Here is a 57671-nt window from a genome sequence, read left to right as displayed (position 1 = left end):
GGCCTGGGCATGGCCCAGGCCGGGCGCATCATGGGATGGGTGGGTGCCGCATTGTGGATCATCGGCATCGCGTTGTTCGTGATCCTGCTGATCGTGGCCGCAGGATCGTCCACCACCACCTGACTCACGTCAGCAGCAGCACGCCACACGCGATCAGCGCGACGAGTTTGACCACCTCGAAGCCGATGTAAACCAGATGGACCCGCGAACCGGCCCCGCTCTCGTCACCGGCGAGTACGCGGTCCGAGCGGCGGGTCAGCGCGGGCCTGAGCCCCACGATCTGGACGGCCAGCGCGGCGACCGCAATGGCGGCGGTGGCCAGGATCGCCGATGTCGGTGAGCCGATGATCAGGCCCGCCACCAGCGCGACGGCAAGCACCACTTCGGCAATGTTCAACGCCCGGAACACGAGTCGGCCGATGCCCAGACCGATGCGAAGTGTGACGTCCGGTGCCCGGAACTTCAGCGGCGCCTCGATGAACGAGATCGCCAGCACCATACCGATCCACACGAATACCGCTGCTGTTGCCAATTCCATGTCGTAGACCTCGTCCTGATGGCGGCGACTAATCGTTTGGCAGACCGGAGAATTCGATGACCGCGATGAGGTCGTCGATGGCCTGGCAGAGCTCGATGATCCGCTCGACGGTGCCCGGCGCCGACAAGATCTTCAATCGGTCCGCCGGCCCCAGCCCCAGCCGGACCGCGGTGTCGTAGACCTTCGCATCGACGGGGCCCTCGCTCCGCAGCGGTTCGACCAGACGGTCTTCGACCACGATCCCGCGTACGCGCGACAGCACCGACGACAGACCGGTGAGCCGTTCCCGGATGGGTTCGAGATCTGCGGGGTACGCGATGGGATCAGTGCTCGGCCACATCGTGATGTCTGCCATCGGATATGGGTTGTCGGGCAGCCACGACCGCACCTGGAATCGATCCGTTCCGACGCATGAGAGGTGGTAGCGGCCATCGGGGCGCTCGGTGCATGTCTCGATGGCCGCCAGCGTCCCGACACCGACGCGTTCGTCTCCTCCGCCGACCTCACTGCCACGCGAGATCAGCACCACGCCAAAGCTGTTCGTTCCGTCGATGGCGGTGCAGTCGGCGACCATCTGCCGGTATCTGGCTTCGAACACCTGCAGGCTCAGGGTCTCGCCGGGCAGCAGCGTCATGCCCAACGGGAACATCGGGTGTGCGGTCATCCGTCAAGCATGCCTGCCGAAGTCCGCTTCGGACAGTCGGACCGGCCGATCGGTTCGGAAGAGCGTCATGTCAGTCCCCGGCCGAGCACGCGGTCTGTGCCCGCCGCGCGAATCGCCGACACCCGCTGCAGCACGCGCGCATACCGCGGCATGACCTCCGAGGGTTGATGACGTACGGCGTGGGTGATCCACGATGCCGCGTCGTCCGCCGTCAGCGCGGGCAGCCCGTTGTATTCGGCGGTCGGCGCGATCATCGGTGTGCGGATGAGCGGGAAGTAGATGGTGCTGACCGTGATCCCGTCACCGGCGAGTTCTGTTCCGATACTGCGGCCGACGATGCTCAGCGCCGCCTTCGATCCCGCGTACGCCGAGAACTTCGGCATCGATCCGGCCGGTACACCCCACGTCGAGATGTTGATGATGTGCCCGCTCCCACGTGATTTCATGCCGGGGAGGAATCCAAGCATCAGCCCCACCGGGCCGAAGTAGTTCACCGCCATGGTGCGGCGATAGTCGTGGAGCCGGTCCACCGAGTCGAGGGCGGTGCGCCGGATGGACCGGCCGGCGTTGTTGACCAACACATCTGGCGTTCCGTGTTCGGCGAGGATCTCGTCGACGAGCCGTCGCACATCGTCTTCGTCGGCAAGGTCGGCGGGATGGCTGTGCGCCGCACCGCCCGCGGCGACGATCTGATCGCGGACAGCGTTCAACCCCTCGCTGCCACGCGCAACCAGGATGAGTTCGGCGCCTTCGCGGCCGAGTGCCAACGCCGCCGCCTCACCGACTCCCGAGGACGCACCGGTGATGACGATGGTGCGACCACGGACCTGAGCCGGGGTACCCGCGGCGAGCGTGTCGTGGAGCGAGTACGGCCGAGCCAGACCGAATCGCGCAAGGTGTGCGCCGAGGCGCCGGGCAGTCTTCATGACTGCCCACCCTTACACACCCGACGCCACGTCGGGCAGACCTTCGGACCGGGACCGGCAGATCCGGCACCGGGGTCAGGACTTGTCTGCTGCGAACTCGCGGACGATCGCGTTGTTGAAGGCGGGCAGATCGCCGGGGTTGCGACTGGTGATCAGCGCATTGGGTCCGTCGGTGCAGACCACCACCTCGCGGTCCACCCACTGGCCGCCCGCATTCGTGACGTCCGTACGCACGCTCGGGTAGGACGTCACTGTGCGCCCGCCGAGGACTCCGGCTTCCACCAGCGTCCACGGCGCGTGACAGATCGCCGCCACCGGTTTGCCCTCGGTGAAGAACGACGAGATGAACCTCACCGCGTCGGCGTCGGTCCGCAGATTGTCGGGGTTGGCAACACCACCCGGCAGCACGAGTGCATCGAAGTCGGCTGACGGCACCTCCGAGACGATGGCGTCCACCGCGAATGTGTCGGCCTTGTCAAGGTGGTTGTAGGCCTGAATCTTTCCGGATTCGGTCGACACCAGATGTGGTGAGCCCCCGGCCTTGCGCACGGCCTCCCAGGGTTCGGTGAGCTCCACCTGTTCCGCTCCTTCCGGCGCCACGAGAAACGCGATCTGCTGTCCGTCGAGTTCATGTCCCATGTACTCCCGGTACCCGCCCGAGGGCGGGCGCAAACGACCTCAGTCCACGGCAACCGACGCCGAAGCAGGCCGTACCAACCCGCGCGGACGAACGATGCCGAGGTCAAGATGTGTGACCACACCCGCGGGCGCATCGCAGACATCGGGGATGGCGTTGGCGCCGATATACCCCGTCCACGGCAGGGCGCCGTTGCCGTCTTGGTCGTCGCGGCGGAGGCCGCGGGACAGGCTCAGGTCCAGCCCGGGGTCGCCTTCGATGACCACGCGGTAGCTGGTGTCGTCCGCGCAATCAAATCGAGGCGCAATGTCGTCGCCCATGGTCCAGAAGCCGTGGAACGTGATCAGCGGTGCAGCGTCGACCCATGCGGTCCACTCGTAGTGCTGCCCGGCGACGGTTCCGGCCTCGACGACGCCACCGGGGTAGGCGATGTCCGTGGTGGCGGTGGCCAATTCCAGCGTCGTGGTGATGTCGGTGATCGTCACGCCGAGGGTCTCGGCGATCATTTCCATCGACTGGGCGTAGATGTGATGGGTGTCCGGCGAACGGCTCGGGTTGGCTCGAACGTCGTCGGGTGCGCGCCCGAACCCCAGTGCCGGAATGTAATCGGAGGGATGGGCGAAGAAGTTGACGGTCTCGTACACGTGGATCCGGTCGATGCGCCCCATCAGGCGAATCAAGGTGAGCGGCATGAGATCGCTGATGAATCCCGGATGTAGGCCGGACCCGTGGAATGAGGTGCCGCCGTCCTGACACGCCGCCTCGATCGCGTCGAGGTACTCCCGTGTGCGTTCCGTCCGGAAGAAGGGGCCCATCGGACTGACCACGTTCTTGCCGGAGCGCAACAGCCGACAGACCGTGTCGAGGTCCGGAAGGGTTCCGCGGGGCGCGAAATGCACGCAATCGGCGTCCAGCGCGATGATGGCGTCGACGTCGTTCGTGGCGATCACACCGGTGTCCGGTAGATCCGCGAGGTCACCAGCATCCTTCCCGGCCTTGTCAGGGTTGGTGACCAGGACGCCAACCAGCTCGAAAGCCGAATTCTCCACGAAATACCGAATCGCCTGACGACCGACTTTTCCGGTGGCCCACTGGATCACGCGGTAGGTGGGTTCTGCATGCGACGTCGCCATCTGGCTCCTCGATGTGTGTTGGATCACTCAACCTAGCACGAAAAGAGTCCCCTTCTCGAAATTGAGAACAACGTTCCGAGGTCGAGCCGGCACCTACGCGCACCGATGCGCGAAAGACGTCTCGAATCGCAACGCAATCGCGCCACTCCAGCACTGGACGTGACCGACGTCACAGTTCTACCGTGGGGGTATGGCTACCAAGACATATCTGAAGCAGGTTGTTCACCACTGCCCCGTCTGCGGCCAGCACATGGAGGTGGAGGTCCACGAATTCCGCACATTTGGAGGCGATATCCACAAGACCAAGTCCGAGCCGACGTGCACGAACCCCAAGTGCTCGTCACACAACAACTGACCCACCAAGCAACCCCGAACGACCGGACCGCCGCGTCCGGTCGTTCGATGTCGTCAGCGAGGAGCCATGCGAATCGAACCGTCGACCCGAATGGTCTCGCCGTTGACATATCCGTTCTGTAGCAACGTGAGCGCCATGTCAGCGTAATCGTCGGGACGGCCGAGCCGCTTCGGGAACGGGACGTCAGCGGCAAGACCCTCCCGAATATCGTCGCGCAGACGGGCCAGCATTGGTGTGTCGAACACGCCCGGCGCGATGGTGTTCACCCGGATACCCACGCTGGCAAGGTCCCGCGCGGCCACGAGGGTCATGCCATGAACGGCCGCCTTGGAGGCGGTGTACGACGTCTGCCCTATCTGACCGTCGAAGGCCGCAACCGAGGCGGTCAGCACGATTGCGCCGCGCTCGGTGTCGATCGGCTCATTGCGCGCGATGCGAGATGCCGCCAGTCGCAGAACGTTGTACGTGCCGATGAGGTTCACCTCGAGGACATCTCGAAAGCTCTGCAGCGGGGCAGGATTCTTGTCGCGGTCGAGGATCCGCATCCGGTCGCCGCCCCGGCCCGCGCAGTGCACGACACCACGCAGGGGTCCGTGGGACTCGGCAGCGTCGAGCGCCTCGATGAGCGACGCCTCGTCGGTGATGTCGCCGGGAACGAACAGCGCCGCATCACCGAGGTTCTTCGCGGTCGTCTCACCATCCGATGCCGGAAGGTCGGTGATCACCACCCGGCCGCCACCGGCGACGATGGCTGCGGCAGTCGCGGCACCGAGTCCCGATGCTCCGCCGGTGACGAGGAACGTGTTGTCTTTCAGTTGCATTGTTGGACAGACTTTCTGTTGTCGGATTCAGCGCCATCGCGAGGTGCCGGTCACATCGCAAAAATGGTCGCATCGGACGCCGACCCCAGGCCAGCATTAGGCATTTGCCTGGTGTGATACACGCCACTGCGTGTGACGGTGTTGAGAGCAACTCACATCTGGAGGTACTGATGAGCGCACCGACAACCGGTGATCCGGGCCATGTGGCAGACGTCCTTGCCGACGCGGTTATCGACGATCGTGAGGCCGGCATCTACCGGACCAATCGGCGGATCTTCACCGATGAGGACATCTTCGAACTCGAGATGAAACACATCTTCGAGGGCAACTGGATCTATCTGGCCCACGAGAGCCAAGTCGCGAACCCCGGTGACTACTTCACGACGAACATCGGCCGCCAGCCCGTGGTCATAACCCGGGACAAGGACGGCGAGATGCACCTCCTCGTGAATGCCTGCGCACACCGCGGCGCCATGATCTGCCGGCGCAAGACCGACAACCGGACCACACTGACCTGCCCGTTCCACGGCTGGACGTTCCGCAACGACGGAACACTGCTCAAGGTCAAGGATCCCGACGGTGCCGGCTACCCGGAGTCGTTCAACGTCAACGGCTCTCACAACATGACCAAGGTCGCCCGCTTCGACAGCTACCGTGGCTTCCTGTTCGGCAGCCTCAACGACGACGTGCTGCCACTGCGGGAACACCTCGGCGACACCACCGCCGTCATCGACATGCTCGTCGATCAGTCACCCGACGGCCTGGAAGTCCTTCGGGGCTCCTCGACGTACACCTACGACGGGAACTGGAAGGTCCAGGCGGAGAACGGCGCCGACGGCTACCACGTGACCGCAACCCACTGGAACTACGCGGCGACGACGTCACGCCGCGACACCGGTGAATCGAAGAACGACACCAAGGCACTGGATGCCGGCGGCTGGGGCAAGTCCGGTGGCGGCTACTGGTCGTATCCGAACGGACATCTCTGCCTGTGGACATGGGCGGCAAATCCGCAAGACCGGCCGCTGTGGGACCAGCTCGACCACCTCAAGGCCCAGTTCGGCGATGCCAAGGGCGACTTCATGGTCAAGGGATCGCGCAACCTGTGCCTCTACCCGAACGTGTATCTGATGGACCAGTTCTCCACGCAGATCCGCCACTTCCGCCCCATCGCGCCCGACAAGACCGAGGTCACCATCTACTGCATCGCGCCCAAGGGTGAAAGCGATTCGGCTCGCGCACACCGGATCCGGCAGTACGAGGACTTCTTCAACGCCTCCGGTATGGCAACCCCCGATGATCTCGAGGAGTTCCGGTCGTGCCAGCTGACCTTCCGCGCGCAGGCTGCCCCGTGGAACGACATGAGTCGCGGCGCGGAGCACTGGCACGACGGCCCCGACGCCGTCGCCGGCTCGCTCGGTATGGACAACGTCATCTCGTCCGGCGTGAAAAACGAAGACGAGGGCCTCTATCCGGTTCAGCACGGGTACTGGCTGGACACGATGCGGGCAGCCGTGTCGTCCGAAGCAGACATCGAGGCAGGAGCACCCTGATGACAACCACCGAGACCGGCACCATGCTGATCACGCAGAACATGATCGAGCAGTTCCTGTACCGGGAAGCCCGGTACCTCGACGATCGTGAGTTCGAGAAGTGGCTGGAGTGCTACGCCGATGACGTCGTCTACTGGATGCCGTCGTGGGACGACAACGACCAGCTGGTCGAGAATCCCCAGCGGGACATCTCGCTCATCTACTACGGGAACAAAGGCGGTCTCGAAGACCGTGTCTTCCGGATACGCACCGAACGATCTTCTGCCACATCACTTCCCGAACCCCGCACCAGCCACAACGTCAGCAACGTCGAGGTGATCGAACGCCGCGGGGATCTCGTCGACGTTCGTTTCAACTGGCACACGATGTACTTCCGGTACAAGACCGTGGATCCCTATTACGGAACATCTTTCTACACAATCGACTTCACCGGCGAACAGCCGCTGATCCGCCGTAAGACCGTGGTGCTCAAGAACGACTACATCCACCACGTCGTCGACATCTACCACTTCTGAGAGAACGCACATGACAACCACACAGGAACAGCCCACCGGTGTGGCCGGCCATCAGATCGCGCTGGCATTCGAAGACGGTGTCACCCGCTTCATCACCTGCCGGGAAGATCAGACGGTGGCCGACGCCTCGTACCGCCAACGCATCAACATTCCGCTGGACTGCCGCGACGGCGCCTGCGGCACGTGCAAGGCCTTGTGCGAATCCGGTGAATACGACGGCGGAACCTACATCGAGGACGCCCTGTCGCAGGACGAGGCCGCTTCCGGGTACGCATTGCCGTGCAGCATGAAGCCCCGGTCCGACCTGGTGCTGCAGATCGCCGCCACCTCTGCGATCGCCAAGACCCAGGCGGCCACCTTCGAGTCGCACATTGTTGAACTGGAACGTCTTTCACCGACCACTGTGCGATTCGGCGTGGAAGTGCCCAACCGATCCGAGCTGGCGTTCCTACCCGGGCAATACGTCAACATCTCGGTGCCCGACACCGATGCGACACGGAGCTACTCGTTCAGCAACAACCCGGACGACGAGCGGTTGAGCTTCCTGGTCAAACTCACCCCCGGTGGTGCGATGTCGGACTACTTGACCGACCGCGCCCAAGTGGGCGATACGGTCACGTTCACCGGACCACACGGATCGTTCTTCCTCCGTGAGAGCGAACGGCCGATCCTGTTGCTGGCCGGAGGAACCGGATTGGCGCCGATCCTGTCGATGCTGCGCACACTCGCCTCCACCGGAACCACCAGAAGCGTCCACCTGATCTACGGGGTCAGCTCCGACGACGACATCGTGGAGACCTCTGCACTCGACGAACTCTCCGGTGCGCTGGATCAATTCACCTGGGATCACTGCGTCTCCGATCCGGCAAGCGAGGCGGCCAACAAGGGTTACGTGACCGGCCTCATCGGTCCGCAGCACTTGCACGACGGTGATGTGGCGCTGTACCTCTGCGGTCCACCCCCGATGGTCGAGTCGGTACGCAAGCACGTCAAGGACGCCGGCATCGACCCGACCGGCTTCTACTACGAGAAGTTCGCACTCGCCTCGACGTCCACGGTGGCGCCGACCGAAACAGAGTCTCCCGCAGAAGAATCAATCGTCGACGACGAGGTGGTCTTCGCCCCGGACGCCCGGACGATCGCCGCGCAGACGATGTTGCCATCGGCCCGGATCACACCGTGGACGGGTCCGGTGACCGTCACCGACGAGGGCGATATACCCCGCCGGATCGCCGGGCAGAACCTGTTCCCCGCCGACGTGACCATCGCGCCGACCCTCGAACATCCCGGGAGCGTCGCCGAGAAATCCGAGACATCGACGCCCACCGCCCCGACACCGCAACCGGTTTCGGAGTCACCGAGCACCGTCACGGTCGGCACCGGCGGCTACCAGATCGGCGAAGATCATCCCGACGTCCACGAATCGGACGCGATCTTCGCGGCCCGCTGCGCCCTCGAACTCGGTGCCCTCGAAGTGACATTGGGGCGCTTGAACACTCGGCAACTGGCCGGCTACCGACTGCTCGCCGAGTCCACCGTTCCCTACGTGTCCGGCGACCACTTCGTCGATGCGGTCGAAACCGGTGACCGCGAGACCGCCCGGTCACTGATCGTCGCCCACGCCGACCGATCCAAGCAGACGATGCGGCGGGCGATGGCCGACCGCCGGGCGGCGCGGGCCCCTCGGTTCGTGACCCCCGGCCGGTTCGCCGGACAGGTTGTCGTGGTCACCGGAGCCGCCCAGGGCATCGGCGAACAAGCGGCGCGTCGCATCAGTGCCGAGGACGGTCTGGTTGTGCTCGTCGACCGGTCCGAACTCGTGAAGGAGGTCGCCGACGACCTCACCGCCGGTGGCGCCAACGCCCTTGCCGTCACCGCTGATCTGGAGACCTGGGAGGGCGCCGAGTCCGTTGTCCACCAGGCACTGTCAGCGTTCGGACAGGTGGATGTCCTGATCAACAATGTCGGTGGCGCAATCAATTTCAAGCCGTTTGTCGAGTTCACCGACACTGAGATCCGCGCCGAGCTCGACCGATCGCTGCTGACCACCCTCTACTCCTGCCGGGCGGCGTTGCCGTCGATGGTGGACCGAGGTCGCGGCGTGATCGTCAACGTGTCCTCCGCTGCCACCCGTGGTATCAACCGCATCCCCTACTCCGCGGCGAAGGGCGGGATCAACGCGATCACGGCGTCGCTCGCGATGGAGTACGCCGACGCCGGAATCCGCGTGGTCGCGACCGCGCCCGGTGGCACCGAGGCACCACCGCGCCGCATCTCACGCGGTACACCGGAACCGGCGGACGACACCCAACGCGCCTGGCTACAAGCTCATGTCGACCAGACGATCGAGTCGTCGCTGATGAAGCGGTACGGCACGCTCGACGAACAGGCCGCAGCCATCTGCTTCCTGGCATCGGACGAGGCGTCGTACATCACCGGGACCGTATTGCCCGTCGCCGGCGGCGACGGCGGGTGAGGACGGATGGGAACTCGCGCCCACATCCGGCCAATCCCACCGGTCACCGCCGGAGCCGGTCATAGGATGGATCGATGAGGCCAACGGCGGTCTGTGTCGGGCGCGACCGTGAACTCGGGATGCTCGCTGCACAACTCGCCGCGACCACGGCCGATGGCGCGCAGATCGTCGCGGTACGGGGCGACGAGGGTATCGGGAAGACGACCCTGGCTACGGCCCTCGCCGACAATCAGGCCGGCTCGGCGTGGACGGCGAGAACGGCGTCGTGGGAATCCGCGAGTCCCGGTGCCGTGCTTCATCAACTCTTCCAACAGGATCTGCCGGACAACCCGCTCGACGCCGCTGCCCACATCGCCAGGTCCGTCTCGACCGCAGCCGATTCCTCCGGGCCACAGCTGCTGATCATCGACGACGCCGAGCAATCCGACGCACTCTCGTTGCAGGCCTTGACAACTGCGGTCCGCCATCATCGCGACATTCCGATGCTCGTGGTACTGACCGTCACCGACCCGGTGTCTCCGGTGTCCGACCTCGCCTCCCAGGTCATGACGCTCACCGGCCTCGACACCACCGCCGTGGAGGAACTCGCACGCGGCCGGGGCGTGGTGATCCACCCGGCGATGACGCCGGTCCTGACCGAGCACACCGGCGGCAACCCCAGATACGTCTCGGCGCTGCTCGACGAGGTCCCCGCACGGATCTGGACCCGGCCCGGCGCGGCATTGCCCGCACCGTCGCAGGTGGTGTCGCATACCCGCGATCGGCTCGACCGATGCGGCCGGCAGGGCCGATCGCTGATCGAGGCGCTGGCCGTCCTCGGAGACTCCGGATCCTTCACCGAGGCTGTGACGCTTGCGGATTCGACGTCGACGTTGGACGCCATCGACGAGGGCAAGGCCGCCGGGCTGTTGGTCGACGGACCCGACCCCTGGCATTCCTACAACGCCGCGCTCCTCGATCGGATCACCAGGGTCGCGATCCTGGAGATCATGGGCGCCGCCGCGGCCGGGCGCGCACACCTCCGTGCCGCCGAGGTCGTCGACGACCCGGTCCGGAGCCTGATCCACCGGGTGAGCGCCACCGCCACCCCCGATCCGGATCTGGCCGACGAGGCCGATGCGCTGGCGCGCGAGCGAGGCACCGCCGGTGCCTGGGCGGAAGCCGCGGGACTCTTCCGGGAGGCCAGTCGACTCTCCACCGAGAAGGCGCTGCGCGACGACCGGCTGATCCGAACCGCGGATTCCCTGGTGGCAGCAGGAGATACCGCAGCTGCCCTGTCGCTCGTCCCCGATCTCGAAGCACTGCCGGAGACGGCACTACGCGATGCGGTGCTCGCCTACCTCGCGATCGTTCGGGGCCGCGCCACCGAGGCCGAGATCCGGATGCAGCGCGCCTGGGATGTCGTCGACAGCGCCGACGACCCCGAGACGGCGGCACTCATTGCGCAGCGGCACGTCCTGCATTCGCTCAGTCGCTGCCGAGGCAGCGAGATCGTCGAGTGGGCGGATCGCGCATTGGCCCTGGCGCAGCACGACTCCCCCGCCGCGATCGAGGCAGAAGCGATCCGGGGCCTGGGACTGGCTTCGTCCGGACAGCCCGAACTCGCCGACGATGCCTACCGCGACCTCGAGAACCGTGTCCACCCTGGTGTTCAGGCCCAGCGTTTCAGTCTCGGACGGGGCTGGCTTCAGCTCGCCCACGACGACGTCGACGGCGCCCGGACCAATCTCGAAACCGCGGTGGCGACAGCCCATCTGGGCGGCGCGGCCCGAATCTCGCTGTGGGCCTACGGCTGGCTGGCCCGGCTGCAGTTCCTCACCGGGGACTGGGATCAGGCCCTGCGTTCGGTCTCCGACGGTCGGCTGCTGGCAGATTCCAGCGAGGTTGTGTTGGCCACACCGCTTCTGGAGTGGACGGCCGCTCAGATCCATGTGCTGCGGGGCTCCTGGGACGAGGCCCATCAGGCTCTTCGCGCCGCTGAAACCGTCACGCAGGACTACGAGATCATGCGGGCCCCAGCCCTGATCGCCCGCGCCCAGATCGCGGAGGCAGGTGCCGACTACGGCGGCGTGATCCGCGCGCTCGATCCGGTCCGTGCCATGGCACCGGGCACCGCACTGGACCAACCCGGGTTCTGGCCGTGGGCCGATGTTCTCGCCAACGCACTGGTGGTCGACGGGCAACTGGCCGCAGCCGAATCCCTGCTTGACACACAGGAAGCACTTGCCCGCCAGGCCGATCACCGATCGACGCAGGCCCGCCTGGGATACGCCCGGGGACGGCTGCTCGGCACAACCGGAGATCTGCCCGGGGCACGGCGGGCCTTCGAGACCTCACTCGAATTACTCGACGGCCTGCCACTGCGATACGACCGGGCCCGTGTCAATTTCGCCTACGGCCAGACCTTGCGCCGAGCCGGGAAGCGACGGTCGGCCGACCCGTTGTTGTCCGCGGCGCGCGACATCTTCGCCTCGCTCGGCGCCACGACATACGTGCAGCGCAGCGAACGCGAAATGCGGGCCGGCGGCGTGAACGCGACGCTCGCCCGTAGCGACGTCGAATTGACACCACAGGAAGAGGCCGTCACCCGGCTTGTCGCCCAAGGGCTTTCGAACAAGGAAGTGGCTGCAGAACTCTACGTCTCACCCAAAACAGTGCAGTACCACCTCACCCGCATCTACTCGAAACTCGGTGTGCGGTCCCGCGTCGACCTGGCCAATCGGTACCACTAGCCGCACCGCCGGGCCAGATGCAGTAGCGATCACCGCCGAGCGTGCCGATCCAACCGCCGACCGTGCCGAAATCACCGCCGACCGTGCCGAAAATCCTGGTGCGCAATCACTTTCTGCACTCTCAACGGCAACGACGGCACGCTCCGCGGTGCGGCTCCCTTCAGCGGGGCCGATTGCCCAGATCCGCGCTGAGCTCGTCCGCGACCTCGACCAGGAAGTCGGCCGTCTGAGCCGCAAAGGCTTCCGGCGTCGAACGCGCCGACGACGTCGAACAGGCCAGAGCACCCACTACGGTGCCGGCCGCGTCACGCACCGGCGCCGCCAGCGAGATCAACCCGACCTCGAGCTCCTGCTCGGTCAACGCATACCCCCGCGTCCGGACGTTCTCGAGTTCCCGTTCGAGGTCGGAGGCCGACGAGACCGTCGACTCCGTCAAGCGCTGACCGAAATCGATCTGCTCGATCAGCGACTGCACGGCGGTCGACGACGCCCAGGCCAGCAGCACCCGGCCCATCGACGTGGCATACGCCGGGATCCGGGTCCCCACCGACACATTGATGCTCATGATCCGGCGGACCGGGACGCGCGCCGCGTACACCACGTCTGTTCCGTCGAGAACACCCAACGACGCCGATTCATGTGTCGTCTCCGCGACTCGCAGCAGGTGGGGCATCGCGGTGTCGGCCAGCGAGTGAGATGCGGTGTAATGCTGGCCGATGCTCAGTACGCGAGGGGTCAGCGACCATTTTCCCGCGGAACCGGTGACGTAGCCCAGACGCTGCAGCGTCAGCAGGATTCTGCGCACGGAAGGCCGCGAAAGGTCCGTGGCGGTGGCTAATTCGGCCAGCGTCGGATTCGGTCGATCGGCATCGAAGGCCAGGAGCACCGCGAATCCACGCTCGATGCTCTGGATGTAGTCCCGATCCCTGTCTTCGCCGACCTCGGACACCTACCCGCCCCCCCTTCTGTTGTCGCCGAATCCACCGTACGCAGTGCGGACAGCCCTACGACCGTCAGGTGGTGCGTTCGAAGACAGCGGCCAGTCCCTGACCGCCGCCGATGCACATAGTCTCCAGTCCGTAGCGACCCTCACGACGCTCGAGTTCACGCAACAAGGTGGCCAGGATCCGTGCCCCGGTGGCTCCGACCGGATGTCCGAGCGAGATCCCGGATCCGTACGGATTGAGCCGCTCGTCGCCGGCGTCGAGCTTCCAGGCCTGCAGGACGGCCAGCACCTGGGCTGCGAAGGCCTCGTTGAGTTCGATCACGTTCATCTGTTCCAATGTCAGGTCGAGCCGAGCGAGAACCTTCGCCACGGCGCCCACCGGACCGAAGCCCATCCGCGACGGCTCCAGCCCACTGACGCCCCAACCGGCCAGCCGGGCCAGCGGTCGCAACCCCAGCTCGGCGGCCCGCTCGGGCGTGGTCACGATGCATGCCGCGGCACCGTCGTTCTGACCGCTGGCGTTACCCGCCGTCACTGTCGATTCGGGATCGACCTTCACGCGGATCGGACGCAGGGCGGCCAGCGATTCGACCGTGGTGTCGGCGCGAGGATGCTCGTCGGTGTCGATCACCACAGCCGGCCCACGACGCACGGGCACGCTCACCGGGACGATCTCCTCTGCGAACACTCCACTATTTTGTGCCGCAACAGCTTTCCGATGTGACTCGGCAGCCAGCGCATCCTGGTCCGTGCGGCTGATCCCGAACTCCGCCCGGAGATTCTCGGCCGTCTCGATCATCCCACCCTGCACGGGATAGTTGATACCGCCGGCGGTGACCCTGGCCCGGGCGAGTCGGTCCGACAACTCCACACCGGGTCCCTTGACACCCCACCGGATCGAATCCGTATAGAACTCGGCCTGACTCATCGATTCGACACCACCGGCGATCACCAGGTCACTGGCGCCCGTGGCAACCTGCATACACGCCTGCAGCACCGCTTGAAGCCCCGACCCACAACGACGATCGACCTGCATGCCCGGCACCGCGATGCCCAACCCGGCATCGAGCGCGGCAACGCGGCCGATCGCGGGTGCTTCGCCATTTGGTGTGGCCTGACCGAGGATCACATCGTCGACCTGATCCGGGAAGATCCCCGTCCGGCTCAACAGTTCTGTGATGACGGTGGCCGCAAGCGACTGTGGTGCAACGTCTTTGAACTGTCCACCGAAGCGACCAACCGGGGTACGCAGAGGTTCACAGATGACGGCGTCGGGCATGATGATCCTCCTGGTTGGTCGATCAGAGCGCAGATGAGGCGCGGGTCAGGTCAGCGGTCATCGCCGACGCGGCTTTCAGTAGTTCGGGCAGTAGATCGCCGCGCACGGCATCAAGGCTGTACCGCGCCGACTGGGTGGAGATGTTGACCGCTGCGATCACCGAGCCGTCCCGCCCGTGTACCGGAGCGGCCAGCGAGCGAAGACCCGCTTCGAGTTCCTCGTCGACGATGCAATATCCGTCACGGCGGGCCCGCTCGATTTCCTCCCGGAGTTCGGCGGTTGTGAGTTTGGTGCGTTCGGTCAACGCCACCGGCGATACCCGCTCGAGGTTGTCGTCGAGGTCTGCCGGCGCCAGATCGGCGAGCAGGATGCGTCCCATCGACGTCGCATATGCCGGGAATCGGGTGCCGATCGTGATGGACACCGCCATGATCCGTCTCACCGGGACACGGGCGACGTAGACGATGTCGGTGCCGTCGAGGATCGAGACCGATGCCGATTCGTGCACCGTCGCGGTCAGTGCCTCGAGGTGCGGTCCCGCGATCTCCGGCAGCGACAGACTCGAGAGGTAGCTGTATCCGAGGTCCAGAACCCGCGGGGTGAGCCAGAATCGGGTTCCGTCGGACCGCACGTACCCGAGGTCGACAAGCGTGAGCAGGAATCGCCGCGCGGCCGGCCGGGACAAGCCGGTGGACGCCGCGATCTCGCTGACGCTCTGGCGCGGACGTTCGGCGTCGAAGGCCCGGATCACCGCCAGCCCGCGGGCGAGTGACTGGACGTGGTCGCCGGCGCCGGCGGTCATGGCTGCAGGATGTGATCGCGCAGGAGCGTCGACACCGCGGCGGGCTGCTCCAGATTCACCAGATGTGCACCCGGTTCCAGGATTTCGAGACGCGAGCCGCCTATTCCGTCGGCCAGAATCTGCAATGTCGCCGGCGGGGTCGACGGATCCTGGGCACCGGCGATCGCCAGCGTGGGTGCGGTGATCGCGGCGAGGTGCTCACGCGAATCCCAGTGCGCCAACGCTTCACAGCAGGCCGCGTAACCCTCGTCGTCGGTACCGGTCACCATGTCGAGGGCCGCGTGCACCAGCAGGGTGTCGCGCCCGGCGAGGTCCATGGTGAACCAGCGCGCGACAACCGCATCGGCGATGGCCGCGGTCCCCTGTTCCCGCACCGTTGCCGCCCGATCGAACCAGCCGTCGGGCTCACCGAACTTGGCGGCGGTGCACAGCAACGCCACGGTGGTGATCCGGGCGGGGTACGAGATCGCGAGCTGCTGCGCCACCGCACCGCCGAGCGAGAGCCCCACGACGTGAAAAGTGTTGACCCCTAACGAGTTCAGCGTGGCGATCACGTCGTCGGCCAGTTCGGCCACGCTGTACGGACCCGGTGGCCTCGGCGATGTGCCGTGCCCACGCAGATCCAGGGCGACGACCCGGAAGCCGTCGTCCGACAACGCCTGACGCTGCGGATCCCACATCGCGCTGGTCGAACCGAGTGATCCGAGGAGTACTACGGTCTGCGCGGAAGTGTCGGCACCGCTCACCACGTGACCTAGCTGGACAGACATCGCCACCCTTTCCTTTGTACGCTGGTCGTACACTTGTACTATAAGCGTACAGCCGTTACGGTGTCCACATGCTCGACAAAGTCATCAGCACCGCATCCCAGGCCGTCAGCGACATCCCCGACGGCGCGTCCCTCGCCGTCGGCGGCTTCGGTCTCGTGGGCGTTCCCGAGATACTCATCAAGGCGCTGCTCGAACAGGGCGCCACCGACCTCGAGACGGTCAGCAACAACTGCGGCACCAACGGCTTCGGGCTCGGTCTGCTGCTCAACGAGCACCGCATCCGGCGGACGATCTCGTCCTACGTCGGATCCAACGAGGAGTTCGCGCGGCAATACCTGTCCGGCGAACTCGAGGTCGAACTGACGCCGCAGGGCACGCTCGCCGAACGCCTCCGCGCCGGCGGTGCGGGCATCTCCGCGTTCTTCACACCGGCAGGGGTCGGCACCCCGGTCGCCGACGGCGGCCTGCCGCTGCGCTACGACGGTTCGGGTGGTGTGCTGCTGGCCAGCCCGCCGAAGGAAACGCGAGAGTTCGACGGCGAAACCTACGTGCTCGAGCGCGGCATCGTGACCGACTACGCACTGGTGCACGCCTGGAGGGGCGATCGGCACGGCAACCTGGTCTTCCGCCGCAGCGCACGCAATTTCAATCCCCCGGCAGCGACCGCCGGACGCATCACCATCGCCCAGGTCGAAGAGCTGGTCGAGCCCGGCGACATCGATCCCGATCAGGTGCACGTCCCGGGCATCCACGTGCAACGCGTCGTCCACGTCGGCAAGGTCGAGGTCGGCATCGAGAACAGGACGGTACGAGCATGAGCTGGACACGCGAACAGATGGCCACCCGGGTGGCCGCCGAACTCTCCGACGGCCAGTACGTCAACCTCGGAATCGGCATGCCCACCCTGGTCCCGAGCTTCCTCCCGCCGGACATCTCCGTCGAATTGCATTCGGAGAACGGGGTACTCGGAGTCGGTCCGTATCCGACCGAAGAAGAAGTCGACCCAGAACTGATCAACGCCGGCAAAGAGACGATCACCGTCAACCCCGGCGCGTCCTACTTCGACTCCGCCGCGTCGTTCGGGATGATCCGCGGCGGCCATGTCGACGTGGCGGTCCTGGGCGCGATGCAGGTCAGTGCCGGCGGCGACCTGGCGAACTGGATGGTCCCCGGCCAGATGGTCAAGGGCATGGGCGGCGCGATGGATCTGGTCCACGGAGCCCGCAAAGTCATCGTGATGATGGACCACGTCACCCGCAAAGGTGCCCCGAAAATCCTCGACACCTGCGAGCTGCCCCTCACCGGAAAAGCCTGCGTCCAAAGGATCATCACCGATCTCGCAGTTCTGGACATCACCCCCGAGGGAGTCCGTCTGGTCGAACTCGCACCCGGGGTCACCCTCGACGAGGTCCGGGCCAAAACCGCCACGACCATCCTCATCGACACCCCCGTCCCCGCCTGACCCTCCCCTCCCCCACAAACCCACCTCTTCCAGCCATTTCCACCTGTTGCAACAGGTGGAAATGGCTGGAGGAGGTGGGTTTGTTCTGTCCACAGGACCTCGCCCCATTCACAGGTGCTGGACCCAGCCGGCTCGCACGGAGGTCCTCAGCAGTGCAGAACCGCGATGATCTGCGCATGGACTTCACACCCAGCCCAGACGGGCTGATTCGCCGCAGCGCCCAGGTCCACGAGGGCGTCCGCGGTGACCCCGAAATCCGCCGGGCGCATCGACGTGGGTCGCTGGTCCGGGTCACGCGGGGTGTCTACCGGTCCGCGTTGCCCGGGGCCGACGCCGAAGAACAGTCGCTCGACGAGAAGTACCGCCAGCTCGTCATCGCGGTCGCGGGACGATCGAAAGAGCGAGTCGTCAGCCACCACTCAGCGGCTGTCATGCACGGCCTGAACATGCTTGCACCCGAGCGTGACCGGGTCCATTTCTACGTTCGCGCCGGCGGCCGCAAAGACCGGAAGGTGCATCTGCACGAAGGGCCGTTGACGCGGTCAGACGTCACGGTCATCGACGGTGTCCTACTGACCAAGCTTGCCCAGACGGCCTGCGATGTTGCCCGGACCGGTTCATTCACGCAGGCCGTGGCGGTCCTCGATCATGCGCTGCGCCTCGGCGTCGAGCGCGACGAACTCCGGTCCATCGCCGATCGATCGGCCAAGGCAACCGGGATCGCAACGCTGCGTCGAGCCATCGATAGTGCTGACCGCGACTCCGAGTCGGTCGGTGAATCCTTGAGTCGCGCATTGATGATCGAGTGGTGCGATATACCGGTCCCGGCACTGCAGACCGAATATCGTGAGGTCGACGGAAGGCTCATCGCCCGTGTCGACTTCGACTGGAGCGGCAAGGTGGTCGGCGAATTCGACGGTCGCGTCAAGTACGAAAAGTACAGGCGCCCAGGTGAATCGGTATCGGACGCGGTGATCCGCGAGAAACGCCGCGAAGATCGACTACGCGAGGAGGGACTGTTGGTCATCCGGTGGGTATGGGACGATCTGCGGGCTCCCGAGCAGTTGAGGGCCCGTATCCGCAAAGTCCTCGCGATCGCCGGCGTGATCTGACACAAATCCACCCGCTGCGGTCAATGCCACCTGTTGCAACAGGTGGAAATGACTGGAACGGGTGGGTTTGCGGGGTGCGGGGTGAACTATTTGATCGACGACGGGTGCTTCGCCAGCGGCATGACGTCGATGGTCATGTACGGAAACAGCGGAAGGTTCCACAGCAGATCGTGGAGTTCGTCCGGTGACTCGACGTCAAAGATGCTGACGTTGCTGTATTTTCCGGCGATCCGCCAGATATGGACCCACTTCCCCTGTCGCTGCAGATCTTGTGAGTACGCCTTCTCTTTGGCGAGTGTCTGTGCCCGGGCCTCGGGATCGAGGTCGCGGGGGATGTCGACGTCCATGCGGACATGGAAGAGTGCCATTGCAGCCTTGCCTTTCAGATCGCCGGCGTCAGTCCCGGGTCAGTTTGTCGACCATGCCCATATCGAGTTCGACGCCGAGTCCCGGACCTTCCGGCAACCGGACCTTGCCCTCGCCGTAACGCAGGGGCTCCTGCAGGATATCGACCGCAAACAGCAGCGGCCCGAACAGTTCGGTCCCGAAGTTGATACCCGGCTCACTGCACGCAAAGTGGATCGATGCGGCGGTACCGATCGGGCCTTCGATCGAGGTCGCTCCATGGCAGGCGATGCCGGCAGCCTTTGCGATGGCGGCGATTTCCCGACTCTTGGCAAGTCCACCACACTTGGTGGTCTTGATCGCGATGACGTCGGCGGCGCCCTGCCGAACCACCTCGAGGGCGTCGTGGGGTGTGCTGACACTCTCGTCGGCCATGATCGGCACCGGCAACAGGTGGTTCAGTTCGGCGAGCACATCGATCTGTTCCCCCGGCGTCGGCTGTTCGATGAGCTCGACACCACCGTCTGCCAACCGCGGCAGATACTTCAATGCGGTGAACCGATCCCAGCGGGCGTTGACGTCGACGCGCACGCCTGCTCGTCCGCCCAATCCGTCGACGATGTCGAGGATCCGCTGGGTGTCGACGTCGGGTTCGAGGGCACCCATTTTCAGTTTGAAACTGAAATGCATTCGGCTGTCGAGCTTTTCCGCTGCCTCGTCGAGAATCTCGGCCACCGGCGCGGCGCCGAGCGCCCAAGTCACGTCGACGCTGTTGCGGAACGCCCCACCGAGCAGGGTGTGCACCGGGACATTCAGGCATCGCGCCCAGGCATCGTGCAGTGCGACCTCGACCGAAGCCTTGGCAAACCGCGCGTTCGCGACCACCCGCTCGATGTCGAGCATGATCTTGGTCAGGTCATCCACGGTGCGGCCCAACAGGATCGGGGTGATGTACCGGTCGACGATCACTTTCATCGTCTCTACCGATTCACCGCCCCACCACGGACCGCCCGGAACAACACCTTCACCGTGACCGACCACGCCGCCATCGGTCTTGATCGACACCAGCAGGATCGGCTGGGCGTCCATCGACGTGGTCGCGAACTTGTGGCTGCGAACCAGGGGGACGTCGATGATCCGGGTCAGGACCTCGACGATCTTCAGGTCAGGCACGGATCGTTACTCTCCCGCCGGGTCGAGTGTGAAGTTGTAGGTGACGTGATTCTTGCCGTCGTCCCCCTCGGTCGGCGACAAGATCAGCTCCGGCTTGGTGGCCATCGCGACGTCGCTGTCGAGCCATTCGCCGCCGTCGAAGTAGAGCTGAGTGGTGACGGGCTCTTTGCCGGTAGCGGAGACGATCAGGTGCAGATGCGCCGGCCGCCACGGATGTCCGTTCTGCGCCTCGATGAATGCGCCGGTCGGCCCATCGGTCGGAATCTGGTACGGCGCCGGCTGAATCGTGGTGATCTCGTAACGGCCTTCCGAGTCGGTGATGATCTTGCCGCGCAGATTCCACTCGGGCAGATGGTCGGCGAACTGCGAGTAGTAGCCGTCGGCATCGCCATGCCAGAGTTCGATGACGGCACTGCCGAGTCCCTTGCCGTCGAGGTCGGTGACCTGACCGCTGAACACCAGCGCCTTCTCCTTGCGATCGACATCGCGCATCGGCAGGGTGCAGACCGACGGCAGTTCAGGGGCATCCGCCACGTAGTAGGGCCCTTCGATGCTGCCCTTCGTTCCCCTACGACTGCGAGCCAGGACCTCTTCGACGGCATGCTCGATGAAGACGTCGAGGAACAGGGGCCACTCGCCGCCTTCACCCACATCGATCAGCCACTGCTTGAGCACGCGGTACTCGGGGTAGGTGACGTTGTGGTCGAGGATGACCTTGTGGAGGGCCGACAATGCGTCCTTCGCGATAGCGGCGACCCGCTCGGGCGAGGTATCTGCGCTGACGCGTTCATTCTTGAACTTGTCGGTGGCAGCAGTGCCGGAACCGACCGCGGACGGACCGTTGGATTCGGTGGTGGTCATAGGGTCTCCCTGATTGCGAAACTATGGCTGTACGCATTGCGTACTCATTGCTCGCATTGCGTACTCCTACTGTGCGTGCAGTCACACCCTCTTGTCAAGCGGCATGTCGACACACAACTCCACAAGTCCGAAATCACCCGCCGCCGAGCGTGCCAAAACAACCGTCGAGCGTGCCAAAGATGTTGGTTCAATTGCGTTTTCGGCACGGTCGACGGCGATTAGGGCACGCTCGGCGGTTGTTTCGGCACGATCGACGGTGATATGAGCACGGTCGGTGGATCAGGCTCTTCTGAGCTTCACCCCGGACATCGCGGAGATGGATCCGGTCAGGCTGATCAGCGGACCACCGGGACGCGACGGCTGACCGCACTTGTCCTTCAGACCCGACCATCCGGTCTCGTCGAGATCGGAATACCGGATCTCGTGGTCGGCACCGATGCGGATCTTGACCGTGCTCGCCGACACCTGGAGTTCCACTTCGATGGACGGGGCGAGAAACGTCGCGTTGGTGAAGTCCAGGTCGATGGTGCCCACCGAACCCGTCACCACAATGCTCGGCGGAACCTTCCATACACCTTTGCGACGGATCGTCTCCCACGTCGCATCGAGCTGCAGAGGCGCAACCGCGGCCACCGATCCGGCCTCGGGAGTGTGCGCGACCACCCCGGGAACATCAGCGAACAGACGCCCGGCGACTGGCAGGTGCTCCAGCACCGTACGTAGTTCACCCCTCGTTTTCGAGGCATAGACCACCTGCGAACGCTCCTCGAACTCAGCGATCTCGAGATATCCGTTGGAAAACGCGTCATTGAGCAGCGTGATCGCCCGTTCTCGCTCGGGATTCCCCACCCGGATGTGGTCGTCTGAGTGCTCGTCGGCCATGGCAAAGCCTAGGGGACCAGCTTCATGTCCGTTTCCCGGTGTCCACGAGTCGGCATTGAACCAGTTCCTGAAACCCGGGGGTAGGCGCACATGGGTTGTCGCATTGTGACAACGCGTTGTCACGCCTCTATCAGTGAAGGTCATCCAAAACAATGTCAGGAGCAATCCCATGCATATCACCAAGAATGAGATCCCGGTCAAGATCGACGTGCCGGGAGCGAGAGCTCGTCAGCTGCCCGATTTCGGGGTGACGACCGCCGGCGCGTTCGGTGCCGAGTATTTCAGCCTCGGAGCGGGTACCGACATAGCACCGCTTCTGCAAGGTCTGGACAGCGACGCCTGCCATTCGCCTCACTGGGGCTATCTGATCTCGGGCGAGCTGATCGTCAGCTTCACCGACGGATCCACAGAGACGTGCAGGACCGGTGACATGTACTACTGGCCGCCCGGGCATTCGGTACGGGTTGTGCAGGATTCAGAGGTCGTCATGTTCAGTCCGCAAGACGAACACGGTGCCGTGATCGATCACATGCTCACCAAGCTCGCGGGCGCAACACCCTGAACTCGACGGTGTTTCAACGAGTCACGGTCCAGCTGATCGGGGCCACGGTATCGGTTGTGTAGCTACAACAGCTTCCGGTTCGGACGGTTCGCTTCAGGTGCTTTCCCAACACCTCATCGTGGTCGGTCAGACGGTCGAGGGCGTACCGCAGCGATCTGGTGACGCTGGTCCGTGCACGCTCGGCCGCGCCCCCTGTTTCCCGTAGCCGCCCACCCAGTCCGACTGCACCGTTCAACTCGGCGAGCAGGAATTCGCGGTCGCGGAGCGCCAGATCAACCCGGGCGATGTCGTTGTTGCCCTTCGCCTCGGCGATGTCCTGGTCGACCTCGTCGAGCCGACGCCGATATGCGTACCGTGCTCGCTGGTCGATGATCGGTATCGGGTCGGCGACCTCGTGACCGCCGCACAGTTCTATCGCCCTGAACTCATGCCCGGGCCGCGACAGCAACGCGGCCAGATATTGCAAACCTCTCAGGTTGCCCAACACGATCTCGGAATCGCGGAATGTGAAGTGCCACTGATCACCGGACCACGTCATCGTCGCCGCCAGCGACGTCTGCTGTGAGCGGGTGGACCCGCCTTCGAGAAGGACTGCCGTCTCTGCTGCGCGTTTCACCGCACCGAACGACACGAACTCGGCGTGGGCGGCCCGCCAGTCCAGAAGACTTCGCGCGGAGTCGCCGGTTGCGGCGTAGGCCGACCCCAGAACAACTCGGGCAACGGCGGCCTCATAGGGCGCGTCCAGCTCGCACCATCGCACTACCGCCTCGGACGCTTCGTCAATGGCAGATGAGGCGTTGCCGGACAGCAGGTGTGCTCTGGCGGTCGCCAGAGCAGCACACGCGGCGAGACCGGGACTGGCGAATCGCTCCGCGATGTCGCGCAACCTGGCGGCAGATCGCAGGGCGGTCGCTGCGTCGCCGTTCGCGAACGCGATCTCCGACTGAGCATCGAGCAAGGGCGCCAGACGAAGGTCGCCGAACGGAGGCCGTTCCTTCCACGGCAGATCCGGCGGATTCTCCACAGCGCCCGCGATGAGCTCCGCGGCCGCCACCGGGTCATCCTGTTCCATGCGAAGCAACGCGATTCCCGGCAGCGGCGACCAGGCCCGACGGTAGGCCTGCATGTACGCGTCCTCCGCACCGGCAAGATCCCCGAGTCGGAGTCTGATGTTGCCGAGTTCTACGAGCGGCCAACCGAATTCGCGACGCATCCACGGCCGGAGTTCGTCGCAGGCCTTCAGCGCCTCGAGCTCGGCGTCGGCACCTGGCCCGCTGACCCGCAACAGTTCGGCCCGATGCACCCGGCACCGTCCATGAATGCCTCCATACGCCTGGCCGTGACGCCAGTGCTCCATGACATCGGTCCATTCGCGGGCCCGATCGTAGGCGAGCAATCCCTGGGCAGCGCAGACCAGTTCGCAGTAGAGCATTCCCGTGGTGAAATTGTCGACGGCGCCCGACATCAGTTGAAGCGCAGCGTCGTCGAGCGCGGCGAGTCCTTGCTCCACCTCACCGCCGGCGATGAGTAATCGGGCGGTCGCGACCTGTCCGAGGATGACCGCCGGCGGAACATTCAGCCGCGCACCGAGTTCCATCGATCGGAGGGCTTGTCGGTGCGCCCCGTCCGGGTCACCACACATGAAGCGCTCATACGTCCGGACCATCGCAAGTAACGCGTGCGCCGGTACCTCCCCGGCGTCCTCCAGTTCACGGTCAGCCCGCGCCACCCAGCCTCGCACCGGTGCCATCAGGCCGGTGTCGACCAGTAGATAGAGCGCGACATTCGCCGCGGCCCAGCCCGCGGCCGGATGATCACGTGCTTTCCGATGCCGGTCGTAGAGCGATTCCCACTCGGTGACAGCAACTTCGAACTCACCATTGCCGTAGTGGGCAACCGCCCTGACCTCAGCGGCCTCAGATGAATTTTCGTGCGCGAGCAGAGCCAGCGCGGCAGCCCAATCGTCGCGCGACATTGCCGCCCGTGCGTCTGCCAGAACGGTCATCGTCCCACGTCACTCATCGACCCAGTATGGCAATCAGGTGGTGTCCGATCGGGCGAACGCGCAAACGTTCGATCGATCCGCCATCCCAGGTGGCCAAAGCCGCGCAGGTGCGCCCGCTATCCGCGATACTGCACGGTGATGCCGACGAAACGATCCTGCCTTGCCTTCCTTTCGATGGTCGTGCTCACTGTCGCGGGTCTGCTGGTCGCGGTCCCTGGGACCAGCGGCGCCGCACCACCGGCCTGGCGATACACGATGGTGGCGTTCAGCAACACCAGCGACCACGACATGGATGTATACGAGTCGGGGGACGCCACTGCCTTCCAGCCAGTCCGACTGTCGGCGTTTGCGCCCCCGTCAGGGCGTGTGCGTGACGCGAGCATCTTCCGGAACACAGACGGTCTGTATTACCTGACCTACACAACAGCCGACGGAGCGAATATCGGCTTCGCGCGCAGCGGTGACCGGATCAACTGGGCGTTCCTGGGGACCTATCCGGTTCCATTCTGCTGCGCCTTCATGCCAGGCACCGGTGCTGGTACCGGCCCGGCGAGCCCACCGGGATCCTCCGGGTCGGCCGGGTTCAAGGACGGACCGTCGTTGTCGCCCTTCGTCACCAAAGCCTGGGCGCCCGAATGGTTCGTGGAAGGCGGCCGCGTCAACGTCATCCTGTCGTTGTCGACCGGTGGAGGATTCGTGCCGTATTTGATGACGGCGCTGGAACCATCGCTTCGGTTGTGGAGCCCACCTGTTCCGCTCGCCGGGATCGGCGCGGACCACATCGACACCACCGTGGTCAAGGTGGGATCGACTTACCATGCCTTCACGAAGAACGAGACGAAGAAGGTCGTCGAACATGCGGTCGCCCCGTCGGTGACGGGTCCCTATTCATTCGTGCGGTCGGGAAATTGGGGCTCGTTGCTGGAGGGCCCGGCCCTGGTGCAATTGCCGAACGGTGCCTGGCGGATATATCTCGACGCCTACACCCGGGGAAAGTACTTCTATTCCGACAGCACCGATGGACTGCGCACGTGGTCGCCCATGCAAGAGCTTCCAGGACTTTCCGGAACGGTTCGCCATTTCGGCGTCATGAGGGAACCGGCATAACAACTCCGAGACAGGAGAACGATCATGGGCGCAAGCGAGGCGACCGCGAATCCCACGCCCCTGGACAAGCAGTTCACTGCTCCCATTCAGAAAAGCCCGAACAAGGGTGGATGGACCTACGTCGTGATGCCCGGATCAGCGGAATACTTCGGCACCCGAGGCCTGGTGAAGATACGCGGAACCGTCGACGGGCACCCCATCCGCACCTCATTCATGGCGCTCGGCGACGGGACGCACAAACTTCCCGTCACAAAGGCACTACTCCGGATCCTGGGTAAATCCGTCGGCGACACCGTCACGGTCCATTTAGAAGAGCGCATCACCTGAACCGGGCGCGCACTCGACACCAGTCTCCCCCGCCGGACCCATTACCGTGGCGCTACCGGTATCAAAGTTGGGAGCAGGTGTGAATATTCGCGGACGCTGGCGCATCACCGACATGGACGAGTGGGATCTTGAGGCCATTGAACTGGAAGGACCCGGGTTCATCGACTTCGCCGACGAACAGATCGGAGGGTTCGGCTTCATCGCGGTCCGGGGTCCATCGATTGGCGCCCCGCTGACCACGATGGTCGCAGCGGCGCGGACTTCACCTGGCAGGGTGACGACGACGGACATGAGACCAGCGGTCGCGGGTGGGCGACAGTCCAAGACGACGGGACACTTGTCGGCCACGTGTTCATCCACCGAGGCATGGACTCCGGATTTCGCGCAGAACCCATGCGCTGAATCGTCGGTCCGACCCCTAGCCCTCGCGGCGGCAAAGTCGCAGGCGGTTCACTGCGGTGACTCGACCCCCTGACCGCAGATGTGACGACCACGTCAAGTCCTGGTAGTTCACGTCCAGAGGCAGTGGCCGACTTGCTATTTTGCCACTCGACTGCGACAAAAAACCCGCAGGCCAGGAATAGGTCCTGATCTGCGGGTCTTGAGTGGACCTGCGTAGAGAGTTCGAGAACCCCTGCCCGGCCTTGAAGACCGTGGCTTCTCGCAGGTCCCGTGGGACTTACAAGCGGGATCGGAGGCCGTTGGAACCGACTCTAGCGGACTCGCGGGGCCGGATGGTGCGTGCGGTTGGGATGACTCAAACCTTTCTGAGCCCAGCGCAGGTGGACGAGTTGGTGGCCATGTACCAGGCGGGTGCGACGCTTGTGGAGGTCGGTGAGCGGTTCAGCGTTCACCGCCGCACGGTGGCGGCGCATCTTGTCCGCCGGTCAGTCCCGATCGGGCGTCGCTGTTCGGGACGCGGGCGGCGAGCGAATGGACGCTGTACGTCGTCCAGGAGGATCACTCCCCATCCAGTTCTAGGAGCGATACGCCCCTTGGGGTGAGCCGGAAGCGCAGCGGCTTCTTCGTAACCTTCTCAATGATCCCGGCATCGTCTAGTCGCTGGAGTCGCGGGCGGACGAACTGACTGGATCGACCCACCGCGTCGGCCAGGGTGTTCGACTTGACCGCGCGGTTCGCATCGAAGTAGTATGCCTGGCCCAGGGTATAGAGGATCGCACCGATGTCGTCGGGATCTACAGGCGGCACCGACTCGCGGTCGAGTCCGACACTCAGCGGGAATTGCTCGTCCTCCACCAGAACGCGGAGACGTGCCCCGACCGCGTCGATCTTCTCCCGACGGTCGGCGAGGTCGAGCAGCAGCCGATGTTGCGCCTCAGCGATGATCTCGAGCATGTCGATCAGATAGGGCGTCAGATCTCCGCGGTTCAGTGAATTCTCCGCGTCAGTGAACGCTCGGTAGTAGCGATCCTTGTTGTCGGCGACGGTCGCCGACAATGCCAGGCTCGCGTAGGGAGCCAGCACTCGTCGGAGGTCCAGCGCGAGAAGGTAGCGCCCGGCCCTGCCGTTGCCGTCGTAGAACGGGTGTGCGTACTCGAAGATGAAGTGCGCGACCACGGCCCTGATCAGCTGAGGGACCGAATCGTCGCGACCCTGGCTCAGCATGAGAGTGAGCGCGTCCTCGATCGCCGACTCGGGCACCACACCGGTGTGCACGACCTTGGTTCCTGATTCGATCGACACCGGGCCTTTCCGGAACCTGAGGCCGTCGGGGGCGTCTTCGTCACGGATCTCGCCCGCGGTTACCGCGTCGTAGACGGCCCGGACGTCGTCGAGTGTCTGCGGACTTTCGGCCTCGTCGTTGCCAATGTCGAGGTAGAGCCGCACCATCTCCGTGAATCGCTTGTTGTCGATGGGTCGTTCCGCCCTGACCGCCTTGATCGCCGCGGTGATCTCCTTCCGGGTCGAGCGGACCTGTTCGATCTCGTTGGTCGCCTGGATCTCATCGATCACCATGCGATCTAGATAGTGCGTGCGCGCTCTGCCTGGCAGCCCTTCCCACTCGGCCCGAATCTTCGGCTCAAAGCTCATGATTCGTTCGATCAGTGCTGCGACTTCGGGCGTCATCAGCGCGAACATCGAGTATTCGCCGACCATCAGGCCCCAGTGGATGGCGGCAGGAGACTCTCGTCGAGCTCGTTCCTCGGCATCGGCGCCAACACGATCTCGTTGATGAAAGATCGACTTCAGCGTTCTATACGACACCTGATCTATCCCCGCATCTGTACTAATTATCCGCGTAATTCACCGCGGCTATCTTATGCAGAACCCACTCTAGAGCAAATAGCACTGCGTCACGGAGCTGTTTTCATGACCATCACTGGCTGCAATGCGGACGCAGCGGGACTCTCCGCACCGGGTCTAGGGCGTCGGTGTGCCGCGGTGGGTCCCGAGGTCCCGCGTTCTTCGTTCCAACCGTGACGGCACCCTGCGGGATTCGCAATGACAAAGGGCAGGCCAGAAAACATATCTGACCTGCCCTTTGCGAAGTGGAGCTAAGGGGACTCGAACCCCTGACCCCCACACTGCCAGTGTGGTGCGCTACCAGCTGCGCCATAGCCCCGTCTTCGGTTTTCACAAGCTTTGCGAGGCGATTTCTCCGCTCTGCTTGCTCGACCGAAATTACACCATCAGCGTCAGCCCGACCAAATCCGCTTGTCGGCGGGATCCGGTCGGGCCTCCACCGTCAGCTCTGGTCGGGTGCGATGAGCGTGGCAACCCACTCGGGTCCCTCGGTCACCGAAACCTGCTTGCCGTCTTCGAGCACGCTGGGTGTGCCCACCTGGCCCCCGAGGGCGGTGGACAACTCCGACTGCGACTGCTCCGCGAGCTTCTGCGCAGCCGCCACCTGCGCCCCATCAGCGATGCACTGCTGGGTCGCGTCACTGGCGCCGACGTCCTTGGCAAAGGCGGCCAGTGCCTGGTTGTCGTGGTCGACGTCACCCTCGTCGGGCTGCTGCTGGAAAAGAAGCGAATGGTAGGCCAGCTGGACGTTCTGATCCTCGGTGGTGGCCACACATTTCATCGCGCCGGCGGCGCGTGAACTGTAATCACCCGAACCCGAGCGTTTGTCCAGGAAGTTCAGCATGTGGTACCTGATCTGCAGCTGGCCGCTGTTGACCGCATCGGTCAGCGCATCCCCTGAGGTCGCCTCCAGGTTGCGGCAGGCCGGGCACTGGAAGTCCTCGAACATGTCGATGGTGGTGGGCGCCGATGCGCTACCCGCTGTGAAGACAGCGGTGGTGGACAGCACATTTGTGTCGGCAGTTCCCTTGTCTCTGTTGCTGTTCCAGACAATTCCACCGATCACCACAGCCGCGACCACAACCACTGCCAGTCCGGCAAGAACATAGGTTGTGACGCTCGACTGAGCGCGGGGCTGATACTTACCGCCCGACGTCTTGGGTACCGGCTGCTTCTTCTTGTTACTCACTGTGTCCTCACCGAACCGATTCACACCGACTGAAACCTCGTGCGAGATGCACGCGTCGCATACAAGGGTAACGAGATGCGCCTGAGAGCACTCTGAGCAATCGCACGACCGTCTAGGCGCTACCATCGCGAGGTGTCGCAGCACATACCCGCGGACGAGCCACCGCATCCACCCCGCTCCGGGAGCAACGAGGCCAGCCACACCCATGCCGACGTCGCCGGCGGACGCCTGCGCGCTGCGACATTCGGCGCGATGGACGGGCTGGTCACCAACATCAGCCTGGTCGCCGGCGTGGGCGCAGCCGGAGCGTCGGGCCACACGATCATCCTCAGCGGCATGTCCAGCCTCGTGGCCGGCGCGTTCTCGATGGCACTGGGCGAATACACCTCGGTCACCACGCAGAACGAACAGGTCGACGCCGAGGTGGCGGTCGAACGACGCGAACTCACCAGGCACCCCAACGCGGAACTCAACGAATTGATCGCAGAGTTCGTCGACATGGGGATGAGCGAGGAAACCGCGACCTCCGCCGCCACCGAGATCCACCGCGACACCGACCTCGCCGTGAATCTGCATCTGATCCAGGAACTCGGCGTCGATCCCCAGGATCAGCCGTCACCGATGGTCGCTGCCCTCTCGTCGTTCGCGATGTTCGCGATCGGCGCGGTGATCCCGCTGATCACTTACCTGCTCGGATTCGAGTCGCTGACCGCGGCCCTCGTGGTCGGCGGGCTCGGACTCCTGGTGGCCGGCGGCGTGGCCGCGACGTTCACCGACCGCCCGATCTGGAAGGGCGCGCTCCGGCAACTCGCCTTCGGCGTGATCGCCGCCGGCGCAACCTATCTCGTCGGCTACCTGATCGGGGTGCCGGCGTCGGGCTGACGCAGTCGGTGACTCAGCCGAGTACTCCGTCGACGAGTTCCTGAGCCTGCGCCTGCACCTGAGCCAGATGTTCTGGCCCCCTGAATGATTCGGCATAGATTTTGTACACGTCCTCGGTACCCGAAGGGCGTGCCGCAAACCAGGCGTTCTCGGTGGTGACCTTCAGACCACCGATCTTGGCCCCGTTGCCGGGCGCCTCGGTCAGGATCGCAGTGATCGTCTCACCGGCAAGTTCGGTGGCGGAGACCTGATCTGCCGACAACTTCGCCAGCACCGCCTTCTGTTCGCGTCCCGCCGGCGCATCGATACGCGCGTACGACGGCGAACCACCGTGCTGCTCCGCGAGTTCCGCGTAACGCTGTGACGGCGTCTTCCCGGTCACGGCAAGGATTTCCGACGCCAGGAGCGCCAAGATGATGCCGTCCTTGTCGGTTGTCCATACAGTTCCGTCGGTGCGCAAGAACGAGGCCCCCGCGCTTTCCTCACCACCGAAGCCGACCGAACCGTCGAGCAATCCGGGTACGAACCATTTGAATCCGACCGGTACCTCGATCAGCTTCCGGCCGATCCCGGCAACCACCCGATCGATCATCGAGGACGACACCAGCGTCTTACCCACGGCCGCGTTCGGCGACCACCCGTCGCGGTGTGTGAACAGATAGTCGATGACCACTGCCAGAAAGTGATTCGGATTCATCAGGCCGGCGTCGGGCGTCACGATGCCGTGCCGGTCGGAGTCTGCGTCGTTGCCCGTGGCGATGTCGTACTGATCGCGGGCCCCGATCAACGAGGCCATCGCATTCGGCGAACTGCAGTCCATTCGAATCTTGCCGTCGGTGTCGAGGGTCATGAACGAAAACTGTGGGTCGACAGTGGGATTGACGACGGTGAGGTTGTTGAGGGTGTGACGGGCCCCGATCTCGGCCCAGTACCCCACCGATGCCCCGCCGAGCGGATCGGCCCCGATGCGGATCCCGGCGTCCCGAATGGCCGCGATGTCGATCACCGACGCCAGGTCGTCGACGTAGCCCGCGCCATAGTCGTAGGTGCCGTAGAACTCCGACTTCGTGGCCGCCTCGAACGGGGTCCGCTTCACGCCTCCAAGTCCGCCACGCAGCAATTCGTTCGCGCGAGCAGCGACCAGCGTCGTGATGTCGGTGTCGGCGGGCCCACCATTGGGCGGGTTGTATTTGAAACCGCCGTCGCGGGGCGGGTTGTGCGATGGGGTGACGACGATGCCGTCGGCCCTGGACCCGGTCCCCCGGTTGTGGGTCAGGATCGCGTGGCTCACGGCCGGAGTCGGGGTGAATCGGTCCTTGTCATCGACGAGGACCCGAACACCGTTCGCGACGAGCACCTCGATTGCGGTTTGCCACGCAGGCAACGACAGTGCGTGGGTGTCGCGGCCGATGAACAGCGGTCCGGTGATCCCCGCACCCGACCGGTATTCGACGATGGCCTGCGTGGTCGCCACGATGTGATCTTCGTTGAATGCATTGTCCAGACTCGACCCGCGATGTCCGGACGTACCGAAAACGACTTGCTGCAAAGGATTTTCAGGGTCAGGCTTACCGGAATAGTAGGCGTCGATCACGGCCGACACATCGATCAGATCTTCCGGCAGCGCCACAGTTCCCGCACGCGGATGAGCCATTGGTCTTTCCTTCCGGTTGCTGCAGCGGTTCGGCGAACCGAATGCTGCGTCCTGGCGACTTCGACTGGACGCTCCGAATTCTGCCACCGATCGCCGCGAGCGGTGCGACGAGCGGGCTACACTCCAGCGTACAAACGCCGCGCTCCGTTTTCCGAGCCGGCTCAACCTCGGTTGGGGGACGGAGGGAGAGATCATGCATGCTCGAAAGCTGCTCGGCAGGCGAATCTTCGGAAGCGTTGCCGCCGTCGCGCTCACCACCGCCGCGGTCGTCGCCTTCAGCGCGGTCCCGGCTGGTGCCGCACCGTTGATGCCGGCACCCAACAGCGATCCGTTCTATGCCGCACCCGGCGATCTGGGCTCGGCCGCCAACGGACAGGTCCTCAAGGTGCAGAACCTGGCCAGCCCGTTCCCCGGGTCCACCGCCCAGAAGATCCAGTTCCGCAGCACGAACTCCGCGGGTGAACCGATCACCGCGGTGACCACCGTCGTCGTCCCCGACGGCGGCGGTCGCCACGATCTCCTCTCCTACCAGCCGTTCACCAACTCGCTCGGCCTCCAATGTGCGCCGTCGCACCAGCTGTTCTCCGGCGGCCTCCAGGAACAACAGCTGATCGGACTCGCCCTGGCCCGCGGTGTTGCAGTCAACGTGCCCGATCATCTCGGACCCACCAGTGCGTACGGCGCAGCCAGGCTCGGCGGCACCATCACCCTCGACTCCATCCGCGCGGTGCAATCGAGCCCGGGCTTCCGCGTCGGGCGCACCCCCACCGTCCTGGCCGGATACTCCGGCGGTGCGATGGCCAGTGCCTACGCGGCGGTGCTGGCGCCGGATTACGCCCCGGAGCTGAACCTGGTCGGGCTGTCCGCCGGTGGCACACCGGTCAACCTCGAAGCCATCGCCCGTACCCTCGGCGCCACACCGAACCCGCTCTTCGGGCTGGGTTTCGCAGCCTCACTCGGACTCGAACGTGAATACCCTGCCGAACTGGCGCTGTCCGACCAGCTCAACGGACGCGGCGTGGCGCTCGCCAACCAGATCCGGAACGGTTGCACCCAGCAGATCATCGACGCGGGGGCGAATCTCCGGACCGCCGATGTCGTCGTCGGTGGCAGCCTTCGGGAGGATCCCGCCGGCACGGACGTCCTCAACCGGAACAGCGTGCAGATGTACCCCGGTGCCCCGAAGATGCCGGTACTCCTCTACCAAGGTGCCGACGACCAGCTGACGCCCACCGCGCGTGTCCTGGCGACCGCGGCGAAGTGGTGCGGTCAGGGCACCCGGGTGCAAACGCTCATCCTGCCGGGCGACCACGGCTCCACCATCGCAACAGGTGTGCCGTTCGCGTTGGGGTACATCAACGATCGACTGTCGGGCGCGCCCGCCCCGAGCACGTGCTGACCGGCCGCGCGGCACCGACCGCATCCGTACTCGTACTGCCCGGTGGAACCGATCTGTCGTACGCGCCGTTCAGCCGAACCCAACCGGCAGCGCTGCGGATGTACCCCTTCACGGTGTCGCTCGCCGCGATACCCGGAGTGGTCGTGCGTCAGGTCCAATACCGGTTCTACGGCTGGAACGGTGAACAGAACAGCCCGATGCCCTATGCGCAGGCCGCTCTTTCCGAACTCCTGGAGGCACACCCCGACGTTCCGGTGATCGTGATCGGGCACTCGATGGGTGGACGGGTCGCCGCCCAGCTGGCCGCGGATAAACGGGTCGCGGGGGTCCTCGCACTCGCACCCTGGTGGCAGCACGCGGACTGGCGACACATCAACGACGACGCCCGGGTCCTCGCCCTCCACGGCACCGCCGACACCCGCACGTACGCCAGACGTACGGCCAAGGGCATCCGCGAACTCCGGGAGCGCGGCGTCGACGCCGAGTTCGTCCCCATCGAGGGTGGGGGGCACGCACTGCTCGACCACGTGTGGACCTGGCAGTCGACCGCGGTTCGATTCGTCCGGAGCTTTGGCTGAGTCACGGCCGCAAACTCGCTCCACCTGCCTGCGTCTGATCCGGTTGCAACCGGCGCGGACGTAGGCGGGCGGAGCGAATTGTCGTCGAGTGGCTCAACCCACCCAGTCAAAGGTGTCCGGGTCCGGACCGCGGCGTCCGGCAACACCCTTGTCGAGGGCGTCGATAGCTCTCATCGTGGCGTCGTCGAGTTCGAAATCGAACAGATCGAAGTTCTCCTGAACTCGTTTCGGCGTCACCGACTTCGGGAAGATGACGTCGCCGCGCTGCACGTGCCAGCGCAGGACCACCTGGGCCGCGGACTTGCCCAGCTGCCCCGCGATCTGATTGATCACCGGATCGGAGAGCACGTCGCCCTGCGCGATCGGCGACCACGCCTCGGTCACGATGCCGTGGTCGTTGTTGTACTTCCGTACCGATTCGTTGGGGAAGTACGGATGCACCTCGATCTGATTCACCGCAGGCACCAGATCGGTCTCGGCCGCGAGCCTCTCGAGGTGCTCGGGCTGGAAGTTGGACACGCCGACTGCGCCCGACCGGCCGTCTTTCCCGAACTCGATCAGGGTCTGCCACGTCGAGACGAAGTCGCCGCCGTACTGCGTCGGCAGCGGCCAGTGGATGAGGAACAGGTCGATGTGGTCGAGACCGAGGTCCGACAACGTCGTCGCGAATGCCTCGCGGGCGGCGGCGGGTTCGTGGAACTTGTTGTTCAGCTTGCTGGTCACGAAGATCTCGTCACGCGGTACACCCGAGTCGCGGATACCCTCGCCGACCTCTTTTTCGTTGCCGTACATCTGCGCGGTGTCGATGTGGCGGTAGCCGACCTCAAGAGCCGACCGCACGGCCGCCGCGGTGTCTGCGGGTTCGATCTGGAAAACGCCGAACCCCAGTTGCGGGATGGTGTTTCCGTTGCTGAGTGTGATGTTCGGAACCTGAGTCATCGTCGTCCAATCCACTAGGTGATTCGAGCCCTGAAACACAAAAACGGGGAGAGAACCTTTTTTGGTTCTCTCCCCGTTTTTGCGATCAACGGTGGAGCTGCCGGGAATTGAACCCGGGTCCTTCGCCGTGTCAGTAGGGCTTCTCCGTGTGCAGTTCGCTAAGTCTCTACTCGGATCTCCCGGTCACGCAAACAAGCCGAGATGACGATCCCAGTCGCTGTTGGATGTCCCACCGCGGTCCGCGACCGACCACAGTGGTGAGCTCTCTGAATGATGCCGGTACCCGGGGCGAGAGCTCACCCGGGCCGACAGACCAGCCTTCGCTTAGGCAGCGAGGGCGTAGTCGCGCTGATTTTTGTCGGCGCTTAATTGGTTGCTACGACGCTTACGGTGGTCTCTAGCCTGCACCGACACGCTTCCCCTACCTCAACAAACCAAGTCGAAACCGTTCAGCCCCGAGAGGTGGATCTTCAGCAGGATCCAGCCGCTGGCTACGACCGGACAATCCATTGTAACAAGCTTGCCGCCCTTGTCATTCCCTTTGTTGGGGCACCACTGTTGGGGCACCACCAACGAGGAGGACCCCACCTCCGCGGATTGAGCGGCAATGGGGTCCTCGTCGGATTCGATCGAGACCACCTCGATCTGGGAACTCAGCTGTTCAGAGCAGTCGCCCCGATCGGCAACACGTCACTCAGCTGGAAGGACCCAGCCGGTCCCGCCGGCCCCGCATCGGTGACATCGGCGACATCACCGCCGTTGGTGACATCGACGAATTGGTCGACGGTGTCGATCACGTTCGCGATTGTGTCGATGACAGGCGCCACCGTGTCGACCACCTCCTCGACCTGCGCGATCGTCTGATCGACGACCTCGAACACCTGCTCCACCTGCGCCGCACCCTGATCGATCACCTCGGTCACATCAGTGACCGCGGCCTCGATCTGCGATCCCTCGGCAAGGTTGTCGACCTCGTCGGTGAGGGCGTCGGCGACCGCCGGCAGCTGCCGGGTCACGGCCGCTCCCACCGAGGCGACCGCGACCCCGGTTGTCACGTTGTTGGCCACCGGGTTTGACACCGGGGGTGTCGGAGTCGCCGGCACCGGAACAGGTTCGGCACTTCCCGACGGCGCGCCGCTGACCGCGGACTCCCGAAGCCACGAGCTCACATAGTTCGTGCCGGTGCGACCCGTCTGGTCACGATCGGTGAAGTAACTACCGTGCGACGGCCCCGGGTACCAGTACTCCGGATGCGCCGCCATGAGCAGGATCCCGACATTGTTCTTGACGCCCAGGACCAGCTCCTGCGAGAGTTTCGCCTGCCACACGTTCGGTGCTTCCGTCGCAAACGTCGCCACCCCGTATCCCGACCGCAGCAGCCGAATCGGATCTGTGTAGTCCGGCACCGTGTAGGAGGGATCGGTGGTCGCCGCGACCACGTCGCCCAGGGTCTCCGACGACAGCATCCAATGCGGGGTTGTCACCACATGAAGCCCGGTCAGCAACGTCGACCGAAGGACCACCCTCCCCAGGTCCGCTGCGATCTGCCCCGGATCGGTGGTGTCGATGTGGATCTGCTCTGCCACATTCGCCCCGATCCGGACCGCTTGCGCATTGTCCGGGATCGCACACGCGAAATCGCCTGTCATGCACAGCGAGACCACGCGCCCGGTCAATGCACCGAATTGGGCATCACGCCCGGCTCCCATACCGCCACCGAGCGCCGCATCCGACCTCGGCGCAGTGGTCCACGCGCCGTTCAGCGGCGCTGAGAGTCCGGGCGCTCCCGGAACGAGATCAGCACCCACACTCCGATTCGGGTCGGAGATCAGGTAGACCCCGCGTACCTGTGATGCGGGCACCGGCCCCTTGCCCGCACCGATGTTCACCGCGACCCGATTGGCGATCTGCGCGCCCTGGCTGTAGCCGACGATCGCGATCTCGGTGTCAGGGCCACACCGCCGATTGATCTGGGCGATCTGGGCTTCGGTCGCCGTCACACCCGCATCCACCGACTGCGCATACGGCGTGCCGTTCGACGTGTAACCGAAGTCCGCGGGATACGGCACGTAGGTGGTCTGCATCGACCCCGGCGGCGCGTCCCGCTGCGCATCGGCGATCACCGGAGCGAGAATGCCGCGTTGATCGTGCGGATCCCGATTCACACTCGAATCGAGGGTTCCCGGAACCGCCACCACGTGGAGGTCCGGGCAGTCACTGATCGGTCGTGCCGACGCGTTCGACTGAACCAGCGCCGGCACCACGCCCATGGCCATGGTCGCCGCGAGGGAGGCGAACACGATCGCCACCGCCGGACGCCAACCCCGGCTCCGTCGATCCATCAGGGTCGCGGCACCACTCCCGGTCCTGGATTGTTCTCGGCTCATCTGTTCGAATGCTTCCTGGCTGGGGCTCACGTCCGTGCGGACCGTTCGCGTGCTTTCGTGGACTGCCTCCGACTCGGTTGCGAGCGAACCGCTGCCGAGCGTTGTTAGGCAGCCCTAATCTGCACCGCGAGACTTTTGCGCGACCCGTGCGGAAACTCGCCGGATCTGAAGTGCGCTGCTCAGAAGGCAGAAATGCCCGTCCGGTCCGGATCCTGAACAAAGGGGGTTTGTGTGACTTCGCTCTCGATCAATTGCGCGCAAAGTTGGTTCGTTGAATACTCAGTTGGCTTTCCTGTAGATCGGCAGAATCGGGTTGGACGAAGTGACACAGAGCACCGAGACCCGCGACGCCCGCATCGAGTTCGCGGCCCGCTTCCGTCTGCTACACGAGACCGCCGGATCACCGGCCCTGAAAACCCTCGCCTCGCGCGCATCCACGGCAATGCTCACCGGGGACGTGCCACGCGCCGGCGCGGTATCCCCCCAACGCCTGTCCGACTGGCGAACCGGACGCAACGTCCCCGCCAAATTCGACCCGCTGGCGGCCACACTTCGAGTCCTGATCGCTGCCGCCAGGAAGCGTCACCCGGACCCGCCGTCCCGCGGCCTCTACTCGCTGGTCGAATGGCACAACCTGTGGAACCGGGCACTGACGTCACCGGCAATCGACAAAGAGCCACGCACGAAAACAGCCGACGAACCTGTTCCCGATCGCCCGGACCTCTGCCCGTTCCCCGGACTCACTCCCCTGTCGAACTCCGATTCCGACTTCTACTTCGGCAGGGTCGCCGCGATCAGGACCCTGGTCGAGAGATTCACCGACAACCTGGGGTCGGGTCGACTGACATTTGTGGTCGGGGCGTCCGGCTCCGGTAAGTCCTCGCTCCTGCAGGCGGGTTTCGCCGTCGCGATCGGCGGCGCGTACCGCGTCACAGCGATGACGCCGGGCGCGCGACCAACACAAGCACTCGCCGAGGCCCTGAGCTCGACCGGCTCCGAGATGCCGCGGGTACTCGTGGTCGACCAGTTCGAAGAGATCTTCACCACCTGCGACGACGACGAGCGATCGACGTTCGTCGCGATGCTGACCGGACTCCACGAATTGCCCGGGCGCGATCTCGCCGGCGTCGTTGTGGCGGTGCGGTCCGACTTCTACCAGCAGTGCGTCGAACTGCCGGCCCTCAGCGAGTCACTCATGAACAACCAGGTGGTCCTGAGCCCGATGTCGCGAGCGGAACTCACCGCCGCCATCGTCGGTCCGGCCACCGCTGTCGGACTCTCGATCGCCGACGGTCTGGTCGATGTCATCCTGTCCGACCTCGGCGTCACATCCCGGCGCCCGACAGCTGTCCCTTCGGATCCCGGCGTCCTGCCCCTGCTGGCACATGCCCTGCACCGCACCTGGGAAGCCCGGACCGGCAACACCCTCACACTCGCCGGATACCGCGAAACCGGAGGCGTTCACGGTGCGATCACGCTCAGTGCCGAAGAGCGCTGGTCGCAGTTCACCGATACCCAGCGGGACGTGGCCCGCGACCTCCTGCTGCACATGGTCCACGTCGGCGAGGACGGGCGCGGGACGCGGCGCCACGTCCCGACCGACGAACTGCGAGGCCGGCACCCGGAGGCGCCGGCCATCGTCGACACCCTGAGCGACGCCCGGCTGGTCATCCACGACGAACACGGGACCACCCTCGCCCATGAGGCCGTCATCGAGGCCTGGCCCCGGTTGTCGCAGTGGCTCGACGACGACCGCGAAGACGTACTGCACCGGCAACGTGTCGATGCCGACGCACGCGACTGGCACCACCACGACCACGAACGATCACTGCTCTACCGAGGCGCCCGCCTGGCGGCCACGACGGACTGGCAGAAGAACTCTCGCAGTCCGGTGTCGCCGACGACCACCGAATTCCTCAGTGCCGCGCGGGCTTTTCGCCGTCGTGGCGTGCGGGTGCGTCGCGGGCTGGTACTGCTCCTGGTCGTGCTGCTCATGACAACCGCCACCGCGGCACTCATCGCGGTACTCCAGCAACGTCAGGCCGACGCCGATAGGTCCGACGCCCAATACAACGCGCTGCTGGCACAGGCCGCGTTGTCGCAATCGGTGGATCCCACCGTGTCGGCCCGCCTGTCACTGGCCGCAGCACAGCAACGTCCGGATGATCCCCGGCCGGGCGCACTGCTGATGGGGACGCAGACCTCAGCGCTGGCGAGTGTGGTGGACGGACACGAAGGTGCCGTCTACGACGTCGCGATCAACAACCGCGATCTCGTCGCCACCGCGAGCTACGACCGCACGATTCGGCTGTGGCAGGAATCCGGCGCGGGGCTGCCCACCCCGGTGGGGCCACCGCTGACCGGGCATCAGTCGTGGATCACCAGCGTCGAGTACTCGGCTGACGGCAGGACATTGTTCTCCGGCGACGGCAACGGCGTGATCCAGGTGTGGGACGTCGCTGACCCGATCAATGCGCGCCTGCGCTCCGATACACCCCTCACCGGCCACACCGGTGCGGTCTATCAGATTGCGGTGCGCCCCGAAGCCGACGGCGCCACACGCTGGATCGCCACGGCCGGCGACGACCACACCGCCCGGCTGTGGAACCTGGAGACCGGGCAGACCCAGGTACTGGCCGGACACACCGACGCTCTGCGTAGCCTCTCCTTCTCACCGGACGGCAAGACACTCGTCACCGGCAGCGACGACCGGACCGCCATCGTCTGGGACACCACAGACCCGTCCATCCCGACGCGGCTCGGATCGCCCATGACCGGCTACGACGCGACAGTCCATGCGGTCAGGTTCAGCCCCGACGGATCGCTCTTGGCGACCGCGAGTGACGACCAGACGCTCCGGATGTGGTCGATGGCCAACCGCGAGGCAACCACCCCCCTGGGCACGCCTATCGAGGCCCACGCCGCCGCCATCTGGTCGCTCGAGTTCAACCACGACGGGTCACTGCTGGCGACGGCGAGCTGGGACGGAACGGCCAAGGTGTGGAGCCTGATCGATCCGGCCCGGCCGGAGATGCTCGGTCAACCCCTGACCGGTAGCAGTGGCGGGCTCACCACCGTGGCGTTCGCGGGTCCTTCCGGCCGTTTGATCACCGGCGGCCAGGACGGTGCGATCCGGTTCTGGACTCTGCCCACCGCAACCCTCCTCGGTCACACGGGCAGGGTCGCCCAGCCGGTCTTCAACGCGTCGGGGACCCTGATGGCAACGGGGTCCCGCGATGGCACGGTGCGGATGTGGGAGACCAGTGTCGGCTTCGCCCCGCGCCCGATCGCCCTGTTGCCGGACCCCGACGGACCGCAGGTGATCGAGAACATCGCTCTGTCGGGCGACGGTCGCACGTTGGCCTACGCCGGTTTGGGCAACGGTCAGGTGCGCCTGTGGGATGTCTCGGTGCCCTCCGCCCCGCAACCGTTGGGCGTTCCGCTGCAGTCGCGGGCCCGGTACACGCACGGTCTCGCGTTTTCGCCCGACTCCTCCTTGCTGGCGACCGCGTTCGACGACCAGGGCGTGCAGATCTGGAATCTGACCGACCGGAACAAGCCCACTCCGTCCGGGGCACCGTTGACCGGACCGCAGGGGTGGATCAACGATGTGACGTTCTCACCCGACGGCCGTTACCTGGCTGCCGCGAGCAGCGACAAGAACCTTCACCTTTGGGATCTGCACCGCGGTGCCCCGATGTCGCAGGTCTACCCGGGGCACACCGGACCGATCAACGCGGTGGCCATCAGTCCTGATTCACACTGGGCGGCGACCGGCAGCGATGATCAGACCATCCGGCTCTGGAAGCTCGACTCCGATTCGAATGCCGTGCGGATCGGCGGCCACGATTCGACGGTGCGGTCTGTGACATTCGACCCGAGTGGCGCCATGCTCGCCTCGGGCAGCGACGACCAGACCGTGCGCATGTGGGACCTGCGCAACATGACCCATCCGACCGCGATGGGCCGAACGGTGACGCCTCCGGGCACCGTCCGATGGAAGGTCACGTTCAGCCCGGATGGCCAGCATCTGGCCGGTGCCGGCGAGAATGGCGCGCTGCGTTGGTGGACGCACCAGGTCACGGCCAACACTGCCCTCTGTCAGGCCACCGCCGGCGCGATGACCGAGAGCAAATGGAAAGACCTCATGCCCGACATCCCCTATCGCCAGACCTGCCCGGGATACGAGTCGTAGCCGGGATCCGATCCGGGCGAGCCTCGACAGAACTGAAAGATTTTGCCACGCACTGTGTTTCACCTCGCCTGGGTTCGGATCCCGGGGTCAGGCACCGATCGCGGGACCGATCACCTGCCAGCTGTCACGCATCTGGCGTTCAAAGGACCCCCAGGTGTGCGCGCCGGTGTCGAAGACGCGGTAGGTGTGCGCAACGCCCGCCCGTCGCAGACTCGCTGCCATCTGGTCGGTGCATCCCCTGGTGATCGACTCGACCTGACTGGGACCGAGGAACAATGGCGCCGCCGACAGCCCCGGCGCACCGCTCGGGATCCCGGTTGCCGCCGAGAGGTAAACGACTTTGTCGCGCAACCGATTCGGATTCATCGTGGGATCGTGATCGACCCAGGCCGGATCACCCGGAAGCCCGAACATGTTGAACGGGTTGGCACCACCGGACGCGACGGTCGCGGACACCGCCGCCATTCCGAACGGGCTGCTGATGGACGGACATCCGCTGTATGACCCGACCGCGCGATAGAGCCAGGGGGCCTGGCCCGCCAGATCGAGTGCCGGACCTCCGCTCATCGACAGTCCGGCGATCGCATTGCGGCCGTTGGCTTTCAGCTCACGATCGAGTACGGCAGGCAACTCGTGCGTCAGGTAGGTCTGCCAGCTGTTGACCCCGATGACGGGATCGGCGGCACGCCAATCGGTGTACCAGCTGTACCGGCCGCCCAGCGGTGACACGACATTCACTTTCTTGCCGGCGAAGAAACGTTCGTAGTCGGTCTGTGCGACCCAGCTGTCGCCGTCCGTGCCACCGCCTTTACCGCTGAGGAGGTAGAAGGTGGGCGCCCCGGCGGCATTGCCCGCCGGGCGAAGAACCTGATTGGGTATCACCCGGTTCATCGACGGCGAGTACACGTAGATGATCGAGAGTTGGGCGGTGACCTGCTGAACGCCCGTGACGGCGGCGGGTGCGGCAGCAGCCGGGCCGGCGGTCAGGCACATCGCGCCCACTGCGACAACAACAATCAGCGCCAGACGACGCGACAAACCCCCCAGGATGCTCACGCGTTCCACTGAACCCGACGGGTTGTCGTCGTCGCAAACCGAATCACCCGGGCGTCACCGGGTCGATATCAAACTCTCACCCCATCGAGATGGAGCGCTCAGCGCATGCCCTTCACGCGACGACCCAGTTCCCGGGTGACCTCGCGTTCGGCGTCCCGCTTGGCCAGATCATGACGCTTGTCGTGGGCCTGCTTGCCGCGGGCCAGAGCCAGTTCGACCTTCACCTTGCCGTCGTTGAAGTACATCGACAGCGGAACCAGCGTCAGATTGCCGTCGCGGATCTTGCCGACCAGGCCGTCGATCTCTTTGCGGTGCAGGAGCAATTTGCGACTGCGCCGCGGCGCGTGGTTGGTCCAGGATCCGTTGCCGTATTCCGGGATGTGCAACCCACGGAGCCACACCTCACCGTTGTCGACGGTCGCGAACGCATCGGCGAGGGACGCCTTCCCGTCGCGCAGGCTCTTCACCTCGGTACCCACGAGAGCGACACCGGCTTCGTACGTGTCGAGGATGGCATAGTTGTGCCGCGCCTTACGGTTCGTGGCAATTGCCTTGCGGCCCTTTTCCTTCATCCTCGTCACCTACTCTCGGTTTGCATCAATGGTTGCAGTCATATCGATGTCGACGACGACTTCGATGGCCCCGCAACAATACACATCGCGGGGCCGGGGTGTCGCATCCTTTATTCGCGGACGTAGAACCGCAGCGTCGCGTAGGCGGTCAGGCTCGACATCACCACGCCGATGATGATCAGCCACGGCGCCACGAACACCACATCCGAGACGCCGATCTTGGCGAGGATGTTGACCCCGTAGAGATCCTCGAGTGCCCGGTCGAAGAACAGCACCTTGGCCCCGAACAGACCACCGATCGCCAGCAGCGAACCCACCAGGGTGGCGATCACCGCCTCGAGCAGGAACGGCAGCTGGGTATACCAGCGAGTGGCGCCCACCAACCGCATGATGCCCACCTCGGTGCGGCGGGTGTACGCCGCGACCTGCACCGTGTTGGCGATCAGCAGGATGGCGGCGATCGCCTGTACCAGTGCGATGGTGAAGGCCGCATTGCGTGCGCCGTCGAGCACGCTGAAGATCCGGCTCACCAGTTCCCGTTGGTCGAGGACGCTGTCCACGCCGTCGGCACCGCGGAACTCGTCGAGTACGGCCCCGAACTGGTCCGGGTCGGCCATCCGGACCTTGAACGACGCCGGCAACGTGTCCTCGCGGACCAGTGCGGCGATGTCCGGATTGTTGGCAAACGTCTTGGTCGTCGCATCGCGGAAGGCCTCGGCCCGGTCGATGTACTGCACCGAGTCGACACCATCGGCCGCCTCGATCTGCTCACGCAGCGTCAGGCAGGGCGCGGTCTGACAGTTCGGGTCGGCGTCGGTCACCTGATCGGAGATGAAGATCTGCATCTCCACCCGATCGAGGAAGATGTCCTGGGTCTTGTCCGCCATCTGGACCACGAGCAGGCCCGCGCCGAACATACCGAGGGTGATGGCCGTGGTGATGATCATGGCCATGGTCATGGTGATGTTGCGGCGCAGGCCGTTCAGGACCTCGCTGAATATGAAACTCGCGCGCATGTGAGTCGGGTGTCCTCCCGGTCGGGACTACAGAAGTGAAACGCGTAACTGGGTGTGCACGGGTCGGGCCCGGCTGAGCTCCGCCGCTGCCGGCTGGTCAGCCACCGAGGCCGTAGACACCGTGCTCGTCGTCACGGGCGAGGCGGCCGTTGCTGAACTCGAGGACGCGGCGTCGCATCGAGTCGACGATCGCCCGGTCATGGGTGGCCATCACCACGGTGGTGCCGCGGCGGTTCACCCGATCGAGGACCTCGACGATCTCGCGGCTGGTGTCGGGATCGAGGTTTCCGGTCGGCTCGTCGGCGAGTAGGAGCAGCGGCCGGTTCGCGATGGCGCGCGCGATCGCCACACGCTGCATCTCACCGCCGGAGAGCTCGTACGGCATGCGGTCGGCCTTGCCGGACAACCCGACGTATTCGAGGACCTCGGGAACCACCTTGTCGACGGTGCTGCGGGGCTTCCCGATGACCTCGAGGGCAAATGCGACGTTCTCGGCCACCGACTTCTGCTGCAACAGCCGGAAGTCCTGGAACACACAGCCCACCGACTGCCGCAGCTTCGGGACCTTGCGGCTCGGCAGCTTGTTGACGTGGAAGTCTCCGACGTAGACGTCACCGGTGGTGGGTTTGTCTTCCTTCAAGAGCAGTCGAAAGAAGGTCGACTTGCCCGATCCGGAGGGCCCGATGAGAAACGCGAAATCGCCTTTGTCGACGTCGAGGGACAGATCCCGCAGAGCGGGCCGGGTCGATGCCTTGTATTGCATCGTCACATTCTTGACGCTGATCACGGTCTGCCAGTGTAACCACGGATCGCCGGCAACCCGGTGCGGCTTGCCCGTCCCGGTGGTGAGCAGTTCGCGGGTTCTCCCCGGTTCACCGGGCGGGACTGATCGTCGGCAGTTCCCATGGAGGCAGGAATCCGCCGCCCCGAGTCGACTGCGACGTGGACTGAGGGGGTGGCACCGATGTCGTTTCCTGCTGCTCCGTCGGGTCGACCGGTTCGGTGGTCTCGGTTGTCGAGGGTTCCGTGGTGGTGGTCTCCGGCGTCTCGGTGTATTCGGGCTCGGGCACCGGCACCTCGGATTCCGGAGTGGTGGTCCGGGGTTGCTGTACCTCGGACAGCCTCGCCTGCCGGTTCTGCTCGTCGACCGTGTCGTAGTGATCGGATCGCTGGCCGTAGAGCATCAACGCTCCGAGGAACAGCACCACCAGGACCGCTGTGGTGGTCCGGACCTTGCCGTGGAACAGCCGGCGCGGGATGCGCTCTGACAACGACTTCTTGGGTTCTGATTGCGATTGGGCGGATGTGGAACCGGAGTGTTGCTCGCTCATCGGGTTCCCTCCTCGGCGACGGAGGGTTCGACCCCGCCGGTTTCGATCGCCGATCCCGGCGCCAACGCGATACCGGCGCGGCCGAATGCCCGGACGAGTCGCGATCGCAGGTCACGGCTGACCTCGAACTGACGGCCCGGCAACGTTCGTGCCACGATCCGCACCGTCATGGTGTCGACCTCGATGTCGGTGACACCCATCGCGGTCGGCTCATCGAGCAACAGCTTCTTCATGCGGGGGTCGTTGAACGCCTGGTGCCCGATCTGGGCGATGAGGTCGTTGACCCGGCCCATGTCGACCCCGATCGGGAGGGGGATATCGACCACCGAGCGCGCCCAGTCCTTCGACAGATTGATCGCCTTCACGATCTGTCCGTTGGGGATGGTGATCATCTCGCCGTCCGCCGACCGCAACTTGGTGATGCGCAAAGTGACGTCTTCGACAGTGCCCTCGGCCGGTTCCGTCGAACCCAGGATCGCCAGGGAGACCACGTCACCGAATCCGTATTGTTTCTCGGTGATGATGAAAAAGCCGGAGAGCAGGTCCTGCACGATGCGCTGGGCTCCGAAACCCAGTGCGGCGCCGAGCACGGTGGCCGGGGCCACGAACCCCGTGATGGGCACACCGAGTTCCCTGACGATGCTGAAGCCGGCGATGATGTACACGATCGCGATGGCACCCCAGGCGATCACCTGGGCGACGGAATGACGATGTTTGATGGCCTCCGACCGCACCAGCGCATCGGATTCGGTGAAGCCCGCGTCGATCCGGGTGGTGACCTTGTTGACCGTCCACTGGATGAACCGGGTCGCCAACAGGGCTCCGAGGACCCAGAGCAGGATCGACAGACCCTCCAGTGAGAGCCAGCGGATCAGACGATCTGATCCGAACCACCCGTCCGGGGCAGCCGTGACAAGAGCGCTGACGTCATGCATCACTCGTGTGATCCTCCAGATCGTGTGAGGGCGGCGGTGGCCGCGGACAGATCATGCGCGTTGTGCAGATCCACCGTCCGGCTTCGCGGGTGCCCTGCCGGATCAGGCGTCGTTCTGGGCCATCCTCCACCGGATACCCGACTCGATGAATCCGTCGATGTCGCCGTCGAGCACCGCGGTCGGGTTGTTGACCTCGAACTCGGTCCGCAGGTCTTTCACCATCTGGTACGGATGCAATACGTACGACCGCATCTGGTTGCCCCAGCTGGATCCGCCGTCGCCCTTGAGAGCGTCCATTTCAGCGCGCTCTTCTTTGCGTTTACGTTCGAGAAGTTTTGCCTGCAGCACGCGCATCGCGGCCGCCTTGTTCTGCAATTGGCTCTTCTCGTTCTGACAAGTCACCACGATACCTGTCGGAATGTGGGTGAGCCGCACAGCGGAGTCCGTGGTGTTGACCGACTGCCCGCCCGGGCCCGATGAACGGTAAACATCAACGCGCACTTCGGTTTCCGGGATGTCGATGTGGTCTGTGGTTTCGACCACAGGGAGCACCTCGACCTCGGCGAACGACGTCTGGCGGCGACCCTGGTTGTCGAACGGGCTGATCCGCACCAGCCGGTGGGTGCCCATCTCGATGGAGAGTGTGCCGTACATGTACGGCCCCTTGACCGCGAACGTCGCGGATTTGAGTCCGGCCTCTTCGGCGTAGGACGTGTCATAGACCTCGACCTTGTGGTCGTGCTTCTCGGCCCAGCGGATGTACATGCGCATCAACATCTCGGCCCAGTCGGCGGCATCCACACCGCCGGCGCCGGAACGGATGTTCACCAGTGCGTCACGGTGGTCGTATTCGCCCGCGAGCATGGTCTTGACTTCCATCGCCTCGATGTCGGCGCGCAGTGATGCGCGCTCGGCGTCGGCGTCGGCCAACGCCTCGGCGCGGTCGGCGCCTTCTTCGGATTCGGCGAGCTCATACAGCAGCGGCATGTCCTCGACGCGCTGCCGGAGCTCGGAGACCCGACGCAGTTCTGTCTGCGCGTGGGAGAGCTCGCTGGTCACCTTCTGGGCGTGATCCTGGTTGTTCCACAGCTCCGGATCCGCGGCTTGATGCTCGAGCTCGCTGATCCGTCGTCGGAGCTCCTCGAGATCGAGAACCTTCTCCACTGTGGTGAGGGTCGAATCGAGGGCGTCGAGGTCTGAGGAAACGTCTGGATGCACGATCACTCAGGCTACCGGTCTCGGGGGCAGAGTCCTATCTGCGCAGTTCTCAGTCTTTACGCAGGTTGGGTCCGGCGCCACCGGGTTCGTCGCCGATCGGGCCGGCGATCTGCCAGGTCGACTCCGCTTTACCGGGCTTGTAGGTCACCGGGATCTCGTCGCCGATCGACGGCCAGCTCATCGCCATGGTCACCACGAAACGCCCGTAAACGTCGGTCGGAGAGGTGTCCGGGCCGGTGATGGTTCCCGACACCGTGCAGAAGACCTGGTTGTTCTTGTCGCCCTCGATCGGCTTGTCGGACACGCCCGTCACCTTCAGGGTGCCGGGCACACGGTTGGTGAAACGTGGGTCTCCGACCGCTCCGGCAGGCGGCTGACCGGGGCGTGAACGTCGCCATTGGACGAGGACAGCTCCCAGGACCGCCGCGAACATGAGGATGATGATGATCTCGAACATGGCCGGCGGCTCCTCCGTCGTGGGTTGGTTGTTTCAGGTTAGTGTCACGGGCCCGATGCCCACTTGCTAGTAACGTGGGAGCCCGTGACGGACTCAAGTGGCCTGAAGAACGTGTTGAGTGACCTGGAGCTCGCGCTGTCGCTGGCCGAACTCGCCGATATCATCACCATCGACCGCTTCGGCGCCATCGATCTGCGGGTCGACTCCAAGCCCGATCTCACCCCGGTGTCCGACGCCGATCTGGCCGTCGAGACGAGCCTGAGGGACGAACTGCGGCAGATCCGGCCCGACGACGCGGTCCTCGGCGAGGAGTTCGGTGGCGATGTGGCCCTGACCGGACGGCAGTGGGTGATCGATCCGATCGACGGCACCAAGAACTTCGTCCGCGGCGTGCCCGTGTGGGCCACCCTCATCTCGCTGCTCGTCGACGGTGTTCCGCAGATCGGCGTCGTCAGTGCACCTGCGCTGGGCCGGCGATGGTGGGCCGGCGCCGGCGCCGGGGCGTTCGCCCAGTCCCCCGACGGCGAGGTCCGGAGCATCCGGGTATCGCAGGTGTCCGACCTCTCGTCGGCGAGCCTGGCGTTTTCGAGCTTGTCGGGGTGGCACGACCGGGGTGTCCGGGATCAGTTCGTCGAACTCACCGACTCCGTCTGGCGGGTCCGGGGCTACGGCGACTTCTACAACTACTGCCTCGTGGCCGAAGGAGCGGTCGACATCGCCGCCGAACCGGAGGTGTCGCTGTGGGATCTCGCTGCGCTCGACGTCCTCGTTCGTGAGGCCGGAGGCACCTTCACCGGCCTCGACGGGATCGCAGGGCCGCATCAGGGCAGCGCTGTCGCCTCCAACGGCGTTCTGCAGCCCGAGGTGCTGGCGGCGCTGACCCGCCCCTGACCCCCTCCTCCGGGCGCATACTTGGTTTCATGCAGATCACACACTTCAGGCATTCCTGCATCCTCGTCGACCAGGGCGGCACCAAGATCCTGTTCGATCCGGGCAACTTCTCGCACGGGTTCACCGGTGTCACGGGCCTCGACGCCATCCTCATCACCCATCAGCATCCCGATCACGTCGACACCGCGGCCCTGCCGGATCTGGTGGCCGGCAACCCCGGCGCCGTGCTGTACGCCGACCCCCAGACGACCGCACAGCTCAACGGCGACGACGTGGCGGGCACCTGGACTGCGGCGCACCCAGGCGACGAGTTCACCATCGGCGACCTCACCGCACGCATCACCGGCGGCACCCACGCGGTGATCCACCCGGACATCCCCACCATCGACAACGTCGCATACCTGCTGGGCGACAACAACAATCCAGCTCAGCTCATGCATCCGGGTGATTCGCTGTTCGTCCCGCAGGAGAAGGTGGACGTCCTCGCGATGCCGACGATGGCTCCCTGGATGAAGATCAGCGAGGCGGTCGACTATCTCCGCGCGGTGAGCCCGCGCCTGAGCTTCCCGATTCATCAGGGCCTGCTGTCGAATGCCGGCCTGAAGATGCACTATGCGCGGTTGTCGGAAATGAGCAATCCGACCACCGAATTCATCGTCTTACCCAATGAGGATTCGCTGACCGTGAACTGAGGTATCCGACTGCCCGGTCCAGAACGTCACAGCGGATATTCGGCGACCCGATCCACAAACATTCTTCCGGCCGGAAAAGTGATTCCACCAAAATTGTCGAGTTGCAATGTGAGGTGCATCGGCCTCGGCGGAAGCCGGTTGACGTCGACGCTCGCTCCCCAGGCGATTCCGTCCCGGAACACGGTGATCCGTTGCGGCGTCCATTCGACCGCCCAACTGTGCCACTGCGTGGCATCGACGATCGTGGTGTGTTGTTCGATGTGGTTCTCGGCGCCCCAGTGCAGGAAGTAGCTGACGGTTTGTCTGGTCGGGTCGGAGATCTCCATGAAGTCGACTTCGCCGCCTGCAGGCCAGTCCTCGGCATCGGGCCACAGCAGCGCGGCAGCGGTCCACGCCGGTCCGGCGATCGTCGACCGTGCACAGATCTCCCAGCGGCCGTGCATACGTCCGCCCCAATTCGGGGTCAGCCCACCGGAATTCCCGGCCAGATCGGCACTGATCACCAGACTTCCGTCGGATACGGTGACCGCGTCCGGGGTACGACGCCCGTTGTTGACGTGGCCGGGGCCGTCGTAGACCAACCAATTGTTCAGCGACGACGCGTGGTCGAAATCTTCCGACCGATCCGGGGTGCCCCATCCATGCCGTTCGGCGGCCGTGGCCGTACAACCAGCCGAACCCGCAGAGCCGGAGCCGGACGATCCGAAGTCCAGGGGTGCGGCGAGCGCCGGTTCCACCCCGAACAACATCAGCGGAACGATTCCGATCATCACCCCGACCACACGCCGAAATCTGCGTACGACAGCCATATATGTCAACCTCCAGACATCCCGCAGAACAATTCCGCCATTGCAATTGATCGTGCCATTGCGTGATGTCCGGGTAATCATGGTGAAAACTGGTCAGAACGCCAACCGATTGTATACAGCCGTACCAGAATCCACAGCGACGTAGAACACAGTGCAGATATCCAGATCGCCCCGACAACGCCTCGGAGCGAATATGACCATCTGACCGGCGGGCGGTCAGGCAACGTCGGGAAAGATCCCACTTCCGGCGATCCCATCGACCGCCCGGGCGAGCGCGTACAGAATCCAGAGCGCGACAACAGCCGCGACCAACCGATGCCGCAGGAACCTCACCACCGGCGTCGTCGGACGTCGTCTCAACTGCAGCACGGCCACCGCACCGACAAAGGCGGCGACGGCGATCAGGCTGATCGGGCCGAAGAGGTTGTACGAAAGGGCATCGGCGAAGTGGCCGTGCGCGGCCGCCGTCCAACTGCGGGTCAAACCACAACCGGGACAGGGCAGGCCGGTGATCAGCCGCATCGGGCAGAGGGTCGGACCGGACGTACTCAGAGCCGGGGTGACGGCGAAGGCCGTGACGATCGCCGCGGCACCGACACCGGCGGCGACCCGAACAGCTCGTTCGGGGCGCTGCCGGTCCGGCGTCGTCGACAAGGCCGTCACTTCAGTGGCAGGCCGTCCGAGTCGGTCACCTTGCGCATCGCGATGAGCACGATGTCGATGAGTGTCCATATACCCAGCCCACCACAGGTGAGCAGTTTTGCAACACCCAGGCCGGTGTAGCCGAGGTAGAAGCGGTCAATGCCGAAGCCGCCGACGAAGACCGAGATCAGCAGGGCGGTCAGCCATTCCTTGGACGAGAAGAGCCCGGGCACCTGAGACACCGGGAACCAGTTGCTCGCCTGGGTCCGGACCTGGGTCTCGGGCTTCACCTGACCGGAGCGGACCAACCCGGCCAGATCCTGGTAGCCCATCGGGCCCTGTTCCTGGCCGAACAGCGAGACGAAGAACGTGTCGTTCTGAGGGCCACCCATCGGCTGGGGCGGCTGCGGCGGGAAGCCGGGAGGAGGTTGTGTCATGGAGGGAACACTAAGGCACAGAAGGCGCGGTTGGGCACCCCACGCCGAAAAAAGTCATCGATTGAATGACTCCCTTGGAACAGTAGCCTGACCAGCGACGATAGTTGGCGGCTGCCGAGTATTTAGCTGTCCAAAGCACCAAAGCCCTCCAGCCCCGGCGCCGACCGCGTGACAAACACCTTACTCCGAAGTAAGGTAGTTCTTACCGATCAGTAAGATCACCCTGTCCGGGCTTCGTCCGGACAGGCATCACGCCCCGTACACGCACGAGACAAGCTGGTGAGAATGAGCACTCATACCGAGCCCCGCGACACGTCCGCTGTTGGCAAGAACCCCCATCGCCGTAGCGCCATCGGTACCGCAATGCGGGTACTGACCACGGTGACGGGCTCCGAGTTCGCCGACAAGTACAAGATTCGCGAGCCACTCAACCGAATTGCGTACGAGGGCACCAAGACCGGATTCAAGACCATCGGTGCGGCCACCCGAGCGTTCGCGGCAGCCCAGGGCGGCGACAAGGCCAAGCGCCTGACCACCACCCCCCGGGACTACTTCAACCTGTACCCCGACGACGAACAGAAGATGATCACGGACACCGTCAAGGAGTTCGCCACGGAGATCCTGCGCCCCGCCGCCTACGACGCGGATGCCGCAGCCGCCATTCCGGACGAAATCCTCACCCGCAGTGCCGAATTGGGAATCACGATGGTGAATGTTCCCGAAGAGTTCGACGGCGCCGCCAGTGAGCGCGGTGTGGTCACGAACTCGCTCGTCGCCGAAGCGATGGCGTACGGCGACATGGGCCTGGCGCTGCCCCTGCTGGCCCCGAGTGGTGTGGCCACCACCCTCACCCAGTTCGGCAGCGACGCCCAGCAGAAGACTTACCTGCCCGCATTCGCCGGTGAGAACGTGCCGCAATCGGCCGTCGTCATCGCCGAACCGCGGCCGTTGTTCGACGCGATGTCATTGCAGACCAAGGCAACCCGGGTGCCCAGCGGATACCGGCTCAGCGGCGTCAAGTCGTTTGTGCCGGCCGCCGCATCGTCGGAGCTGTTCATCATCGGCGCACAGCTCGACGGACGGCCCGCACTGTTCATCGTCGAGTCGAGCGCCAAGGGGCTTGTGGTCGAAGCCGATCCCGGTATGGGCGTCCGCGCCGCCGGGATGGGCCGGTTGCTGCTGACCGATGTCACCGTACCGACCGGTGCGCTGCTGGGCGAAGAAGAAGGTGAAGCCGCCTACGCCGCCTACCGCGACGTCGTCCGGCTCGCCCGCCTGGGCTGGTCGTCGCTGGCAGTGGGTACCGCGCACGCCGTCCTCGACTACGTCATCCCCTACGTCAACGAGCGCGAGGCGTTCGGTGAGCCGATCTCCAACCGTCAGGCCGTGGCATTCATGGTGGCGGGCATGGCAACCGAGCTCGACTCGATCCGCCTGGTCACCCTCCGCGGCGCCGCCCGCGCCGAACAGGGACTCTCATTTGCCCGCGAGGCCGCATTGGCCCGCAAGCTCACCGCGGACAAGGGCATGCAGATCGGATCCGACGGCGTGCAGTTGCTCGGCGGCCATGGATTCACCAAGGAGCACCCCGTGGAACGCTGGTTCCGCGACCTGCGCGGTGCCGCGATCGGTGAGGGCATCGTCGTCCTCTGAGGACACTGCCCGCTCCCTCACCCACCTCACCCACCTTGCTTCCGATTCCACGTCTCTGACGTCCGATCTCACTGAAAGACAAGAGCTATGGCTATCAATCTCGAGCTTCCGCGGAAGCTGAACACGACGGTCGATCAGGCGCATCAGGCCGCGGCCCAGATCTTCCGGCCCATCTCCCGCAAGTACGACCTGCGTGAGCACGACTACCCGGTCGAGCTCGACACCCTGGCGAGCCTCTACGACGGACTCTCCGAGGCCGGTGCCGCCGGTGCAGGTGCCGACGGCGGCCGCAGCCAGAAGAAGGAAAAAAAGGATCTTCCGGCCGGTGCCGTCGTCAACGGCGGCAACATGCAGTCGGTGCTCAATGCGCTCGAAACCTGCTGGGGCGACGCCGGAATGATGCTGACCATCCCGTACCAGGGCCTGGGCAACGCCGCCATCGCCGCGGTCGCAACCGATGAGCAGCTCGTCGAGTTCGGCAAGGTATGGGCCGCGATGGCCATCACCGAACCGAGTTTCGGGTCCGACTCTGCGGCGGTGTCCACCACGGCGACCCGTGATGGCGACGACTACCTGATCAACGGCGAGAAGATCTTTGTCACCGCCGGCTCGCGGGCCAGCCACATCGTCGTGTGGGCGACCGTCGACAAGAGCCTGGGCCGGGCGGCCATCAAGAGCTTCGTCGTCCCGCGCGAGAGCGAAGGGCTCACCGTGGTGCGCCTGGAGCACAAGCTCGGCATCCGGGTGTCCGACACCGCCGTATTGCGATTCGACAACGTCCGCGTCCCGGCCGGAAACCTGCTCGGCTCACCAGAAGTCGATGTCAAGAAGGGTTTCGGCGGGGTCATGCAGACCTTCGACAACACCCGTCCACTGGTGGCCGCGATGGCTGTCGGTGTCACCCGCGCGGCACTCGAGGAGCTGCGGAAGCTGCTCGAGGACGCCGGGGTCGAGATCGACTACGACAAGCCGGTCAACAACCAGCATGCCGCGGCCGCGGAGTTCATCCGGATGGAAGCCGATTACGAAGCGGCGTACCTGCATTCGTTGCGCGCGGCGTGGATGGCCGATAACAAGGAGCCCAACTCCAAAGAGGCCTCGATGTCAAAGGCCAAGGCCGGACGCACCGTCACCGATGTCACCACGAAGACCGTGGAACTCGCCGGAACCTTGGGCTACTCGGAGCGTCTCCTGCTCGAGAAGTGGGCGCGCGACTCGAAGATCCTCGACATCTTCGAAGGTACCCAGCAGATCCAGAACCTGATCATCGCTCGCCGGGTTCTCGGAAAGAGCAGCGCCGAACTGAAGTGACAGTCCACCGGTAGCTCACCGTAGGCGAGTTCACCAGGCAACAGAGAGTCCCGCGGCATCGAGGGGTAGCCGGCGGGACTCTCTGCACTCTGGGGCACAACCACTTTCGACAGCCCGCTTTCCACATCGGGCCACTGTCGGCAGCCGAGATTCGGGCGCCGCGGTGCGAGGAGGAAGAACCAGGGCCGAAAACGTCCTCGCGACACAGGGCGTCGGCGCATGGCCGGTGTGCGGCCAGAACCTCTACACCTGACCTGAGCGCCTGGTTCAGGCCGAGACGGGGCGCCGGGCGCCGGCGGTGACCACCACCCGGTGCACGAACTCCAGCTTCCGGACAACCGGTTCGGAGATCGTGAACGGGTACAGGTCACGTTTACCCATCGACTGGTTGATCCGGTTGAAGACGCCGGCGAGGGTCTGCCAGTCCGCGAGTACCGCCTCGATGGTGCTTCCCGAGTAGTCGGTCCGGGGCACGACGTCGGCAGCCAGGTTCCACCTGGCTCGCTCCGACTGGATCACCAGACCCGACTCGGCCGCCGTCTCCAGGGTGTCCGCAATGTGCAGATAGTGGGCGAAGCACTCCGCGAAGTCCTCCCACGGATGCATGGTCGCGTACTCGGAGATGTAGGACCGCTCCCATCCCTCCGGTGCCCCGAACTTGTAATGCCGCTCGATCGCGTCGGCGTAGCTCGCGCGCTCGTCACCGAACAGGTCGCGGCATTCGTCGATCATCCGGCCGTTTTCGACGAGAATGCTCTGGTAGTAGTGACCGACTTCGTGCCGGAAGTGGCCGAGCATCGTCCGGTACGGTTCGCCCAGGCTCACCCGTAGGGATTCCCGATACGCGTCCAGCGATTCGGCGAGGTCGATGGTGATCACTCCGCGGGAATGCCCGATCACCACGGGGGTGCCGGAGGTACGACTCGACAGCAGATCGAAAGCCAGCCCACGATCCTGGCGGAAGTAGGGCTCGACGGGCAGCTCCAGTTCGATCAGCTGGATGAGCAACCGGCGCAACGACTTCGCTGTCTCCGCCAACTTCTCCAGCGCCAGGGTGTCATCACCTTCCGGCCGCTGACGAATGAAGGATCCGGCGAAGCATTGCCCACTTCCGGAGTCGTCGGCGACCAGCCAGTTGCATTCCCATGCCCAGTTCGAGCATCGGAGCAGCCGGGTGTCGTCGATCGTCACCGAGTCACCCGGTATGGCCACAAGCTTCTTCGAGGGCAGGTGAAAGGCAAGCGGTACCTGGCAGGTGGGGCAACTCTGTGCCTCGAACGGAGCCGGTCCACCACACTCGGGACAGTCGAAAGCGCGCATTCCCACAGACTGACATATGGCGCGTGATCACGTGCCGCACATTGCCCATCAATTCGTGAACATCTGACCAACCTCTCGATTCGGGTTCCCCACACCCTCGGCTCGTGTTTACGTCGGAGTATGAAAATCGAGATCCAGCTCGATGCCCCGCCGGGTGGCTGCGCCGATCGCGCCGAAGCACTCACCGCGTCGGGTATCGACGGGCTGTTCACCTTCGAAGGTCCCCACGATGTCTTCTTCCCCCTGGTCGAGGCGGCAACGCGGGTTCAGGTCGACATGATGACCAATGTGGCAATCGCTCTGCCGCGCAGTGCTGTTCACCTTGCACACATGGCTTGGGATCTGCAGACACAGACCGGAGGACGGTTTCGGCTCGGTCTGGGATCACAGGTCAAGACCCATATCGTGCGCCGCTACGGGACGCCGTGGTCGCGGCCCGCGGCCCGGATGGCCGAGCAGGTCGATGCGATCCGGGCCGTGTTCGACACGTGGCAGAACGGCGCCCGACTGGATTTCACCGGAGAGTTCTACAGCCACACCTACATGCCACCGATGTTCAATCCCGGCCCCTCCGAATTCGGTCCACCACCGATCTTTCTGGGAGCCCTCGGCCCGATCATGACCCGCACCGCAGCCGAGGTCGCCGACGGATTGCTGGTGATGCCGTTCAACTCGGTCGACCACCTCACCGAGCGCACCCTCCCCGCCATCGAAGCCGGTCTGGATCGATCGGGTCGCGACCGCAGCGACCTGCAGATCATCCCGCAGGTGATCTGCGGTGTCGGACGCACCGATACGGAGATGTCGACGGCGGTGGCCGGAGTGCGTGCACTGTTGGCGTTCTACGGCTCGACGCCGGCGTACCGGCCCGTCCTCGAGGTGGCCGGCTGTCCCGACCTCCAGGGCACACTCCAGACGCTGGCCAAAGCCGGCGACTACCCGCGCATGTTCGATCTCATCGACGACAACCTGCTCGGTCAGCTATCGGTGACCGGCACGCCCGAAGACTGCGCGGCGCAGATCATCAAACGCTTCGGCACCATCGCCGACCGTGTCTGCTGTTACTTCCCCGGACAGGACCTGCCCCCACACCATCTACGAGATCTCGTGACGGCCCTTCACGACGCCTAGCCAACGGTCGGCGGCGAACGAGCTGATCGCGGCGAGATAGCCACCGATCACCCATGCCCACACGGCGCGGGCGGTCGGTGCCATCTGTGGGTCAGTCGTCGGTGTCGATCACGTGCATGGCCGCTTCCTCAGCCGAAGCGCCACCGCCGTCGATACCGGCATCGGTCGCGACACGTTCGTGGACATCGTGGATGACACCGCCCTCATCGGGTGCGATCAGGCGTCCGGCGCGGAGATTGCCCACCTCGTTGCCAGTGGGGAACTCGGCATCGCTGTCCGACTCGTCGCTGCGCCAGTCTTCTTTGACCTCGTCGGGCTGGTAGGCCGTCGCCGACGGGTCCTGCTCTTCTTCGGCCAGATGCTGCGCCAGGCTTTCCCCGGTCGCCTGTTCCTCGGCGGTCATCCCGAATCGCTCTGACGCCGGTGGTCGATCCGGTGGTGAGTAGCCCTCATCCAGGACATCGTCGACGCCACGGTCGTCGAGAGTATCGCCGGGTTGGAGCTGACTGTCCTCGTCGAGGCTGTACTCCCCGGTAGAGCCTTCCTGCGTGCCATCACGGTTCGTCATGACTTCACGATGCCACCAGGATCGCCGTCGCGCATCCTTCTCTCAGCTGCGTGATCCGCGGGGCGTGGGATCGGTGAGCGATCCCACGCAACGCAAAAGGCCCCCGAGACAATGTCTCGAGGGCCTCTTGACCTTCGTAGCGGGGACAGGATTTGAACCTG

54 protein-coding genes, 1 tRNA gene and 1 other RNA gene (1 of these 56 running past the window's edge) are annotated in these 57671 nt (G+C 64.9%); 21 read left to right on the top strand and 35 right to left on the bottom strand.

All coding sequences use genetic code 11. The features are described 5' to 3' along the window. Positions 1-123: the 3' portion of a DUF4190 domain-containing protein gene (locus VIQ49_RS06990; RefSeq protein ID WP_331882432.1), read on the top strand. 399 nt of this gene lie to the left of the window's left edge; only the last 123 of its 522 coding nucleotides appear in the window; its start codon lies beyond the left edge, outside the window; the stop codon is at positions 121-123. A 1-nt stretch (position 124) separates the two neighbouring features. Here the strand turns inward: VIQ49_RS06990 and VIQ49_RS06985 are convergent, their stop codons facing one another. The 5 genes from VIQ49_RS06985 to VIQ49_RS06965 all read right to left on the bottom strand — a co-directional run bounded on the left by VIQ49_RS06985 (position 125) and on the right by VIQ49_RS06965 (position 3898). Continuing rightward, entirely contained in the window at positions 125-538 is a 414-nt protein-coding gene (locus tag VIQ49_RS06985; protein WP_331882430.1) for a hypothetical protein, read from the bottom strand. 28 nt (positions 539-566) lie between these two features. Beyond that, positions 567-1202, bottom strand: a complete 636-nt coding sequence (locus tag VIQ49_RS06980; protein ID WP_331882428.1) for an LON peptidase substrate-binding domain-containing protein — start codon at positions 1200-1202, stop codon at positions 567-569. 65 nt (positions 1203-1267) lie between these two features. Further along, a complete protein-coding gene (locus VIQ49_RS06975; RefSeq protein WP_331882426.1) occupies positions 1268-2128 on the bottom strand; it encodes an SDR family NAD(P)-dependent oxidoreductase in 861 nt (286 codons plus the stop codon). A 75-nt stretch (positions 2129-2203) separates the two neighbouring features. After that, entirely contained in the window at positions 2204-2767 is a 564-nt protein-coding gene (locus tag VIQ49_RS06970) for a type 1 glutamine amidotransferase domain-containing protein (RefSeq protein ID WP_331882424.1), read from the bottom strand. Positions 2768-2806: 39 nt separating this feature from the next. Then, a complete protein-coding gene (locus tag VIQ49_RS06965; protein ID WP_331882422.1) occupies positions 2807-3898 on the bottom strand; it encodes a hypothetical protein in 1092 nt (363 codons plus the stop codon). A 190-nt stretch (positions 3899-4088) separates the two neighbouring features. Between VIQ49_RS06965 and VIQ49_RS06960 the strand changes: the two genes are divergently transcribed. Then, positions 4089-4253, top strand: coding sequence for a hypothetical protein (locus tag VIQ49_RS06960; protein ID WP_331882420.1), 165 nt, complete (start codon positions 4089-4091; stop codon positions 4251-4253). Positions 4254-4306: 53 nt separating this feature from the next. Here the strand turns inward: VIQ49_RS06960 and VIQ49_RS06955 are convergent, their stop codons facing one another. Continuing rightward, entirely contained in the window at positions 4307-5074 is a 768-nt protein-coding gene (locus VIQ49_RS06955) for an SDR family oxidoreductase (protein ID WP_331882418.1), read from the bottom strand. A gap of 170 nt (positions 5075-5244) precedes the next feature. On the opposite strand from VIQ49_RS06955, the gene benA reads away from it, so the two are divergent. The 4 genes from benA (at position 5245) to VIQ49_RS06935 (ending at position 12350) form a co-directional block, all read left to right on the top strand. After that, positions 5245-6627 carry a benzoate 1,2-dioxygenase large subunit gene (gene benA / locus VIQ49_RS06950; RefSeq protein ID WP_331882416.1) on the top strand — a complete coding sequence of 461 codons (1383 nt, stop codon included), beginning with the start codon at positions 5245-5247 and terminating at the stop codon, positions 6625-6627. After that, positions 6627-7142, top strand: coding sequence for a benzoate 1,2-dioxygenase small subunit (benB, locus tag VIQ49_RS06945; protein WP_331882414.1), 516 nt, complete (start codon positions 6627-6629; stop codon positions 7140-7142). The genes benA and benB overlap by 1 nt, the downstream gene beginning before the upstream one ends. A 10-nt stretch (positions 7143-7152) precedes the next feature. Continuing rightward, the gene (benC, locus tag VIQ49_RS06940) at positions 7153-9618 is read left to right on the top strand and encodes a benzoate 1,2-dioxygenase electron transfer component BenC (RefSeq protein ID WP_331882412.1); all 2466 of its coding nucleotides are present in this window, start codon (positions 7153-7155) and stop codon (positions 9616-9618) included. 74 nt (positions 9619-9692) lie between these two features. Beyond that, positions 9693-12350: a helix-turn-helix transcriptional regulator gene (locus VIQ49_RS06935; RefSeq protein WP_331882410.1), complete on the top strand. Its 2658-nt coding sequence runs from the start codon at positions 9693-9695 to the stop codon at positions 12348-12350. A 160-nt stretch (positions 12351-12510) separates the two neighbouring features. Here the strand turns inward: VIQ49_RS06935 and VIQ49_RS06930 are convergent, their stop codons facing one another. The 4 genes from VIQ49_RS06930 to pcaD all read right to left on the bottom strand — a co-directional run bounded on the left by VIQ49_RS06930 (position 12511) and on the right by pcaD (position 16147). Further along, on the bottom strand, positions 12511-13299 hold the full coding sequence (locus tag VIQ49_RS06930; protein WP_331882408.1) for an IclR family transcriptional regulator domain-containing protein: 789 nt from the start codon (positions 13297-13299) through the stop codon (positions 12511-12513). Positions 13300-13363: 64 nt separating this feature from the next. After that, on the bottom strand, positions 13364-14575 hold the full coding sequence (locus VIQ49_RS06925) for an acetyl-CoA C-acetyltransferase (protein WP_331882406.1): 1212 nt from the start codon (positions 14573-14575) through the stop codon (positions 13364-13366). 22 nt (positions 14576-14597) lie between these two features. After that, positions 14598-15377 (bottom strand): IclR family transcriptional regulator domain-containing protein, encoded by a 780-nt coding sequence (locus tag VIQ49_RS06920; protein ID WP_331882404.1) that lies wholly within the window; start codon positions 15375-15377, stop codon positions 14598-14600. After that, positions 15374-16147, bottom strand: a complete 774-nt coding sequence (pcaD, locus tag VIQ49_RS06915) for a 3-oxoadipate enol-lactonase (RefSeq protein WP_331882402.1) — start codon at positions 16145-16147, stop codon at positions 15374-15376. The genes VIQ49_RS06920 and pcaD overlap by 4 nt, the downstream gene beginning before the upstream one ends. A gap of 68 nt (positions 16148-16215) precedes the next feature. Between pcaD and VIQ49_RS06910 the strand changes: the two genes are divergently transcribed. The 3 genes from VIQ49_RS06910 (at position 16216) to VIQ49_RS06900 (ending at position 18721) form a co-directional block, all read left to right on the top strand. Further along, entirely contained in the window at positions 16216-16965 is a 750-nt protein-coding gene (locus tag VIQ49_RS06910) for a CoA transferase subunit A (protein WP_331882400.1), read from the top strand. After that, positions 16962-17609, top strand: coding sequence for a CoA transferase subunit B (locus tag VIQ49_RS06905; RefSeq protein WP_331882398.1), 648 nt, complete (start codon positions 16962-16964; stop codon positions 17607-17609). Before VIQ49_RS06910 ends, VIQ49_RS06905 begins: the two co-directional genes overlap by 4 nt. 152 nt (positions 17610-17761) lie before the next feature. Next, positions 17762-18721 (top strand): hypothetical protein, encoded by a 960-nt coding sequence (locus VIQ49_RS06900; RefSeq protein WP_331882396.1) that lies wholly within the window; start codon positions 17762-17764, stop codon positions 18719-18721. 86 nt (positions 18722-18807) lie between these two features. Here the strand turns inward: VIQ49_RS06900 and catC are convergent, their stop codons facing one another. From catC to VIQ49_RS06880, 4 genes are all read right to left on the bottom strand, one after another. Next, positions 18808-19089, bottom strand: a complete 282-nt coding sequence (gene catC, locus VIQ49_RS06895; protein WP_331882394.1) for a muconolactone Delta-isomerase — start codon at positions 19087-19089, stop codon at positions 18808-18810. A gap of 28 nt (positions 19090-19117) precedes the next feature. Further along, the gene (locus tag VIQ49_RS06890; RefSeq protein WP_331882392.1) at positions 19118-20239 is read right to left on the bottom strand and encodes a muconate/chloromuconate family cycloisomerase; all 1122 of its coding nucleotides are present in this window, start codon (positions 20237-20239) and stop codon (positions 19118-19120) included. A gap of 6 nt (positions 20240-20245) precedes the next feature. Beyond that, positions 20246-21100, bottom strand: a complete 855-nt coding sequence (catA, locus tag VIQ49_RS06885) for a catechol 1,2-dioxygenase (protein WP_331882389.1) — start codon at positions 21098-21100, stop codon at positions 20246-20248. 279 nt (positions 21101-21379) lie between these two features. Continuing rightward, positions 21380-21982, bottom strand: a complete 603-nt coding sequence (locus VIQ49_RS06880) for a DUF1707 domain-containing protein (protein ID WP_331882387.1) — start codon at positions 21980-21982, stop codon at positions 21380-21382. A 169-nt stretch (positions 21983-22151) separates the two neighbouring features. Here VIQ49_RS06880 and VIQ49_RS06875 point away from each other — a divergent pair, with 169 nt between their 5' ends. Further along, entirely contained in the window at positions 22152-22544 is a 393-nt protein-coding gene (locus tag VIQ49_RS06875) for a cupin domain-containing protein (protein WP_331882385.1), read from the top strand. A 13-nt stretch (positions 22545-22557) separates the two neighbouring features. Here the strand turns inward: VIQ49_RS06875 and VIQ49_RS06870 are convergent, their stop codons facing one another. Continuing rightward, positions 22558-24549 (bottom strand): hypothetical protein, encoded by a 1992-nt coding sequence (locus VIQ49_RS06870; RefSeq protein ID WP_331882383.1) that lies wholly within the window; start codon positions 24547-24549, stop codon positions 22558-22560. 138 nt (positions 24550-24687) lie between these two features. Here VIQ49_RS06870 and VIQ49_RS06865 point away from each other — a divergent pair, with 138 nt between their 5' ends. Together VIQ49_RS06865 and VIQ49_RS06860 are read left to right on the top strand one after the other, a co-directional pair. Continuing rightward, complete coding sequence (locus tag VIQ49_RS06865; RefSeq protein ID WP_331882381.1) at positions 24688-25656, top strand: arabinofuranosidase; 969 nt, start codon at positions 24688-24690, stop codon at positions 25654-25656. A 24-nt stretch (positions 25657-25680) separates the two neighbouring features. Continuing rightward, positions 25681-25983 carry a DUF1905 domain-containing protein gene (locus VIQ49_RS06860; RefSeq protein ID WP_331882379.1) on the top strand — a complete coding sequence of 101 codons (303 nt, stop codon included), beginning with the start codon at positions 25681-25683 and terminating at the stop codon, positions 25981-25983. 960 nt (positions 25984-26943) lie between these two features. On the opposite strand, the gene VIQ49_RS06855 is transcribed toward VIQ49_RS06860, so the two are convergent. From VIQ49_RS06855 to VIQ49_RS06845, 3 genes are all read right to left on the bottom strand, one after another. Beyond that, positions 26944-28209: a Fic family protein gene (locus VIQ49_RS06855; RefSeq protein WP_331882377.1), complete on the bottom strand. Its 1266-nt coding sequence runs from the start codon at positions 28207-28209 to the stop codon at positions 26944-26946. A gap of 285 nt (positions 28210-28494) precedes the next feature. Continuing rightward, a tRNA-Ala gene (locus VIQ49_RS06850) sits at positions 28495-28567 on the bottom strand. A 123-nt stretch (positions 28568-28690) separates the two neighbouring features. Further along, positions 28691-29437, bottom strand: a complete 747-nt coding sequence (locus tag VIQ49_RS06845) for a DsbA family protein (RefSeq protein WP_331882375.1) — start codon at positions 29435-29437, stop codon at positions 28691-28693. 132 nt (positions 29438-29569) lie between these two features. On the opposite strand from VIQ49_RS06845, the gene VIQ49_RS06840 reads away from it, so the two are divergent. Continuing rightward, positions 29570-30319 carry a VIT1/CCC1 transporter family protein gene (locus tag VIQ49_RS06840; RefSeq protein ID WP_414731592.1) on the top strand — a complete coding sequence of 250 codons (750 nt, stop codon included), beginning with the start codon at positions 29570-29572 and terminating at the stop codon, positions 30317-30319. A gap of 13 nt (positions 30320-30332) precedes the next feature. On the opposite strand, the gene pgm is transcribed toward VIQ49_RS06840, so the two are convergent. Continuing rightward, positions 30333-31973, bottom strand: a complete 1641-nt coding sequence (gene pgm, locus VIQ49_RS06835) for a phosphoglucomutase (alpha-D-glucose-1,6-bisphosphate-dependent) (RefSeq protein WP_331882373.1) — start codon at positions 31971-31973, stop codon at positions 30333-30335. 193 nt (positions 31974-32166) lie between these two features. Between pgm and VIQ49_RS06830 the strand changes: the two genes are divergently transcribed. Both VIQ49_RS06830 and VIQ49_RS06825 read left to right on the top strand, forming a co-directional pair. Continuing rightward, positions 32167-33372 (top strand): lipase family protein, encoded by a 1206-nt coding sequence (locus VIQ49_RS06830; RefSeq protein ID WP_331882371.1) that lies wholly within the window; start codon positions 32167-32169, stop codon positions 33370-33372. Further along, positions 33366-33950, top strand: coding sequence for an alpha/beta fold hydrolase (locus VIQ49_RS06825; protein WP_331882369.1), 585 nt, complete (start codon positions 33366-33368; stop codon positions 33948-33950). Before VIQ49_RS06830 ends, VIQ49_RS06825 begins: the two co-directional genes overlap by 7 nt. A 93-nt stretch (positions 33951-34043) precedes the next feature. Here the strand turns inward: VIQ49_RS06825 and VIQ49_RS06820 are convergent, their stop codons facing one another. The 3 genes from VIQ49_RS06820 to VIQ49_RS06810 form a co-directional block, all read right to left on the bottom strand. Continuing rightward, positions 34044-34889, bottom strand: a complete 846-nt coding sequence (locus VIQ49_RS06820; protein WP_331882367.1) for an aldo/keto reductase — start codon at positions 34887-34889, stop codon at positions 34044-34046. An 89-nt stretch (positions 34890-34978) separates the two neighbouring features. Continuing rightward, positions 34979-35346: a transfer-messenger RNA gene (gene ssrA / locus VIQ49_RS06815) on the bottom strand. A gap of 196 nt (positions 35347-35542) precedes the next feature. Further along, entirely contained in the window at positions 35543-37276 is a 1734-nt protein-coding gene (locus VIQ49_RS06810) for a cutinase family protein (RefSeq protein WP_331882365.1), read from the bottom strand. A gap of 322 nt (positions 37277-37598) precedes the next feature. Here VIQ49_RS06810 and VIQ49_RS06805 point away from each other — a divergent pair, with 322 nt between their 5' ends. After that, positions 37599-41471 (top strand): hypothetical protein, encoded by a 3873-nt coding sequence (locus VIQ49_RS06805; RefSeq protein WP_331882363.1) that lies wholly within the window; start codon positions 37599-37601, stop codon positions 41469-41471. A gap of 87 nt (positions 41472-41558) precedes the next feature. On the opposite strand, the gene VIQ49_RS06800 is transcribed toward VIQ49_RS06805, so the two are convergent. The 8 genes from VIQ49_RS06800 to VIQ49_RS06765 form a co-directional block, all read right to left on the bottom strand. After that, the gene (locus tag VIQ49_RS06800; RefSeq protein ID WP_331882360.1) at positions 41559-42527 is read right to left on the bottom strand and encodes an alpha/beta hydrolase family protein; all 969 of its coding nucleotides are present in this window, start codon (positions 42525-42527) and stop codon (positions 41559-41561) included. A gap of 98 nt (positions 42528-42625) precedes the next feature. Continuing rightward, positions 42626-43099, bottom strand: a complete 474-nt coding sequence (gene smpB / locus VIQ49_RS06795) for an SsrA-binding protein SmpB (protein WP_331882358.1) — start codon at positions 43097-43099, stop codon at positions 42626-42628. Positions 43100-43209: 110 nt separating this feature from the next. Further along, a complete protein-coding gene (ftsX, locus tag VIQ49_RS06790) occupies positions 43210-44115 on the bottom strand; it encodes a permease-like cell division protein FtsX (RefSeq protein WP_331882356.1) in 906 nt (301 codons plus the stop codon). Positions 44116-44212: 97 nt separating this feature from the next. Further along, positions 44213-44902, bottom strand: a complete 690-nt coding sequence (ftsE, locus tag VIQ49_RS06785; RefSeq protein WP_331882354.1) for a cell division ATP-binding protein FtsE — start codon at positions 44900-44902, stop codon at positions 44213-44215. An 85-nt stretch (positions 44903-44987) separates the two neighbouring features. Beyond that, positions 44988-45446, bottom strand: coding sequence for a hypothetical protein (locus VIQ49_RS06780; protein ID WP_331882352.1), 459 nt, complete (start codon positions 45444-45446; stop codon positions 44988-44990). Beyond that, on the bottom strand, positions 45443-46381 hold the full coding sequence (locus VIQ49_RS06775; RefSeq protein WP_331882350.1) for a mechanosensitive ion channel family protein: 939 nt from the start codon (positions 46379-46381) through the stop codon (positions 45443-45445). The genes VIQ49_RS06780 and VIQ49_RS06775 overlap by 4 nt, the downstream gene beginning before the upstream one ends. Positions 46382-46483: 102 nt before the next feature. Further along, on the bottom strand, positions 46484-47599 hold the full coding sequence (prfB, locus tag VIQ49_RS06770; RefSeq protein ID WP_331882348.1) for a peptide chain release factor 2: 1116 nt from the start codon (positions 47597-47599) through the stop codon (positions 46484-46486). Between the two features lie 49 nt (positions 47600-47648). Further along, a complete protein-coding gene (locus tag VIQ49_RS06765) occupies positions 47649-48056 on the bottom strand; it encodes a hypothetical protein (protein WP_331882346.1) in 408 nt (135 codons plus the stop codon). A gap of 84 nt (positions 48057-48140) precedes the next feature. Here VIQ49_RS06765 and hisN point away from each other — a divergent pair, with 84 nt between their 5' ends. Beyond that, the gene (hisN, locus tag VIQ49_RS06760; protein ID WP_331882344.1) at positions 48141-48947 is read left to right on the top strand and encodes a histidinol-phosphatase; all 807 of its coding nucleotides are present in this window, start codon (positions 48141-48143) and stop codon (positions 48945-48947) included. A gap of 29 nt (positions 48948-48976) precedes the next feature. Then, positions 48977-49639, top strand: coding sequence for an MBL fold metallo-hydrolase (locus VIQ49_RS06755; RefSeq protein WP_331882342.1), 663 nt, complete (start codon positions 48977-48979; stop codon positions 49637-49639). A gap of 26 nt (positions 49640-49665) precedes the next feature. Here the strand turns inward: VIQ49_RS06755 and VIQ49_RS06750 are convergent, their stop codons facing one another. From VIQ49_RS06750 to VIQ49_RS06740, 3 genes are all read right to left on the bottom strand, one after another. Then, positions 49666-50448, bottom strand: a complete 783-nt coding sequence (locus VIQ49_RS06750; RefSeq protein WP_331882340.1) for a glycoside hydrolase family 16 protein — start codon at positions 50446-50448, stop codon at positions 49666-49668. Between the two features lie 216 nt (positions 50449-50664). After that, positions 50665-51102, bottom strand: coding sequence for a DUF2752 domain-containing protein (locus VIQ49_RS06745; RefSeq protein WP_331882338.1), 438 nt, complete (start codon positions 51100-51102; stop codon positions 50665-50667). A gap of 5 nt (positions 51103-51107) precedes the next feature. Beyond that, a complete protein-coding gene (locus VIQ49_RS06740) occupies positions 51108-51527 on the bottom strand; it encodes an NINE protein (protein ID WP_331882336.1) in 420 nt (139 codons plus the stop codon). 285 nt (positions 51528-51812) lie between these two features. On the opposite strand from VIQ49_RS06740, the gene VIQ49_RS06735 reads away from it, so the two are divergent. Next, positions 51813-53180 (top strand): acyl-CoA dehydrogenase family protein, encoded by a 1368-nt coding sequence (locus VIQ49_RS06735; RefSeq protein ID WP_331882334.1) that lies wholly within the window; start codon positions 51813-51815, stop codon positions 53178-53180. An 87-nt stretch (positions 53181-53267) separates the two neighbouring features. Then, a complete protein-coding gene (locus VIQ49_RS06730) occupies positions 53268-54491 on the top strand; it encodes an acyl-CoA dehydrogenase family protein (RefSeq protein ID WP_331882332.1) in 1224 nt (407 codons plus the stop codon). A 267-nt stretch (positions 54492-54758) separates the two neighbouring features. Here VIQ49_RS06730 and VIQ49_RS06725 read toward each other — a convergent pair whose 3' ends face one another. Then, positions 54759-55811: a zinc-binding metallopeptidase family protein gene (locus VIQ49_RS06725; protein ID WP_331882330.1), complete on the bottom strand. Its 1053-nt coding sequence runs from the start codon at positions 55809-55811 to the stop codon at positions 54759-54761. Positions 55812-55931: 120 nt separating this feature from the next. On the opposite strand from VIQ49_RS06725, the gene VIQ49_RS06720 reads away from it, so the two are divergent. Continuing rightward, complete coding sequence (locus VIQ49_RS06720; protein ID WP_331882328.1) at positions 55932-56942, top strand: TIGR03617 family F420-dependent LLM class oxidoreductase; 1011 nt, start codon at positions 55932-55934, stop codon at positions 56940-56942. Between the two features lie 91 nt (positions 56943-57033). Here VIQ49_RS06720 and VIQ49_RS06715 read toward each other — a convergent pair whose 3' ends face one another. Next, on the bottom strand, positions 57034-57510 hold the full coding sequence (locus tag VIQ49_RS06715) for a DUF5709 domain-containing protein (protein ID WP_331882326.1): 477 nt from the start codon (positions 57508-57510) through the stop codon (positions 57034-57036). Positions 57511-57671 lie beyond the last annotated feature (161 nt).

The organism is Williamsia sp. (assembly GCF_036566845.1).
Lineage (GTDB): Bacteria > Actinomycetota > Actinomycetes > Mycobacteriales > Mycobacteriaceae > Williamsia.
This window is presented reverse-complemented; position numbering and strand designations above follow the sequence as displayed.

Excerpts from the sequence above, each read along its gene's own strand:
- VIQ49_RS06985 (WP_331882430.1), bottom strand. The coding sequence starts at position 538 with ATGGAATTGGCAACAGCAGCGGTATTCGTGTGGATCGGTATGGTGCTG.
- VIQ49_RS06980 (WP_331882428.1), bottom strand. The coding sequence starts at position 1,202 with ATGACCGCACACCCGATGTTCCCGTTGGGCATGACGCTGCTGCCCGGC.
- VIQ49_RS06975 (WP_331882426.1), bottom strand. The coding sequence starts at position 2,128 with ATGAAGACTGCCCGGCGCCTCGGCGCACACCTTGCGCGATTCGGTCTG.
- VIQ49_RS06970 (WP_331882424.1), bottom strand. The coding sequence starts at position 2,767 with ATGGGACATGAACTCGACGGACAGCAGATCGCGTTTCTCGTGGCGCCG.
- VIQ49_RS06965 (WP_331882422.1), bottom strand. The coding sequence starts at position 3,898 with ATGGCGACGTCGCATGCAGAACCCACCTACCGCGTGATCCAGTGGGCC.
- VIQ49_RS06960 (WP_331882420.1), top strand. The coding sequence starts at position 4,089 with ATGGCTACCAAGACATATCTGAAGCAGGTTGTTCACCACTGCCCCGTC.
- VIQ49_RS06955 (WP_331882418.1), bottom strand. The coding sequence starts at position 5,074 with ATGCAACTGAAAGACAACACGTTCCTCGTCACCGGCGGAGCATCGGGA.
- benA (WP_331882416.1), top strand. The coding sequence starts at position 5,245 with ATGAGCGCACCGACAACCGGTGATCCGGGCCATGTGGCAGACGTCCTT.
- benB (WP_331882414.1), top strand. The coding sequence starts at position 6,627 with ATGACAACCACCGAGACCGGCACCATGCTGATCACGCAGAACATGATC.
- benC (WP_331882412.1), top strand. The coding sequence starts at position 7,153 with ATGACAACCACACAGGAACAGCCCACCGGTGTGGCCGGCCATCAGATC.
- VIQ49_RS06935 (WP_331882410.1), top strand. The coding sequence starts at position 9,693 with ATGAGGCCAACGGCGGTCTGTGTCGGGCGCGACCGTGAACTCGGGATG.
- VIQ49_RS06925 (WP_331882406.1), bottom strand. The coding sequence starts at position 14,575 with ATGCCCGACGCCGTCATCTGTGAACCTCTGCGTACCCCGGTTGGTCGC.
- VIQ49_RS06920 (WP_331882404.1), bottom strand. The coding sequence starts at position 15,377 with ATGACCGCCGGCGCCGGCGACCACGTCCAGTCACTCGCCCGCGGGCTG.
- pcaD (WP_331882402.1), bottom strand. The coding sequence starts at position 16,147 with ATGTCTGTCCAGCTAGGTCACGTGGTGAGCGGTGCCGACACTTCCGCG.
- VIQ49_RS06910 (WP_331882400.1), top strand. The coding sequence starts at position 16,216 with ATGCTCGACAAAGTCATCAGCACCGCATCCCAGGCCGTCAGCGACATC.
- VIQ49_RS06905 (WP_331882398.1), top strand. The coding sequence starts at position 16,962 with ATGAGCTGGACACGCGAACAGATGGCCACCCGGGTGGCCGCCGAACTC.
- catC (WP_331882394.1), bottom strand. The coding sequence starts at position 19,089 with ATGGCACTCTTCCATGTCCGCATGGACGTCGACATCCCCCGCGACCTC.
- catA (WP_331882389.1), bottom strand. The coding sequence starts at position 21,100 with ATGACCACCACCGAATCCAACGGTCCGTCCGCGGTCGGTTCCGGCACT.
- VIQ49_RS06880 (WP_331882387.1), bottom strand. The coding sequence starts at position 21,982 with ATGGCCGACGAGCACTCAGACGACCACATCCGGGTGGGGAATCCCGAG.
- VIQ49_RS06875 (WP_331882385.1), top strand. The coding sequence starts at position 22,152 with ATGCATATCACCAAGAATGAGATCCCGGTCAAGATCGACGTGCCGGGA.
- VIQ49_RS06870 (WP_331882383.1), bottom strand. The coding sequence starts at position 24,549 with ATGACCGTTCTGGCAGACGCACGGGCGGCAATGTCGCGCGACGATTGG.
- VIQ49_RS06865 (WP_331882381.1), top strand. The coding sequence starts at position 24,688 with ATGCCGACGAAACGATCCTGCCTTGCCTTCCTTTCGATGGTCGTGCTC.
- VIQ49_RS06860 (WP_331882379.1), top strand. The coding sequence starts at position 25,681 with ATGGGCGCAAGCGAGGCGACCGCGAATCCCACGCCCCTGGACAAGCAG.
- pgm (WP_331882373.1), bottom strand. The coding sequence starts at position 31,973 with ATGGCTCATCCGCGTGCGGGAACTGTGGCGCTGCCGGAAGATCTGATC.
- VIQ49_RS06830 (WP_331882371.1), top strand. The coding sequence starts at position 32,167 with ATGCATGCTCGAAAGCTGCTCGGCAGGCGAATCTTCGGAAGCGTTGCC.
- VIQ49_RS06820 (WP_331882367.1), bottom strand. The coding sequence starts at position 34,889 with ATGACTCAGGTTCCGAACATCACACTCAGCAACGGAAACACCATCCCG.
- VIQ49_RS06810 (WP_331882365.1), bottom strand. The coding sequence starts at position 37,276 with ATGAGCCGAGAACAATCCAGGACCGGGAGTGGTGCCGCGACCCTGATG.
- smpB (WP_331882358.1), bottom strand. The coding sequence starts at position 43,099 with ATGAAGGAAAAGGGCCGCAAGGCAATTGCCACGAACCGTAAGGCGCGG.
- ftsX (WP_331882356.1), bottom strand. The coding sequence starts at position 44,115 with ATGCGCGCGAGTTTCATATTCAGCGAGGTCCTGAACGGCCTGCGCCGC.
- VIQ49_RS06780 (WP_331882352.1), bottom strand. The coding sequence starts at position 45,446 with ATGAGCGAGCAACACTCCGGTTCCACATCCGCCCAATCGCAATCAGAA.
- VIQ49_RS06775 (WP_331882350.1), bottom strand. The coding sequence starts at position 46,381 with ATGCATGACGTCAGCGCTCTTGTCACGGCTGCCCCGGACGGGTGGTTC.
- VIQ49_RS06765 (WP_331882346.1), bottom strand. The coding sequence starts at position 48,056 with ATGTTCGAGATCATCATCATCCTCATGTTCGCGGCGGTCCTGGGAGCT.
- VIQ49_RS06755 (WP_331882342.1), top strand. The coding sequence starts at position 48,977 with ATGCAGATCACACACTTCAGGCATTCCTGCATCCTCGTCGACCAGGGC.
- VIQ49_RS06750 (WP_331882340.1), bottom strand. The coding sequence starts at position 50,448 with ATGGCTGTCGTACGCAGATTTCGGCGTGTGGTCGGGGTGATGATCGGA.
- VIQ49_RS06740 (WP_331882336.1), bottom strand. The coding sequence starts at position 51,527 with ATGACACAACCTCCTCCCGGCTTCCCGCCGCAGCCGCCCCAGCCGATG.
- VIQ49_RS06735 (WP_331882334.1), top strand. The coding sequence starts at position 51,813 with ATGAGCACTCATACCGAGCCCCGCGACACGTCCGCTGTTGGCAAGAAC.
- VIQ49_RS06730 (WP_331882332.1), top strand. The coding sequence starts at position 53,268 with ATGGCTATCAATCTCGAGCTTCCGCGGAAGCTGAACACGACGGTCGAT.
- VIQ49_RS06725 (WP_331882330.1), bottom strand. The coding sequence starts at position 55,811 with ATGCGCGCTTTCGACTGTCCCGAGTGTGGTGGACCGGCTCCGTTCGAG.
- VIQ49_RS06720 (WP_331882328.1), top strand. The coding sequence starts at position 55,932 with ATGAAAATCGAGATCCAGCTCGATGCCCCGCCGGGTGGCTGCGCCGAT.
- VIQ49_RS06715 (WP_331882326.1), bottom strand. The coding sequence starts at position 57,510 with ATGACGAACCGTGATGGCACGCAGGAAGGCTCTACCGGGGAGTACAGC.